The following is a 56892-nucleotide window of genomic DNA, read 5'->3' as shown; positions in this document are numbered from 1 at the left end:
CAGTAATGAAGTGCAATGTGTCGCACCGCGAAGTGGGATTGTGATTGGCCAACAAACGTTGCCTTTAGTGAATGAAGGTGACGCGGTCTTTCATCTGGCGTATTTTGCGCATGCAAACAGTCTCGTTGAGCAGCAACTTGAAGATTTTATCGATGAAGTCAGTGATTTTGATGAATTAAAGAGCGCTGATTTTTACGGTAACTCCTAAGTGGGCTGAGCGGTTTTTGAGAGATTGGCCGCAAGTACACCAATCTCTCTTGTTTTACTTCAGGACTTATTTTTTCGGTCCCAATGTGCGTTTCGGTGCAATCACTTTTTGTTTTTGTGGTTCGTCATTCAATACAAGCACAGGGCGCGTGACAAACAAGTTATTTGGGTAAACAATTTTGTGACCATCGACATGCCGCAACATCACATTCATCAGCCCCATTTCAACGATGCGTCCTTCCATAAAGTTTGCCCCATCAATCACTCGGACCCATGAGCCAACTTTATAGTCATTTTGTACAAACATAATGAGAAACGAAGTTAGGTTTGACAGGAGCGACCATGCCGCAAAAAGTGCGACGCCTGCAACAGCAAAGAGCGAGGATCCCACAACCAGCAGCCCTTTTAGTTCTATGCCCCAAAAGACCAGTAAGGCGCAGCATAAAATGATAGCCACAATAATTTTTAGCAGTAACTCAGCGCGAAACTGACGGTGTTCATCAATTTTTCCTCGAGTTACTTTGGCCAGAATGCGCACAGACGCAGATTGAAACAGTGGAAAGCTCAGCAACACCAGTAAAGTAATGATCAGACGATATTGGCTTTGTAGAAATTGAATGATTTCCATGCCAGTAAAAGCTCCTTTGCAATGAGAATGCGTAGGATAAATAAATTGGCTGTTAAAAGCGATTTTTCACGGTAAATTGCCATTGCATTGCATCAACCTTTTCGTCTTTTTGTATTGGCCATGCGATATCCATGTGCAACATTAAATTGGAGTTAGCGCGACTTGGTGCAAGTCGCAGGCCGAAACCAGCGTCACTTAGAGTACTAAGTTCAGGTTGAAATAGGGGCTTACCCGTTGTTTTTCCAACATCGACAAACACGGCACCGCCAACTTTGAATAATTGCCATAAATCGTATTCCCAGTAATAGCGCCTTTCTATATTTAGTAACCATGTAGAGTCGCCTTGGAGGTAATGAGCAGGGTAACCACGAAGCCCGGTTTCGCCGCCAAGAGTGAGTTGTTTATCCGAGGTCATCTTGCGAATATGTTGGTATTCAAGATTGGCAAACCAGGATTCAGTCGAGTTATCGTTGTAGTAATATTGAAGCCCCAACTGTAGGCGTTGATTTTCAGTTTCGCGGCTGTCTACTTTCCATGCGCCATGGCTTTGCGCGGTAAATTTAATGAGACTGCGATCATTGACGTAATGCGATTTTGAGGCAAAAAACCAATACAGCCATCTCGACTCATCGTCACCCAGCCCTTTGTCAGAGTAGCCTAATTTTGCACCGATATTCCACCCTAACTGTAAATCTTCAGTTCGAAAAATTGAGTCTACATTTCGGACTTTGACATACGCGTTTTCAAGCCAGTTATATTCAATGTAGGGATAGCGATAAAGGCGGTCTGTGGGTAAGATTCGAGTACTGGTTGAAAGCGACGTAAAATGCTCTTTGTCTTCTTGAAACCCAAAAATAATGCGGCGAGTCCAATCTTGGGCAACCGCCGTTGAGTGTCCAAAATAAATTTGATGTAGGTCAGTTTGTTGGCTGAACTCATGCACCACTTCTCCGCGCTCATACAGAGATTCAGTACGTTTGTTCGACCCCGTAGCAAAACCATAAGCATAGGGTGTATCGAGGGCGTAGAAAGGATAGGCCATCGATAGCATGTGCATTTGTCCGTCGTCGTTATCGGCATAATCAAGACGACCGGTATAGCGAGTGCCCCAGATATTGGGGTCTTCATAGACAAATAAATACCCTTTGCGAGTTTCATCGGTGGTGTAGGTAAGTGACAAGCGCTTTCCTTTGCCCAGCAAATTCGTTTCCCGAAATCCGATCCGGCTTTTACTCTCGCCTCCGCTGTGGCTAAATCCGAGATCGGGTAATAATGTCCATAAATCACGCGTAACGACGGTGATGTGAATGTCTCCTTCACAAGCCACATCGGCATATATGCGAGCATCATAAAGATAGCGTTGCTGGCGAAGTAAGCGTTCGCTTTCTATTAATTTTTCAGGTAGGTACTCATCGCCTTCTTGAAACAACAAAACCTGCTTAATGACCTCCGCCTCCGTTTGGATGTGTGCACGGTTTGCAAATCGAAACAGTGCGTTATTCTCTTCGGGTAAATCGGTGTTGAAGACATTTAGTTGCACAAGTTCGATGTGATGTATGGTTCGTTTGGGCTGGCGGTTTGGTAGAGGACTGGCTTCTAAAATCTGTCGGTTCGGAGCCAGTGATTCTTGGTTTTTATCGTGCGCGTTGGCGCAGGCTTCATTGCTAAAATCCTGTGCCGTAAGTGGGGTGCTGAGCAAGCAAGCGAAAAACCAAACAACGCCGTATGCGCGACTGAAGCCACGAGGAACGTTGAATGTTAGGCTTTCAAAAACAGCAAGTTGCATTGTGCGCCCTATATAACTTTGTAAAGATGGTTTTCTTTTAAGTGTAATGGGCGCAAGCGAGTTTGCTTAAAATATTTTGTGAAGTTGAAGCAGCAACGCCTCCGCTTCTATCCCTTCAGGGCTTATCCAAATACTGTCAGAGTAATAATCGTAATTGAGGTTAAAACTTTCATCTTGAAAGCGAAATCGAACTTGGCAGCGATCAGCACCCGTGTGCATTTCAAGCCAAGTTAACGCGTCGTGATGCAAAAAGACGGTAGCCCAAAGCTCGAATTCTTCTTGGTGTGGAAACAAGTCTGGTTTAACCCATAAAATGGTGTGTTGTTCATCAACGTGGAGCGCGGTCATAATGGCCTTTGTTAGGATTCATCTAAAGTGAGGTGATTCTCGATGAGCTGCATAAACGGCCCACCGTATTTCATTAATTTGGTGAAGCCAACACCGGAAACTTTCAAAAACTCGCTGTCTGTCGTCGGGGCTTTTTGAGCCATTTCAGCCAGTGTTTTATCGTTAAAGACCACATACGGTGGAACGTCATCGGCATCCGCCAGTTCTTTGCGTAAACTTTTTAACTTCGCAAAGAGTTTGCGGTCGTAACTAAACTTGGCCAATTTGTCTTCGTATACGTGTACAGCTTGTAAGCGAGGCTCGGCTAACTCTAACGTGTATTCACCGCGCAGCACTGCACGAGAGGCTTCCGTTAAGCGCAGCGTAGCGCCCTGCGTGATATCTTGTTCCAGCAAACCATGATGGACGAGCTGGCGTAGGACGCTGAGCCAATATTCACTGCTGTGGTTTTTGCCAAGTCCGTAGGTGCTTAGTGTGTGATGTTGATTATCGCGAATGCGACTCGTGTTTGCACCACGCAGCACATCGACGATATAACCAAAGCCAAATCGTTGTTCCGCGCGGTACACACACGATAGTGCTTGCTGCGCGACCAGCGTACCATCAAATCGTTTTGGTGGGTTTAGGCAGATGTCACAGTTGCCACAAGGGTTGCGCTGATATTCACTGAAGTAGTTTAAGAGAATTTGGCGTCGACAGGTTTGTGCTTCAGCAAACGCAGCCATAGCAGAAAAGCGTTGCTCTTCAACTCGTCGGCGATGCTCGTCTTCAATGTCTTCAAAAAAGCGACGTACGCGCCCAATATCCGCTGGGTCAAAATACATAATGGCTTCAGCAGCCAGTCCATCTCGGCCAGCTCGACCGGTTTCTTGATAATAGGCTTCAACGCTTTTAGGAATGTCGTAGTGTAAGACAAACCGCACATTGGGCTTGTTGATCCCCATGCCAAACGCGACCGTTGCAACCACAATGTGGATGTCGTCACGAGAAAACCCACTTTGCACAAACTGCCGTTCTTCGTTTGATAAACCCGCATGGTAAGCTGCAACATTAAACCCCGCTTCGCTCAACTTTTCGGCGACTTCATCAACGCGTTTGCGACTAGTGCAATAGATAATGCCACTTTGACCCTGTTGAGTGCGCAAATAACGCATAAGCTGCGCCATCGGTTTAAATTTTTCTTCGATGGTGTAACGAATGTTAGGGCGATCAAAGCTCCCCGTATAGATAAACGGGTTTTGCAGAGCAAGCTGATGCACAATATCGCGCCGTGTCGCGGTGTCTGCGGTTGCGGTTAATGCCATCATTGGGACATTTGGGAAAGCGTGCTTGAGTTGTTTCAGTTGACAATAATGAGGTCGAAAATCATGGCCCCAATGAGATACGCAGTGCGCTTCATCAATGGCAAACAGGGATAATGGCAAATGGTGCAGGCGCTCAATAAACTCGCGTTGCAGCACTTTTTCAGGTGCAACGTAAAGCAGTTTAATTTCACCTTCGTGCAAGCGGCGATAGATCTCCACTTGGTCTTCGCGGGCAACACTGTTATTGATGAATTCTGCGGCAACGCCCAATGCTTGCAACTGTGCGACTTGGTCTTGCATGAGCGATATCAGTGGGGACACAACAACCGTGAGTCCACTGAGAGCCAAAGCAGGAACTTGATAGCAAAGGGATTTTCCACCTCCGGTTGGAAGCAAAACTAAACTGTCTTTGCCGCTGAGTGCTGCTTGAATAACATCGCGTTGACCATCACGAAATTCGTGATAGCCGAAAACGTCATTCAAAATAGATTGCACATCAAGCGTAACAGGCATAGGAGTGGCTATCTGGTTCATGCGGGGCATTCTAGAAGTTTTTGTTGGGGATGTCTTTAGCTTTTTTAGGTTGATGCGGTACGAGAAAGCGAGTAGGGTGAGCTCATCGTACCAGTTGCATTGAATAAGCTCATGGATAAAAAAGCGTTAATAGATAAGGTTGAATGGATTTTTGTAAATCAAATGCCGTATAACCAATTTCTTGGTATCTCGGTTGCGGTGTTGAATGCTGAGCGTGCAGAGATCGTCTTGCCTTGGAAAGACGAATTTATTGGTAATCCAACGCAGAAAATTCTTCATGGAGGGGTTATTTCCGCCGTTTTGGATAACGTGGGTGGAATGTTAGCTGCGGCATCCATCATTGATAAACTCCCCGACTCGGAGCTTCATACCGTACCAAGTAAACTGGCCACACTGGGGACGATTGATATTCGAACGGATTTTATTCGTCCAGGACGCGGTGATTCCTTTGTTGCCAGCGCACAGCTCATTCGTTCGGGTAATAAAGTGTGTGTGTGTCGGATGGAATTACACAACAACGAAGGTATACAAATTGCTTTCGGTACAGCAACTTACTTAGTTGGATAATCAAAAGCGAAGCTAAAGCTTCGCCTTATAAGTCGTTAGACAAGTTTATCGTACAGTGCCGTGCCCCACACAAGAGCAACGATCGTCAAGCTGAATGTCACCGCAGCGGAGCCCATGTCTTTGGCGCGCCCAGACAATTCATGACGCTCTAAACTCACGCGATCGGTCAAGGCCTCGATAGCCGAGTTGAGTAGTTCAACAATCATCACCAACAGCAATACGCTCACCAGTAATGCCCAATGACCTAAAGATTGTGCCAACCAAAATGAACCAGGCAACATAACCAATGCAAGCATCGCTTCTTGGCGAAAAGCAGCCTCGTTTTGCCATGCGGCAATCATGCCTTTTCGAGAACAATCAGTGGCTTTAATCACACGCAGAATACCGTCACCGTTGGGCTTGTTTATCATGCTTTATCTCTTGAGGTTAAATGAGTAAATGGCGTCAAGGGAGAGGCTATCGACATAACGATATTTGCCTGCCCCATAGACTTTGCGGGACAGGGTAATGCATCCATTTTGGCTCTGCAATGGAAAATCTGTAAAGAAGTGCAAGTTGCGAAATAGTGAGATTCTGCTTAACTGACAGAACGCAAACAAGGAGCAAAATTATGGCTATCGTTTCTTCTTCACCCGTTCACACATTCTGCTGGGCAGAGCTTTGTTCAAGTGATTGGAAGGCCGCTAAGCAATTCTATCAAACGTTATTTAATTGGACATCTATCGATCAACCCATTGGTGCCGATTGCTTTTACACCATTACGCAAAAAGACGGGGTTGATGTCGCGGCAATGTATCAAATGATGGCATCTCAACAAGCTGAACAAATCCCAAGTCACTGGCTACTGTATATCGCTGTGAACAACGTGGATGAAATGGCAGTAAAGGCCACCGCCCTCGGGGCTGAGATCATTCATGGTCCTCATGATGTGCCAGGCGCTGGGCGTATGGTCATGTTGAATGAACCGGGTGGTGCGGTGTTCGCTTTATGGCAGGGCAGTGATCACATGGGCACGCAACGTAAATTAGAAACAAATGTGCCTTACTGGCATGAACTGGTGAGTAAAAATGCGTCAAAAAGTCGAGCATTTTACAGTGCGCTGTTTGATTGGGAAGTCCAGATAAAACCCATGGAAGGTATGGAGTACTCGTTGTTTTGTCAAAATGGCCTGCCTATCGCAGGGCTCATGGAAATGACCGAAGAGTGGGGAGATATTCCAGCACATTGGATGGTCTACTTTGCCGTTGCAAACACCGATGCCATGGCGGACAACGTCATCAACTTGGGCGGTGAGGTGTGTGTTCCGGCGACAGACATTCCCGAGGTTGGGCGATTTGCTGTGGTCACCGATCCCAGTGGGGCCGTATTCTCGATTATTCAGTCGTCAATGGGCGATGTTGAGTTGGCTTGAGCGCAAAAAGGTGATCTCGTCTCCTTGCATTAATTGGTATAAGTATTCGATGGGGCTATAATGCCCCTTTATTTTTGATGGGAAGAGACAATGGCACACACACAGCAAACGGTGGTTATTACTGGTGCAAGCCGAGGGATCGGGTTGGCATTATGTGAGCTATATCAGCGCCTCGGCTATTCAGTTGTCGCGGTTGTTCGTACTTCGTCTTCGGAACTTCGTCAGTTGGGCGTGGACATACTAGAAGGAATAGACGTCACTGAAGCCAACGATGTCGCCAAGCTTGCACAACACATGAGGGGGCGTGCAATCCATCTTCTAATCAATAATGCTGGGCTTTTCCACAACGAGACATTAGACAGTCTCGATTTTGACGCGTTGGAACAGCAGCTTCAAGTAAACGCCATCGCCCCAATCCGCGTAACGCATGCTCTGTGCTCATGCTTGAACCGTGGTAGCAAAGTGGCCATGATCACAAGTCGTATGGGGTCAATTGCAGACAATAGTTCAGGCGGTTACATTGGCTATCGTATGTCGAAAGCGGCATTGAATGCGGCGAGTATTAGTTTGGCGCACGAACTGAAACCGAAAGGCATCGCCCTTGCGTTATTGCATCCAGGATTTGTGCAAACTCAAATGGTGGGGTTTGCAGGTGATATTTCGCCAAACGAAGCGGCAGCTCGATTAATGGCTCGAATTGATGCGTTGAATTTAGATAATACGGGTAGCTTTTGGCATGCAAATGGCGAAGCGTTGCCTTGGTAATTTAGGAAATAACTCGTGAACGAAGAAAATAAGATTGTGCTGACTTTTGGGTTGTTTGAACTCAATGACACACTCGCCACTCGCGATATGAATGCAGTGGATTTAGAACTCACCGTCGTATTGGCGGATGATGCGATTGAAGCGTTATCGCAAGAACCAACAGAAGAAGAAAGTGTGAGCATTCATGTTGAGCAGTTTAATGTTGAGGCAGTGAATAGCGCGTTTGCCCAGACGATAGAAGGTAACCTTGATGTACAGCTACTGTTAAATCATGGACCTGTACTGAGCGCGGTTGTTGAAGTGCCAACCGGTAAACTGTTTGTGTCTCCACCAATGGAATTACTGACAGCCTAAGCACGTTGAAAGTTGAGCGAGCCGCTTGCCATAGCGTATGATAAAAACAAAGAAATTGAAGAGAGTGGAAGATGTCTACAAACGTTGCAAAACTAGTTGTTATGCTTGAAATGCAAAATGCGATGAACACCAAAGTACATGAAAGTTGGTTTGACCAAGGCTTTGATTGGTATCGTGCTATTTGGGTTGAATGTGCAGAAATGTTAGACCACTACGGTTGGAAATGGTGGAAAAAGCAAACGCCGGACACAGAACAAGTGATCCTTGAGCTGGTGGATATTTTCCATTTTGGATTGTCACTGCGTATTGATGGCAAAACATCGTTTGCGGATATCGCAGCGCATTTAAACACGGAGCTAGACGCGCCAGTCCAAGGCGAAGACTTTAAAGTAACGCTCGAAAAACTAGCGGGTGCAGCAGTCACCGAAAAGCGTTTTGATGCGCAGGCATTTGCGGGATGTATGGCTCAAATCGGTATGTCATTTGATGATTTATATCGTGGTTATGTTGGTAAAAATACGTTGAATTTCTTCCGCCAAGATTTCGGTTATAAAGACGGTACTTACATCAAAGTTTGGGATGGCAAAGAAGATAACGAACATCTAGTTGAAGTGGTTAAATCACTTGATACCAGTGCGTCTGACTTCGCAACGCAAGTGTATGAAGGCTTAAAGTCACGCTACCCAGCTTAATGATTTAGCGCTACACCCAATCGGGCACCTATTGGTGCCCGAATCATTGATTTACACTTTTCGACTAAAATGTGACTCGCATGCCAAGGCCAATGACATCCGCTTCCTGTTTACCATGTTGATTGGACTTTGCCTCACCATGAGCACCATAGAACATCAGCGTGCTATGTTGGCTGAGGTGGTAATCTACACCCAACGTGACGCTAGCATTGTTATCACCCTTAATCCCGTAGAAGGATTTGATGCCCGTCGTAAAGCGAGCATTTATCCACTGCGCTTTGAACGTTAATTTGTCCAAATGATAGAGTACACTGACCAGTTGGCCGGATTGCTTGTCGAGATTGTTTTCCGTCGCGACGCTCTGTTCAGTTAACACCCCGATTTGCCATTGTTCATACTGATAGGTTGCCGATAACCTGAGCAAGTCTTGTTGCGTGATGTTTTGTTCATAAGCCAGTGCAACATAGAGGTTGTCGTGTTGGTATTTAAGACTGCTCGAGGTTCCTCGGCGTTCACGCTTATCCCCGTCTTTATCAACTAGGACATAGGCAACCGCTGCGCTGACACCGTGAAGAGATGCGGATTCAACAACCACCATGTTTTCTACGTATTCACCCGGTAAAAAGGTGCGTAAATCAACCACATCGTTAAATGCATCAACACGACCTTGAGAAAGCTTAAACGGCGTATTACTGAAGCCGAGTTTAAGACTACCATATTGATTTTTAAGTCCAACAACGGCTTCACGTAAGAAAAACGAGTCGTCCTTTTTTTGTGTCTTTAAGTTCACACCATATTCCAATAAATAGAAGGCGTGTTCATTGTCTGAAAACGTTTCTTCACCTTTTATACCAATGCGTGAAGCTTTGCTTCTAAAAGCACTGCTGTCATCGGATAAAGACTCATCAGTGTACTGCACGTCCTCGCCTGCCAGCGCGACAATGCCATAAGAAGTTAAAGACGGTGATGCCGCAAGTAGCGGAGTAGTGACGATTAAGAGTGCTGTAGTGCAGGTGTGTGTGATTAATTTCATAGCGGGTAAGTATCGGTTTTACAACTTGTTTTAATTTACAACTTATTAAACTTTAAGGCGATAAGTTAATCTACTGTAACATGTTGCAGTTGTTGATTTCGAGCAATGCAAGAATAATTGGCCTCATAAACACGCACACTTATTGAACGAACCGAATGGTGAATGCGCTGAGTGAGTAACGAATACTTTAATTATATGTAGGCCATAAAATGACCCGTAAATCAGAAATTATCTTTAACGAAGCAAACAAGTACATTCCAAATGGTGTAAGTTCACCGATGAGAACTTTCTCGCTTGTAGGCGGTGATCCAATCATTTTGGAATCAGCGAAAGGCACCAAAATCATTGACGTAGACGGTCGTGAGTACACGGACTTTCTAAGTGGTTTTGGGGCAATTTTCCTCGGCCATTCACGTGAAGAAATCTCTCAAGCAGTCGCTGCTCAACTAGACAAAGGTCTAGTTGTGGGGCTCTCTACAGAGATAGAGAAAGAATTAGCACGAAAGATTGTGGAAAGCACACCAGCTATCGACAAGCTCCGTTTTGTTGTCAGTGGTAGTGAAGCGGTTATGACTGCACTTCGCATTGCTCGTGCGTACACTGACCGTAAATATTTCGTACGCTTTGTAGGCTCCTACCATGGTCATGCGGATGCATTGTTAGCGCAACCAGGTGGTAATGTTGCTGTGGCAGTGAAAGGAACGACAAACGGCGTAGCTGAAAACAATGTGATCATGTGTGAATACAATAACTCTGAGCAACTGCGTCAAATTTTCGAAGAACGTGGTCATGAAATTGCAGCGGTTATTGTTGAGCCATTTGCAACAAATATGGGCTTTGTTAAACCACATGCTCACTTCCACCAAGACATCAGACAGTTGTGTACAGATTACGGTTCACTGTTCATCTTCGACGAAGTGGTTACAGGCTTCCGTTTCCGCTTCGGTGGTGTGTCTGCGTTACTTGGTGTCGATCCCGATTTAACGACGTTTGGCAAAATCATCGGTGGTGGTGCTCCAGTTGGCGCGTACGGTGGTAAAGAGAAGTTCATGAAGTTAGTCGAAATCGGCAATAAAGTGTTCCAATCAGGCACGTTCGCTGGTAACCCAATCACTATGGCTGCAGGTAATGCTGCCCTAGATTTGATGGCAAAACCTGGTTTCTATGAAGCAATGGATGAAAAAGGCGCGTTGCTTGAAAAAGAAATCAAACAGAATTTCGAAAAATACGACATCCCATTCCACTTCACTCGTTTTGGCGCACTGTCTGGCATCGCATTTAGACGTTCAGGTGCCGACATGCAGAACTATTCCGATGTGAAACAGCAAGAATATGAAATCTATAAAAACGTGCATTTAGCCATGCGTGAAAAAGGTTTCCTAATGGCACCAAGTTTGGAAGAGCCCATTTTCTTGAATGACGCACATACAAACGACGACATCATCCGTTTTGCTGAAGCGTTAGCGGTATCGATCGCAGAACAAATTAAGTAAATGAATTACCGCGTGCGCTTACTGTAGCAAAGCGCACCGACTCAATTTTGAATACCAATTTTAAAGGATCTAAACCATGAGCAATTTAGCAACCAAAATTCTACCAAATGTAGAAAACGTGAAGAAAGAAGCAAATAACATTAAGCATTGGTACCGAAAAGCAACGGTTAGAACAACTGATCGTATCATCGTACCTAGCTTAAACAGTGATGAGTACATTTTCCCGCCATCACGTCAGCCATTAGTGTCACACCCAATGGTGATCAACAAAGGTAAAGAGACAATTTCCTATATTTTGGCGCAATCAGCGTATCGCTACATGTATGAAATTGGTTTGTTGGAAACGCGTTTTGTTATCGATTGTTCATTAAACATCGTAAATAACGTGATTGAAGGCTTCAGCGATGTCACTAAACGTGAAGCGTTAGCTATCGTTATCGACGAAGGTTACCACGCTTACGTTGCATTGGATTTCATCATGCAAATGAAAGAACAAAATGCAATTCAACCACTTGAAGTACCGCAAACAAACGGCAACTTAGATGCTGTACGTCATGCATACCAGGTATTGAGCCCAGAAATTCATCACCATTTCCAACTATTGTCAGTCACGCTTGCGGAGCATACGTTGACAAAAGATTTGCTGGCGATTGGGGAAGAAAAGAGCGCAACGGAAACCTTTAACCAAGTAATGACAGACCACGTAGCAGACGAAGGCCGCCACGCGAGTTTCTTCATGACGGCAACGACAAACTACTGGGTGAAATTACCTGACGTAGTTAAAGACGAAATCGGTCAGTTCTTACCAGCGTACATCGACGAATATTTGAAAGGCGATGAAGAACGAGATTTTGACCGCAAAGTGTTGTTAGCCAGTGGTTTCACTGAAGCAGAAACACAGCAAATTCTGGATGACACGGCAGAAGTTTATCTTGGCAAAATGAATGCATACATTGAAAAGACAACTCTTCAACTTGTTGAGTGTGTTGAAAAAATGGGTTTATTGAACCACGAGAAGACAAAGCAAGCGTTCATTGCTCACGGTCATAACGTTTAATTTCCAAAGTGCAGGCAGGCGTGGCGAGAGTTTCACTCTCGTGACCGCTTGCTCACTTTAAATCCATGAAATGACATACCTCTTGTCAGGGAAGCTAAAACCAGACGACGTGCTTAATACCGAGGTATGAATGTTCTCTGCACAGGGGAGTTAAGCAAAATGATAGTACAAGCCTTATTAAACAACGCATTAAAATTTGAACATGATAATGCTGTAGTCGCTCAAGGAAAAAGCGTGTCATACGCTCAATTGGCGGCTCAAGCGACGATGATGGCCAAAAATCTTGTACGTTTAGGCGTATCACGTGGTGATGTTATTGCGATTTATTCAGATCGTGGCATCAACACCGTTATAAGCATGTTTGCTGTCATGCTATCAGGCGCTGCCTACACCATCGTAGAAATGACAGAGAAGCGCATTGAATGCGTGATTCACACAAAAAACATTGAACCTGATTTCGTCTTAGCGGATGCGAAAGAAGCGGCGATATTCTCTGACGTTGTTCCATGTTTTATTTTTGAAGAACTAACACGAGCAACCTCCGACGACATTACTTTACCAGCATTAACGCAAGAAGACGTCGCGTATGTGTTGTATACCTCGGGTTCAACGGGCAAGCCAAAAGGCGTTAAAGTGAGTCACGGAAATATTGAGCACTACACTCAGTCTATTGCCTCACTAACACAGGTGCCTGAGGGGCTTAACTATGGTCACTTAAGCACCTTAGCGGCGGATCTTGGAAACACCTCATTGTTCTTGTCGCTCTATAAAGCGGGTAGCTTGCACCTTATCGATCAATACACACGTAAAGACCCGATCAAGTTATTCGAGTACTTTGTTACGAATCGCATTGAATTTGTGAAGATCACTCCATCTCATTGGTCTGCCGTTTCAGATGCTCATCAATTGAGTGGTAACCCATACCCACACCTAGAATACCTTGTTTTTGGTGGCGAACCATTACTCAAAACTGTCGTTGAAAAGGTATTGAGTTCAAACACAGTAAGCAACGTGTTTAACCATTATGGACCGACTGAAACCACCGTTGGAGTAGCTGCATTACGTTTAGAAAGCCTTGAACACGTGGCACTCATTCCAGGTGACGTGATCCCAATTGGTGCACCGTTTGGCGAAACGACATTTTACATTTTAGATGAGCAAGGGCATTACCGCTCAAGCTCGGTAAAAGGGGAATTGTTGATTGCAGGGCCTTCTGTATCAAAAGGCTACCGCAATTTGCCAGAAGAAAACGCGAATCGCTTTATTACCATTGAACTCAATGATGGCCGTGCTGTGCGTTGCTACAAAACGGGTGATTATGTAGACATCGATGAGGATGGTATTACCAGCTTTATTGGTCGATTAGACCGCCAAGTGAAGATCAATGGCTATCGAGTCGAGTTGGAAAGCATTGAAAATACGATGCGTGACAACTTACCTATCTTTGGCGCATCGGTTGCGTATTTTGAATTGAACCAAAAGAAATGGTTAGTTGCCGCAATTACGCCACCGAGTGAACCCTGTGCTGACATGAAGGCTCGCCTTGAAAACGTTATGCCGGGTTATATGGTGCCACAGCGTATTTACGTGTTGGAAGACTTCCCGCGTAATGAGAATGGTAAAACAGACGTTAAAGCCATTAAAGCTATCTTGACCGAGAAACTTACGGAAGAATTGGCAAATCAAGCGACTAGCTCAGATGCACCGTCAATTGACCAAGATTACGACGGTGTCGAGTTAGAGGTCTACCTCGGCGTGCAGCCGATATTCCACAAATACATTGCGAAAACCGACTACACCATCCATGACAGTTTCTTTGAATTAGGTGGTAACTCACTTGATTCGGTGCAACTAGTCGCGAATTTGCAATATAAAGGACTGTCGCTGTCAGCATTCGATTTTAACAACACACCGACTATCGATGGAATCGTCAAAAGTGTGGTGAAAAACCGCGAATCAGCGGATAAAGCCGGTAAAGTTGTAGAGCGTACGGAAGTCACTACGTTTGCAGCCGCGCAAGATTTCTTCTTTAAAGAAGAGCTTGCATCACCTGATCTGTATAACCAAGCGTTGATGTTCCGCATCGACCAGCGCGTTGATTTTGACGTGTTGAAGCAGGCGATGGGTATTTTGTGTGAACAGCACGAATTGCTCCGAACCTCATTTGTGCGTCATGAAGGCCATTACCTTGCCAAGCCGCTTAACGCGTCAATCGATAGTGTGTTAAGTCGCTCTACCTTGCCTGCGAATGAAGATCATCGCGCACTCATTAAAACGCAATCAACAGCGGTACAAGAGGCAATTAACCTTGCGTCTGGCGAAGTGTTTAAAGCGCACCTTTTTGAAACAACCGACGCTGAAAGTTACTTGTTGCTCGTGGCGCACCACATCAGTGTAGATGTGATTTCATGGCGCATCATCACCAGTGAGTTGTCACAGCTTTATGGTGATTTAATTGACGGAATCGACATTGTGTCGAACCCGGTGCGTTGCAGCTTCTGGGATTGGGTTGACCACCTTGATTCGTCAATTGCAAAAGACACGTCGTCCTCGGTTAGCACAGATCCTAAGCCTTCGGTATTCGCGTCAAAAATGCCGCACACGGAAGGTAACGCGCATACGTTCTGGTTCGCGTACTCCAAAGAGCATTCGATTGAATTGGAGGCTGCATCTGCCGCTAAGAACGTCCCGCTACACACACTTTTATTGGGTACATTGGCACATGAATACGGTAAGTTGAACAACGCAAACCGCGTATGCATTGATGTTGAAAGCCATGGTCGTGTGTCGTTTGACCCTGAAGTGGATATCTCACGCGTCGTTGGGTGGCATACTTCAACGTATCCGTTTGAAGTGGATGTGGATGCTTACGTGATTGACCAAACACTGTTGAACACCAAAAAAGAGTTTGATAGTGCAGTCAATTTAGGTGTCGAAAAAAGTTGGCAAGTAAAACACATCGAGGACGTTGAAACACTATACCACGCCCCAATTTGTTTCAATTACTTGGGTGACACGGACTTCCCACATGACGACCGCTTAGCCTTAACGCCAAGCACGATGGACATTGGGCCATGTCGTGGCCGAGATAATATTCGTTTCCACGACATCAAAGTGTCTATTCAAAAAATGCATGGGCAATACGTCGTCGATATATCCTATCCGTCGGTTTGCGATGAAACCCAAAAAGCACAAATCGTTGCGCTACTTGAGCGCTATCGCGATCGTTTAAACAGTCTTTTGGTTGACCAATCGGCGGTAATGGCTCCGGTATTAACGGAAGGAACCAGCACGGGTGCCATCCATTATTGCCCTGAGGGCTTTATTTCAGCGTCGGAGTCAACGCACCAGCGTCACTACGGTACGGTTCTGCTCACAGGCGCAAGCGGGTTTATCGGCGTGCATTGTTTAAAAGAACTGTTAGAGACCACGTCGGCTGAGATTGTCTGCTTGGTTCGTTCTTCAGCGGATAAATCAGCCGCAGAACGCCTATATGACAATTGGTGTTGGTACTTCAGTGATGAAGATTGGCAAACCTACGCAAGTCGGATTGCGGTGTTAGACAGCGATTTAACACGCACGCAATTTGGACTTCGTGACGAACAGTATGAAGGGCTGAAAAACGTCGTTGATGCGATTTACCACCTAGCTGCAGACACACGCTTAATTGGCTCAACGCAAGAGTTTTATGAGTCAAATATTGTTCCTCTAAAACAAATCATCAATTTCTCAAAAGTGGGCAAAGTCAAAGACCTGCACTACATGTCGACGTTGGCCGTATGTGGTGTGAATCGTGACATGGTGAAGTTTAGAGAAAGCTCACTGAACATCGGTCAAGATTTCCAAAACGGTTACGAGAAAACCAAGTATCAAGCCGAAGAGTTGGTGAATAGCCACATCGTTGAGGGCTACCGTGCGTATATTTACCGAACAGGTAACGTATCGGGTAACTCCATTACAGGTAAGTTCCAGCGCAATTCCAAAGCGAATCGCCTCATTCAATTCTTGAATGCCACGGCGAAAGTTGGGGTGTTGCCGACAAGCATCGATGAAGAAGTGAACTTAAGCCCTGTGGATGTGGTTGCCGCATTCGTTGTGAAGTTGTCTCTAGATCACGAACAAGCCCCGGGGGTTTTCCATGTGGATACACCTCACTACTTCTCTATGAAGGCGCTCTATAAAGCGTTAGCAAATAACGGCTTTACGTTAAACCACTCGACAAACAAAACCTTCGGTGAAGTGTTTGGGTGGCTCGACAGTACGGTGGATTCCGATTTTGCACTTGGCAAATTATGGAGTTCGAGAAGCCCACGTAACGTGATTTACGACCACAGCGTCACGCTCAGAAAGTTGGAGAAACTGGGCTGTCGTTTCGAGGAGCCAACAGAGGCTTGGATTGAAAAATTCATCTGCCATTTGATTGAACAAAAGGCGATTTCGAAATCAGACCCAGATCTACTGCACTTGGGCCAATTTACGAGAAAACGGATTTTCAAAAATCCGGATTATCCATCAGTTTTGCTGAAAGCTTCAGCGTAAAAATGTAGCAATGTTTATTTAATTCTGACAAAGAAAAGGACTAGTAAAATGAGAAAGTTAAACCCAGATTTCCAACTAACAGCGGATCATGTCGAGAAATACCAACGTCAAGGATTCGTTGTATTAAAGCAATTCTTCTCGCTAGAGATGATTGAGTTTTTGAAAGCACGTGTAAACGATGAGTTTGAAACGCCAACAGACCACTACCAAAAAGGGTTTGATAAGTTGCGTTATGATCTTTGTAACGGTGACGAAACGATTTTTGAATTACTTGAAGAAGAAATGTTCCAAAACGTGATGTTGTCACTGTGCCAAGAAGACTTGTTCTACACGCAAGGCGTGGGTTTTAGCTTAAAACGCAGTGAACCAGGTAAAGTAAACAAAGGCTTTACATGGCACATCGAATCACAAAGCTTTGGTTTTAACCGTGCAGAAGACAACGGTACGACGCTTTGGGCACCATTACATGCAATCGATAGTAAGAAGCAACGTGGTGGTATGTGCTACGTGCCGCGTGACATCATCTCGGGTGAATTCATGTATGACTTCATTGACCCAGCTGTATTCAGATGTATGGATGAACACATCAAGTCAGGTGGTATTGAATTTGAAGACTACGTAGCACTTCGTGACGACCCATTAAACTCAGGTGGTATTGCTCGTTTGCTTGAATACTTCTCAATCGAAGATGATTTTGAGCTTGGTGATGTCATTCTATTCGACAAGTACGTTTTACACCGCAGTGCACCTTTAGAAGCAGGTCCACTTGAAGCACGTGATGCGTTCTCATTACGTTTTATTTCAGCAGATTCTCGTTATGACAAAGAGCGTGCAGAAATGATTGAAATTCCACGTAATTACTATGGTTACGAAGGTCCAACAAAGTTCCACTTAGAAATTTGTAAAGAAGACAACGAACTGATTGTTGAAAGTGCCTATTTTGATGCAGATCGCGAGCGCCGTTTCATCCGCGCAGACGCGAATTTTTACGATAATGTGAAGCCAAGCAAACTTGAAGAAGTCGCGTAAGGATTAACATCGTGGATCAAATCAAATTTTATGAAAGTAAATTAGCGTATGAAATGGATGCGTGGGATTTACACGAAGCGATGAAAGCGGGTCAAGACGTTGTGGTACTTGATGTGAGACAAACTCCGTCTTTCAACAAAAAACACATTGATGGCGCGGTGAGTTATCCGCACAAAAACATCACGGCGGAAAACCTCGCTGACTTTAATCAAAACACCTTATACGTCACGTATTGTGACGGCTTGGGCTGTAACGCGGCAACCAATGGCGCACTCAAAATGGCGAAATTAGGGTTGAATGTGAAAGAGCTCATTGGTGGATTGAGCTGGTGGAGTGAACACGGTTACCCAACGGTGTTAGAACCGTCACCAGCACGAGCTGCTTCTTAACCATAGGCTGTCAATGAGGCAGCGAGTAAGACAAAGGATAAATATAATGCCGTACGTAAATATTAAAGTGACACCAACGCCAACAGGTATCACTAGAGAGCAAAAAGCAGAGCTAATTGAAGGCGTTGCAAAAGTACTAAAAGATGTACTCGGAAAACCAGAAAGCCTAACCACCGTTGTGATTGACGAGGTGGCATTAGATAACTGGGGTTCTGGAGGTAAACAAGTTCAGAAGCCTGTTTAAGCCATATTTAGTAAATATATTTATTAGCGTCGAGTATAGGTGCTCTTTATTAAGTTATATTAATATGAGTGCCTATTATTTATTGCTAATTATTATTTGCATAAATATTATCTGGCACTATAAAACATGTTATTGTGCTGTTGATATTGTGAAAAGGATAGTGACAAAATATTATGGCTAATTTATTTAAAGTAGTTAAAGAGATAGCGAAGGATATGTCTCTTTCAGCAATTAATGCTGGATTCGTGACGGTATTGGTGGGTTTCACCAGTTCAGTTGTTATTGTTTTTCAAGCCGCTCAGGCACTTGGCGCTAACCCACAGCAAATCAGTTCGTGGATTTTGGCATTAGGCCTAGGGATGGGAATTTCAGGTATTGCCCTCTCCATCCGTTATAAAACCCCCATTACCACTGCTTGGTCGACATCCGGTGCGGCGATGCTGGTGACGGGCGCATCTGGTGCTAGCCTGAACGAAGCAATAGGTGCCTTTGTGCTGACTGGTGTGTTGATCAGTATCGCTGGATTTAGCGGGCTGTTTGAGCGCGTGATGAAGAAAATCCCACTCTCGCTTGCTGCTGCGATGTTGTCGGGCGTATTGCTGGACTTCGGTATTAATGCATTCTCGGCGATGCAATCAAACTTAGTGCTGGTACTGGCGATGTTGTTAGTGTTTATCGTATGTCAGAAGTTTTCGGCACGCTACTCGGTGATCTTAGCTTTATTAGTGGGCTGTTTAATTGCCTACAACCAAGGAATCATTCAGGCTCAAAGCCTTGATTTTGTGATAACGAAACCTGAATTCATTATGCCTGAGTTTAGTATGCAGGCTTTTATCGGTATTACGATCCCGCTGTTCATCGTAACGATGGCATCGCAAAATCTACCAGGTCTTTCCGTATTGCGTGCCTCTGATTACAAAGATACGCCCGTTTCTCCGCTTATCGCATGGACCGGTGTGAGTACAACTGTGCTGTCCGTGTTCGGTGCTTACGCCATCAACCTCGCAACGATTACTTCAGCAATTTGTGTCGGCAAAGAAGCGCATCCAGATCCAAGCAAGCGTTATGTCGCGGCTATTGCAGCGGGTTTTTTCTATATTTTAACGGGGATTTTTGGCGCGGCAGTAGTCCAAGCGTTTACGATTTTTCCTGAAGCTCTCATCCTTGCAATTGCCGGCATCGCTCTACTTGGCACAATAGGTAATGCGTTGAATTCAGCCGTACAGGATGAGTCAAATCGTCAGGCGGCGATGATCACCTTCTTAGTGACGGCCTCAGGTATTTCGTTTATGGGAATAGGCTCTGCATTTTGGGGTATAATTGCAGGCGTGTTTGCGATGCTCGTGAATCACCCTCGTTTTGTGACGTTCTTTAGCTCAAAATGGGCAAAAAAGAGTAAAGCGGCTCAATTCGAAGTCTCGAAATAGGTAATAACTCAAATGGATTTATTCTTTGGATATGAAATTTGGGTGGTAGTCACACTTGTCTTTGTCGCGCTGTGCGCTGGCTATATCGATGCCATCGCTGGCGGCGGCGGAGTATTGCAAGTGCCAGCATTACTGTTATGTGGTGTGAGTCCTATTTCATCACTAGCGACGAACAAAGTGGTTTCGATGGTAGGCACCAGCTTTGTAGTACTTAAATATTCGCTCAACAAGTTAATCAAATGGCGTTATGTCGCATTGGCTATCATACCTTGTTTCTTGGGATCGATTTTAGGTAGCAAGTTAGCCATTTTAGCTCCTGATTGGTTTTTAGAAGGCTTGATTCTGACCAGCATCGTGATTGCGCTCGTGTTTACGCGACTAGTAAAAACGGATCACCACGTTGAAAACCAGCCGCAGAGTAAGCCTAAGTTTGTGTCACTCTTAACGGGTATTGGCGTGTACGACGGATTAGCAGGACCAGGTACGGGCTCTTTTATGGTGTTGGCGACCAACAAAAGCCTGCGTTACGACTTGTTGGTGTCTACCGCCATTGCCAAACCGATTAACTTGACCACCAATGTTGCTGCGACACTCGTGTTTGTGTTTGCGGGCAAAGTAGTGTGGCCGATAGCCATCCCTATGTTAATCGCCAACTCTATCGGTGGTTGGATTGGCGGACACGCGGCAGTTGCTAAAGGCGCAGGATTTGTGAAGAAAATACTGAGTTTTGTGCTTATTGCCATGCTCTCTGCTAACGTTGGGAAATTGGTGTTTAACTTCTAGCCTAATTCACGTTCACTATTTTCACATCGCACGGCTGGGTACGTTGAAGTAACCAGCCGTTTTTGTTTGCGTGCAGGTCTCGGGGCTCAGTGAGCTCTATTCATGAGCACGATCACACTCGCCAGACTCGAATCGATACATCATTATTCTCCTACAAATATTGGGTTACTTGCCTTTTATTCTCGCGTGTTCCGAAACCGCATGTTGTACGTGAGAACGGCTAAAGCCACTATTAAAGCTTAACGGTTAAAGGGTATGCCAATAGTCGTTCTTGTTGAGATCACCGTTGAACTGATTAAGGTGTTGCGTTTATTTCTGTCTTCAGTGGACTCGATGTTTATCCCTGAGTCTTTTGAAATATGGGGTCAGAGGTTGAGGCGGAAAGTGTATGGTGGTTTTGAATTAAACGGGTGTGGTGATGAAGCGTGCAATTTGCAGTGAGCGGCTGCGGAAATCGAATGTCTGTACAATTAAACTGAGCGAGCATTTAAGGGGTTGGTACCACACGTTTTTACAACGAACCAACAACCTTCTATTGAGCGCTAATTACGGTTGCTCACGCTTCGCTTTACGCAGCGCCCAAACGTAATCCAATCCTAGGTAAGGAATAGCCTCGCCATTACCATCAAAAAAGAGTTGTGGATTTGGTGGACCAACGTAGCCTAGCTTTTTGCCGTGAATATTGACTTCCTCTAGTAAAAAGCCAATCGGTTTTGGAGCGCCTTCTTCACCCTTTACTGCCAACGCATGGCAAGTAATACAAGAACTGGTTTCCAAGTCCATAAACGCTTCAAGTTGTGAGTTGGCCAGTACAGTTGGAACCCCTCGATTTGTCGACCAATCGACTTGTGTGCCACGTAATCGGTAGTTTGCCCAGCGCGTATCTTCAAGTCCAAAGCCACTAGGGATCTCGTTGCATGCCAAGTTATCGGATGGACAAGCTGCATGGTCAACAGATTGTGTTAACCAACCGACAAAGGCGGTAGGGTATGTTTGCGCCCAGCGGCGTTCGTTGTCTACGTGCTCAAAGGTTGCCCAAAACCACGTTGGACTGTCTTTTGAAACGATGTGAAGTCCGGATAAACCATAAAGGTCAACATGACCATCACGTTCAATTTCTTGCCAGTGGTAATTTGGTTTATCGGCTTCCGTAATACGCACCCAGTTGCCCTTTACCGTCATTGACCCGAGCGGGAAATTAACGTTTTCGACACCAGCGCGAGCGAGACGTTCTTGTTCGTCAAGGCTGTATAGTTTGTGGTCTCGGATGTAATCATAAGCGGCTTTATTGAGGCGAATAGTTTCGTCAGCAAAGACACTGTAATCGCCAGTAGGCAAAGAGGTAAAGCCGCCTTGTTTACAGCCTTGTCGCCACGTTTGCGGTTCAGCAGCACCGTCTAAAAATGTTTCTTCGCGTGATTGCCAGCTTTCCCAGACGGTTAATCCCGCTTCGCCAAGTTGCGCATAGGTGTCGGCTTTACAGCGCGACGTGTCTGCCGGCCAGTTCAATGCGACAAAAAGCTGCCATGCGTAGTAATCAGGGTTATTCATCGCTGTGGTTGTATCTTGAGGGATCAACCAAGGTTTTTCTGCGTTCCAAGGGCGGTGCTTGGGCCTATCGATGTTTTCTGCGGCCGAAAGCTGAGAAAATAACATCAAATTTATTAATAGGAGTCTTCCCACTAAACTTCTCATTATATTTCCTTATGTGTTGTGTTGTGTTGTGTTGTGTTGTGTTGTGTTGTGTCTTCTAGACTTGTACGTTTCTAAAAGTTGGTTTCACGATCCCTTTCATGATCGCGAGAGCGACAGCGTGCTGTCTGTTATTTGCTTGCAATTTTGAGATGATATTCATCAAATGAAAGGTCACAGTGCGTTGTGAAAGACCAATGATTTTGGAGATTTCCCATGCCGTTTTTCCTTCGCATGCCCAAAATAAACAGTCGTTTTCACGTGGTGAGAGTTTACTTACTGCGCCGCATTCTTCTTTTATTCGCACATAACTTGCGAACAAATAAGAGGAAAAGGTATGTGCAAACACGAGAATTGAATCCAACTCATTGGCGTCCAGAGGTGTTTCACATACCAAGTTAAAAAAGGCTAAGTCACCACTTTTTGCTTTTATTGGGATATTAACCCCACAAGAGAAACCATATTTACTGAAGAACGTTGCAACCATTTTTACATCAGAATCACCCTTAGAACTTGTTGCATTCCAATGTTGTGGAGTGTAATTATCTAATTGGCAATTAATAAATGCACTTTCACCTTCGCTACTCGATTTAATATCATTTTTTACTTCATCAGAAAGGTTTGAAAAATTTCTAAGTTTTGATGAGTATAATGAGTTATTCTCAACGATGGTGAATATAAATTGCTTCATGTTTGCTAATTTAGCAAACTCTTCACATAATAAATGAATGCTTTCGAAACAGCTGATAGATGTTGTTCTTTTTGCTAAACTAGAGAACTTTTTAATATCCATGGTGACGAATTTCCTTATATGCTTATTTCAGCACTTAGGTCTCAATATTTCGAAGTAAATCGATGAAATATTCAGGTGGTCGAGTACCGATAACCACTTGTTTGCCGTTAATACGAAGTGCCGGAACACCCCGTGTCGTGATTTGTCTTGCACGTTGGTACTTTTCAACTAAAGCAGGTTCTTGAAACTGCGCAGTAAGCGCTTGTTTAGCTTCACTTAGATCTAGATCTAGACGCTCTGCTAGCGCCAACAATTGTTCTACTTTTGTTGGGTTAAGGCCTTTTTCAAAGTACCCTTCAATCAATAGCTCATTCATTGCAGCTTGTTTGTTCGACAGGCTTGCAAAATGCACCAAGCGGTGACCAAGCGAGGTATTGTAGTAATGCGTGCGTTTTGAAAAGTCGATTTTGACGCCAGCTTGAGCCGCGGTTCTTAATAGACTTTCTCTGTATTCCGCATGCTGTTGCTCATTCCAGCCATTTAGCTTCATGAGATGCGTACTGATTTTTTCACCTTCCACTTTGAAGTTTGGTTTTACTTCATAAGGAAGAAATTCAATCTCAACGCTCACTTCATCGTTAAGCGCTTTAATTGCGGTTTTTAAATTTGCGTAGTTGATCGGACACCATGAGCAATCGATGTCGTGAACATACTCAATTTTTAAATTTTTCATAAAATTGGGCCTATATTCAGTGAATAATGAGGACAGGTGCGAATGCACCCGTCTTCGAGTTAACGCTAGTTTTGCTGTTCAGCTTCTTGAGAAGCTTTGAAGCTAGGTAGATTGCTAACTGTGTCGATAAGCTTCGCAGTTTTGTCACCAATAACGATATCCACTGGGAAGTACTGACCCCATGAGTGATAAACGGTTAAAAGAATATCTGCAGCAGAGTAGTGGTTACCGCCAAGGAAAGGTTGGTTTGCTAATTTAGCTTCAACCACTTTCCATAGTTGGTTGATTGACTGTGCAGCACTTTCTAGAGCAGCTTGTTTCACTTCCGTGTCAGTCATTGATTGACCGATGAAGAATAGCTTGCTGTACGCAGGATGCATTGTTGCATTAGCAAAAAGTAGGTTTTGAATTGCTTCTTCACGTGCATCACCAGACGCCGGGAATAGGTTGTTTGCGTGCTTATCTAAAAGATGTAGCAAAATTGCAGCGCCTTCAGTGTACTTTTTGCCGTTGTCTAAAAGTACTGGTACCGCGCCAACTGGGTTGATAGCTTTGAAATCTTCTACAGAGTCTTTGTTGATTAGCTTGAATTCAACGCCTAGCTCGCGAAGTACTACTTGAGTCGCTAGAGAACAAGCGCCCGTCATATAATAAAGTGTATACATGATAGATCCTTTTAAATTGATATCGCTTAGAGGGCCTTCTAGCTCCTAAGCACAAACGTTCAGCTCCTAATGCTCAACGTTGTGACAAGGTTAATCAGTTCGGCATTGACGATAAACAGTCGCTTTTCAAACATACCGTTTACGTACAGGAAACAATCCTGTTTATGGATGATTGTAAAAATGTAATTTAAATGTTGTTTTTTTTAAGGGGCGTTAGTGTACGATACGCCTTCATTTGTTCATTTAGGTAGGTGGTTCAATGGATAGATTAGGGGCGATGGAGATTTTTATCCGTCTATCAGAGTTAGGCAGTTTTACCGCTGTGGCGGAAGAAGCAAACTTGTCTAAATCTAAAATAAGCAAAGAAATAAGTAAGTTAGAAGAATATGTTGGGGCGCGTTTGTTACACCGATCGACACGCCATTTGCAGCTCACGTCACTTGGCATGATTTACTTGAAGCGTTGTAAAAGCATTTTGCGCGAAGTGGAAGAAGCCCATTCTGACATTCAATTAATTCAAAAACGTCCAGCCGGAAAACTAAAAATTAGCCTCCCGATGGCATTGGGTTTGACAGAACTGTCACCCATTTTCACCGAGTTTATGCGTTTGTATCCGCATATTGAGCTCGAAGTTTTTTTAAGTGATGAATCAATTGATCTCATCGAACAGGGATTTGATGTCGGATTTCGTGCCGCGAGTGCGACATTCGATTCAAACTATGTGGGTAAAAAATTAACGCAATTCAACTATCACGTGGTTGCTTCACCTGAGTATTTGTCTGCGCACGCGCCGATACTATTGCCTGAAGATTTAGAACGGCATAACTGTTTTGTCTATCGCTACTTTAGAAAAAAGAATGTCTGGCCCGTTGGACAGGGGGTTGCAGTCAATGGATCGTTAAAAGCCAATAGCACAATATTCATGTTAGATTTGGTCAGGGCGGGTCATGGAATTGGCTTCTTCCCCGATTTTGTCTGTCAAAAAGCGATTGACGATGGGGAAATTGTTTCCATCTTATCAGAGCATAATACAGCGAAATTAACGCTCTATGCGATGTACCCAGCTCGGCACCACGTGCCCACTTCGTTGCGGCACTTTTTAGACTTTTTTGAGCAGTGGTTTAAGAAGAAAAACGACCTAAAATCATCAAATTGATAAATGTCTTTGAGTCAGTGAGCAGTCAAGCAGCAATTCAATATTGCGCTGTTTGACCTCACTCGAGTTCAGTTCGCCGGTAGTGTAAAACGTCACCTCTCGGGTTTTAGCCTTCTCGTCGAGTTTACATTCCATTTTTAGCAATGTGTTTACTCGGTTGGCAATTGCCAATCCTGAATCAATGACATTTACATGACTTGGGATGGCATGTTTGATCTCGTCATTCAATAACGGAAAGTGCGTACAGGCAAGCACTAATACATCGGTTTCACATGCCGCATCTTGCGCAAAAATTCGTTGCATTTCCTGGGTTACATTTTGTGCATCAAAGGGATCTGATATGAGCTTTTGTTCTGAGGCAAGGACCAGTGCTTCTGAGTCTTCAATCAGTACTCTACAGCCAGTCGCAAAGTCGGCGATGAGCTGTTTTACATAGGCAGAGTTAACCGTGGTATGTGTACCAAGTACCATCACTACGCCTGTTTTTGTCAGCGCCGCAGCAGGCTTAATCGCCGGTACAACTCCAACAATCGGCACATTGAGTTTAGCTCGGAGTAAATCAAGCGCAATCGTACTTGCGGTATTACAGGCAATGACGATGATGTCCGGTTGGGTTAGTTCACTTGCGGCCGAAACGACATTTAAAATGCGTTGTTTGAGTAAATCATGTGGTTTTTTTCCATAAGGAAAAAAACCACCGTCAGAGACGTAACTCAGCTGTACGTTTGGCATTTTCTTTCTGATTTCGGCTGCGACCGTGAGTCCACCTGAACCTGAATCAAATACCAAAACCGAATTACTCATTGCACCTACCTTCAAATATACCTTAATTGATTAGAGAGATGCCGCCCAGTTACAGGGGTTCTAATTCAGTTAGGCATGCCTCTTCAAGAGGCGTATCTTGCGCTTTCAACTTGTTCTGATCAAGAGGAAGGTGCTTGGTAAGCGCTTTTTTCGCAAATAAGAAGTCTTTTGGGTTGTTGATACAATCAACAGCTTGCAGTTTTTCACCATCAAAATACCACAGTGAAAATTTATCGTTGGTGCCTCGTTTTATTGTGTGAGTATATTGCAAACTCAGACCCGCAATCTGCAGTTTTGTTTGATATTGATCTGACCAAAACCAAGGCGTTTCTTCATTTGGTATCGTTTTTTGGCAAAGTGTTGCTGCCGCTTTCTTTGCTTGAAAAACCGCATTTTGAATCGATTCGATGCGAAGATGGCGACCACTTTGCGGGTGATACTGAACGGTACAATCGCCCGCAGCGACAATATCCGGATCGCTTGTTAAGCCTCTGGCATCGACTACAATGCCATTATTTACATCAAGTTTTGCGTCTTCAGCAAGCATGCTATTTGGCGTTACGCCAATCCCAACGAGGACAAGGTCGGCATCAAAGTGCGTACCGTTGTCGCACTCCACACCCGAGACGGTATCACCGCCTTTAAATGCCGTGACTTTTGTATTCAGTACAATGTTTACACCCGCTTGTTGATGCAAAGAGGTGAAATAGGCAGAAATTTCAGGTGCAGAAACGCGCGCAAGAATACGGCTTTCAGTTTCAATCAAGGTGACATCTATACCGAGTTTGCGAAGACTGCTGGCAATCTCAAGACCAATAAAACCACCGCCGACGATCACCGCTTTTTTTGGCTGCTGCACTGCAATCGTGGAACGTAAAGACTGAGCATCAATAAAACTGTTTAGGTAGAAGATGTTTGCTTTGTTGTATCCTGCAATTGTGAGATGCCTAGGTGTTGCTCCGGTACATATTGCGAGCTTGTCGTAATGTAGCTGCTGTCCATCTGATAACGTGACCTGTTTGGTCGCTCTGTCTATTTTGGTGACTGTAGCGTGTCGATGTACGTGAATGGCCTTTTTTTCATACGCCCCAGTACTTTTTATCGCGATATCATCTGCTGTTTTTTCGCTAAATAAGAATTCTTTTGATAGAACGGGTTTTTGATATGGCGCTTCGGCCTCTGCGCCAAGCAACGTGATCGAGCCAAGCCAGCCTTCTTTTCTTAAGCTAAATGCAAGTTGCGATGCGGCCTGACCGGCACCGATGATGAGGCAAGTTTCAGAGTTCATATGTGTCCTAATTTCAAGCGCGACTTTAAATGTTTCTCAAATGTTATATTTTTATTTATTAAAAATTAACCTGAAACATTTTACATCTATACAGTGATTAGGCTCGTCCGTAGTATGGACGTCGATATTGAGATTTAAGAAACACGAATTAGTTAAGGAGAATGCATGCCAAATATCATCGTCACCGACACCGAGGGTCAACGTAGCGAAGTGCCAATTGCTGTTGGCGAAATTTTAATGGAAGTGTTAAACGAGAATGACTTTGAGGAAATCGAAGGGGTATGCGGAGGCATTCGTTCTTGCGCAACCTGTCATGTTTATGTGAAAGAAGGTTGGTTAGATAAATTGTCTGACAAACACGAAGAAGAGTTGGAATTGTTATCCGGACTTTCAACGCAGCAAACAAATTCTCGTTTGTCTTGCCAAATTCAAATGACCGACGCATTGGACGGTTTGGAACTGACTATCGCGCCATTTGAAGATTAAGCGTCAGCAGCGGTAACATAAAACGCTATCGCGTCGACGTAATGATTTTAGTCTCCTAGTTTGGGTATTCGATGTGGTAGACGAGTATTGAACGCCGATATTCGTCTTGAATTACCCTACGGTGTACTAATGTGGAAAGGCATGGGCTTTCATTACTGTTGCTACGACCCGAAATGTATCGACCCAAGCTTGTCGAAGTTCAGGATTCCACTTTTCACCAAGCCCTTGTTTTAAAGTATAAAGTAGCGCATTGCCTACTGGCGTGAAATGAGATGCTTTGACACCATAGTCCACATGACGAGCGGCAAGTTGCTGCAATACAGGGACTAACGCATCTAAATCATCTAGCCCTTTCACTGCGACTTTGAGTGTCATCATTAGTTTTTTACCTTGGCTTTTTAAATCGGATTTGAAGAGCGGTTTCAAACTTGGATCGTACGTAAACAACGTTTGATAAAAAAGCCCAGCAGCTTGCTCAGCAATGGGTTCAACCAACTTGAAGCTTTCTTGCACAAGCAGTTTTTGGCGTGGAGTGATGGCCATTGTCCTTTCCTGTATTGCGATATTCCATTAACTATAAGTAGAGATTTCAATTATTTCCAAATTTACTTTAAAGATGTAGCGTTACAACTGACACACTTTTTTACACTTCAGGATGCAACTAAATCGACGCTTTCGCCGTCTTATCTTACGAGTAGAGCATTTAGCGTTTTGAAATTCGTTTTACTTTTCACATTCTCCCATTATTTTGATGTTACTGCTTGGCCAGTTTTTCTGGCCTTTTTTTTGTCTGTTTCAAACACAACCATGACATGCTTTGACCGCCGTTTTTACATGGTTTGTGGACAGAAGTTGCGATAGATCATGTTGTGGTGACTTAGATCCTGAGTCAAAAAGGCGATTTGAACTAGAGTTAAAATAACAAAGGAGAAGCCAATGACTGAAGCTCGCCAACATTTACTGTCGCTACAATTGCAATTACAAACCCGTTTGGAAAAAGTTCGAACGGATTTAAAGTGCTTAAATACTGCGGACAGCCAAGAACAGGCTCAACAACGTGAAAATGACGAAGTTTTGCAAGAACTGGAGAAACACCTCAGTGATGAGTTGGGCTTGGTGGCCTTTGCACTGGCGCGAGAAGCCGCAGGTCAATATGGGCATTGCAGTGCGTGTGGCGAAGATATTGCGAAAGAACGACTAAGCGCCGTGCCGTATACGGTGCATTGCCAACGTTGCGCGGTCTAATTGCTCTCTTTCGGATTAGAAATGTTGTGTCATCGTTATTCGGTGTGCGAGTGCATCATTTGTTCAGCCGGATCATTCGGTGAATAAGTGTGATTACCAAGGGATACTGACGGTATAAGTACCAAGCAATTTTGACGTAATCACACTAATACACATTAGGCCGGTATTACGTACTGATTTCATTAAATGATGAGTTTGATAAGGCCCTTGGCAATTAGTCGTTTGCCAAGGGCTTGGTAATCTAACGCTTATTTACAGCGCTTTAAAGCGAATTGCTACACCACCACTGGTTGCTAGGTGCAGTGACAGCGTGTCTTTTTGCGTGACAATTTGTTTTTTCACTTCTAGTTCATAGGGTTTCCATTTCCATTCCGCGTCTTTACCGTCTTGGTAAATTTGCGCTTCAAAGCGCTTACCCGTTTCAAGGAAATCCAGTTTCACGTCTATGTCGCGTGCCTGTTCATCGGTAATAGCGCCAAGGAACCAATCATTACCTGAGTACTTTTTATGCTTTTTGGCCTTTCTTGCATACACCACGTAGTCCCCGACCTCTCCCGCTAGGGCGATACTTTTTTCCCAATCGGTTGGGACATCCTTGATAAATTGGAATGCATCCGGTTTTGCTTCGTAGTTTTCAGGTAAGTCAGCGGCCATTTGAATGGGACTGTAGAGCACCACGTACAGCGCGAGCTGTTTTGCTAGTGTCGTTTGTGGACGATTAGTTTGATCACCTAAGCCGTTAAAGCTCATGTCAAAAATGCCCGGCGTAAAGTCCATTGGGCCAGCCAACATGCGTGTGTAGGCGAGCAATGTGGTGTGTTCTGGTGGATTAGGTGGCGTGCCCCACGCATTGAACTCTTGGCCTCGCGCGCCTTCACGAGCTAACCAATTCGGGTAGGTACGGCGAAGGCCGGTGTCTTTAATCGGCTCGTGTGTATTGATGCTGATTTTGTATTTTGCTGCCAATTTCACGTTGTCGAGATATTCATTCACCATAAACTGACCGTCATGCCATTCGTAGCGCGCTATCCCATCGGCATCAATTCGCTTGATGTTTCCACCGTCTGCGACGTAGCCTGTTTTCACTTGAGTGACGTTGTTCTTAGCATAGAGCTCAAAGGCATCCGTCATTTGATTGCGGTAGTTGGTAACATTCCCTGAGGTTTCATGATGGCCGATAAGCTTTGCGCCGACTTGTTTACCGTACTGTGTAATCGCTTCAATATCAAAATCATCATAAGGTTTTGAAAAGCTGAATACATCGCCATTGAAGAACCAATCGCCATCCCAGCCAATGTTCCAACCTTCAACGAGGACGCCGTCAAAGCCATTTTTAGCAGCGAAATCGAGGTAATGTTTGGTGTTTTCGGTTGTGGCACCATGTTTTTCACCACTGCCCCACGTATTTTTGTTTATGTGCATACCCCACCAAATACCCACATACTTGCCTGGTTCCACCCAAGACACATCGCCAAGTTTGTTTGGCTCGTTGAGGTTTAGAATAAGGCGAGAGTTGAGCAACCCTGTAGCGTCTTTCGCGATTTGGATCGTGCGCCACGGCGTCTTAAATTTTCCATTGGTTTTCACCGCAGTGCCATCAGACCAAGGCGTTAAATTGCTCACAAAGGTCCCCGGGCGGCGTTGATCCAGTACCATGGCCGCATAGTCAACGAGCGCCGCTTCGTGAATACTTAAATGTACGTTATCGGCATTCTTGAAGGTAAAGGGGGTATGGACAAGCTGGGCTTGTTGTAAAGGTGTGGTGTTGTAGATGTATTCATAGCGATTCCAGCCACGAGCGGGGATCCACCATGCCGTGGCTTTGTCACTTTGTGCCACCGAAAATTCAGTTAATTCACGGACAATCGTTAGAGGGTTGGCTTGATTCACTTCGTAGCGAAACCCGATGCCATCATCGAACGCACGAATGCGTACCGTATAAACTTGTTGCTGTGCTTTGTTGTTAAATGTCACGGCAAGTTCGTGATGGTTATCTGTGATTTCTCGCTCTTCACCCCAAGGTTGTTGCCAAGTCGACGAAACGCTGTCTTGCGTTGATTCGACGATTTCAAAGCCATCGCGAAAGGAAGGTGCTGTTTGAAAATCAAAGCCGAGCTTCGACTCATTTATAATGGGTTTACCTCGGAAAAAGACAGAATAGTGAGGGTGATTATCATCCGAAATTCGCACTTCAATCTGACCATTGGGTGAGCGGACTTGCTCTGTTTTTGCCATTGCGTTTGCAGACAAGACTGCTAAACACAAGGAAAGGTAACGTAATCGCATAGGTGGTCCTATATTCTATTGTAAGTCATTCTCCTACCTTACCTAGGGGGGCAGGTCTACACCACGTTTTGCATACGTATTCAAACATTGAATGAAAACCTGCTTTAAAACGGTCTTTTAGCGAAAGCCGCGAGTTCGTTGAACGCATTAGGTTTTGGCTGTGCAAATTCTAAACTTGGCGTATAGTGAAAGGAACAAAATCAGGTCTTCATGGTATGGAAAACGTAATGAAAATAATGGGGCTGTTATTATTGACGCTCAGTATATCGACGCACGCGGTAACAGTGTCTGTAACGGATAAGCAAGGCCAGGCATTGCAAGGGGCTGTCGTCTGGATGATGCCTAAAGTGTTGCCTGCGCACTCCAGTGAGGTTCATTATGAAATGGGCCAAAAAAACCGGACGTTCCAACCTCACATTTTGGCAGTCCCTGCTGGGGCTAATGTTGATTTTCCGAATTTCGATAACATTTTGCATCATGTGTATTCTTTCTCAGATACAAAACCGTTTGAGCTGAAGCTTTATCGCGACAAACCGCATGCGCCCATCCAATTTGAAAGTGCAGGGATTGTCGAGCTGGGCTGTAATATTCACGACTGGATGCTTGGCTATATCGTGGTGGTGGATGGCCCCTATTTCGGTGTGTCGAATGCTGAAGGGGTAGTAGAGCTAACAATTCCTGATGGACACTATCAACCCAAAGTCTGGCACGAGCAGTTTGAAGAATTGAATCTACCGGAAACACTTGCATGGCAAGAGCTCAAAAATACGGATGCGTTGTCCTTTTCAATCAAACAAAATCTTGTGAAAAAAATAGAATCGATGGCGGACGAATTCGATGAATATGAATAATCGTAACCTTTGGCAAGGCACCATTGTCGGATTTGGGCTGGTGGTTTCAATGGCTGCACACGCAGATATTACGTGGCAGGGAAAAGTACAAGCTAGCACCTTTGAACGTGATAACAGCAAAAGTTGGTTAAACCATGGCTGGGGAAATCAGCGTTTTGATAAAGAAGCGGAATTGATTGAAATATCACGAGCGTGGGTTGATGTGCGAGCGGATATTGGCATGGATTGGTCAGCCCATGTCAGCGCTCAATATGTACCTGATCCTTCCGATAAGATAGGCCTAACTGAAGCGTTCTTAAAATATAACCCTCTGACAAACAATCCTTATCAATGGAATGTGAAAGTGGGCGGCTTTTATCCTGCGATGTCGATGGAAAATCCACAAGTGGGCTGGAGTTCTCCATATACATACAGTTTTTCTGGCATCAACGCATGGCTAGGCGAAGAGGTGCGTACCTTCGGTGCTGAATTTGAAATTAGCCGAATAGGTAAACGTTTTCGCTCACCACACGATGTGAGTGTACATGCGGCGTTGTTCAAAGGAAACGATCCCGCAGGAACGATGTTGGCTTGGCGCGGCTTTGCGTCACATGACCGTCAATCGATGTTCAATGAATCGGTGTATTTCCCCCCAGTTCGTTCCCTAAACGAACCTCAATTGCGTTTTCAAGCGCCTCAAGTGAAACCGTTTTCAGAAGTGGATGGAAAATGGGGATATTATTTAGGCGTACACTGGGATTATCAAAAGCAGCAGCAATTGAAAGTGTATTGGTATGACAATCAAGGCGACCCTGCGGCCATTAACAAAAATACCGGTCAATATGCGTGGGATACCAAGTTTTTAAGTGTCGCATGGTTGTATAAATTCAATAAGCAAACGCGTTTAATTGCTCAGTGGCTAGATGGCTCAACGGCAATGGGTAAAAACAGAGGCGTGAACAATGACTTTTCCAGTTACTATGTTTTGTTGAGCCATAAAATAGCCGCACATCGTTTTTCGGGGCGAGTGGAATACAGCGAAGTAAAGGACAACGACACGTGGGTATTTGACCCCAATAGCAGCGAAACCAAAGCGCTGACATTGAACTATCGCTATCAATTCGACAAGCACTGGCAAGGTGGTGTTGAGTGGCTGTACCAAAAAAGTACCGTGGAGAACCGCACGGCAGTCGCGTTACCTGAAGCGCTATCGCAATCACAATGGCGCTTTGTGGCTGAATACTCATTTTAGAGGCTAAGAAATGAAGCTTAAATCAATAATGAAAAACATGTTTTTTGGAATTGGTTTGCTGTCGGCATTTCAAGCGCCAGCCGAACAGATTTATCGGTTCACGGCAAGCGCCGCAGCCTATGAAGCCAACGCCTATCTACTGGAATCGAAAGAGGGGTGGGTGCTGGTGGATGCGCTCATGTTACGCGACGATCTTGCGTCAATTGTTGCAACCATTAAAAACAGTAAAAAGCCATTGAAAGGGGTGTTAATCACGCACCCTCATGTTGATCATTTTGCAGGAATTGCATGGTTACAAGCGGAGTTTCCGAAGCTCTCGGTCTATATGACAAAAGCCTCGGAAAAGGCAATGTATGAGGTGCACAAGGATGCGCTGACAAGTGGCTGGATAAACGTATTTGGCGATCAATATCCCAAAACACTCACGCCTAACGTTGTGGTTATAAATGATGGTCAGTCGCTTAATGTTGATGGATTACTCTTTAACGTACATGCATTAGGTGCGGGAGAAGCTGCTGAGCATGTAGCTTACGAACGTGCGGACACACGTCAACTCTTTACGGGGGATGCGTTGGTATCTTCTTACGTTGTGTACGTGGGTGAGGGACGTTCAAAAGCATTGCTTGCACTTTACGATAAAATGGTCACGTTAGTTTCAGATGATTACAGGGTTTACCCAGGTCACGGTGGCGTACAGCCTCTTGCTCAAGTCGTTGCAGACAATCGTAAGCAGGTGATGATGATGCGTAACATTGCCATGCAGTATTTGCAGCAAAATCCCGAACAGCTCAAAAATAAGCACTTTACCGCGGACGATATTCGTCACGTTGGGGCTCTTATCTCAACGCAATTCGGTGGTTATTCTGGCTATGGAATGCCAACTCAAGCACTTATCACAGGGTACAATGTACGAGGGCTGTTAGCGGAAGTCGCGAATGAACTGAACGAAAATAAATAAAGGGCGATTAGCCCTTTATTTATTTGTTTGAACAAGCATTATTTCTGTGTGGACAGTGTCGGCCACGACCACGGACTTAGCTCAAACACGCTATCACTCGATGTATTTCCTTCGCTACAAACATTGTCCTGTCCAATAACGCGAACAGGGAGTTGCTCGGTGTAGCTTTTCATGATGAGTTGATATTGGAAATTTGCAACAGCCGAATCTAAATCAATATGCCAAGTCATTGATTGTCCATCAACAATGCAACTTTCAAAATGAGCATTGTTTTCAATCGGCGCAATACGAAAATACAACGCGTTGTCACCATTTGGACCTGAACGCGTAATCACCTCACTTACTGTGCCATAAACATCATTGGCCGCAAATGCGTTATTGCTTAGTAGCGCTAGCATGCTTAGCAAAAGTGCATTAATTTTCATTTTGTATCCTTACCTTTGAATAATTTATTTTTATTGAGGAGCAGGTTAACATTTTGTTTTAAAAATGGATAGAAATGTTTAGGCAGGGAGTGTGAATGCGCAGCAGGTTTTGCTACGCATTCGTGATAGCAGTTAAAGCCAGATTTTTTGCAATTCTTGCCACTGTGTATCGAACACCGCTGATGGGCTTTGCTTAAAGTCGCTACGTACGAATTGGTTCATTTTACCTTCAACAAAGGCAAGAAAGAGATTCGCAAGTGCACCTTCATCTGTTGAGAATGCTTTACCTTCGCGCAGTTTTCGTTCGCGAAGTACTTGTTTGAATTGTGTTTCGAGCTTATTAAAGAAGCCTTGCACGCGTTCACGCAAACGTTCTTGTTCACCTTGAAGTGCATCACCCGTTAAAATTCGAGTGATACCGGGATTACGTTCTGCAAACGTAAGTAGCAACATCATGATGTTGTAGATTCGACTTTGCGTTTCTTTTTCGTTTTCCAGAATAAGATTGATTCGAGATAGCAGTGTATCTTCAATAAATTCAATCAATCCCTCAAACATACGTGCTTTACTTGGAAAGTGACGATACAGAGCAGCCTCTGATACGCCCACTTCGGTGGCCAATTTAGCGGTTGTGATGCGTTGTCCTGGACAGGTTTCGAGCATTTGAGCAAGACATTGCAGGATCTGCTCTTTGCGGTTGCTGCGCTTTGTCGCTGGCATGAAGCTTCCCTTATTTATCATTATTATAATTTTGCATGAACCCACCTCCACGCAAATGGTGAGTTCATGTTAATGTTTTATTCAGTTTCTTTCCAGCATTTTAAAGGGTGGTTATGACAGCTTGGTGGCAAGCCGTTTTAAGACAGTAAGCGCTAGCTCTTTTTTATCACACGGTGGCAATTCAACACTTTCATCTTGCCAAAATAACGTCAACGCATTGCTGTCCGCATTAAATCCTAAGCCTTCACGCGATACGTCATTCGCACAAATCATATCGAGTTTTTTGTTTTTCAGTTTGCCCTTTGCGTAGTTCGCCACATCCTGCGTTTCTGCAGCAAAACCCACGGTATAAGGTCGATTTTCGGTTAAATGGGCGACTTCTGCGATGATGTCTGGGTTTTTCACCATCGTGATAGTGAGCTCATCACCTTGCTTTTTCATCTTTTGCTCAGCAACAACCGCGGGGCGATAATCGGCAACGGCAGCACATCCGATAAAAACGTCTGATTGAACGGCCTGTTCGAGTGCCGCCTCACGCATGTCGAGTGCGCTATCAACGTTAATGCGAGTCGCGCCTTTTGGCGTACTGAGTGAAACTGGGCCAGCAATCAGCGTGACCTTTGCGCCTAATTTGAGTGCGGCTTCAGCAAGTGCAAAACCCATTTTTCCAGAGCTGTGATTACTAATAAAACGCACTGGGTCAAGTGCTTCTCGTGTAGGACCCGCCGTAATAGTAACGGTTTTGCCTGCCAGCAACGGGGTTTCAGGTGAAAGCGCATCTAGGCAATGGACGACTAGTTCATGGGGTTCAAGCATGCGACCCGCTCCTACGTCGCCACAGGCTTGTTCTCCGACTCCCGGACCCCAAATGGTAATTCCACGGCTCGCCAGTAAGCGCAGATTATCTTGCGTGGCTGCGTGCTTGTACATTTGTTGGTTCATTGCAGGGGCGATAGCAACCTTGGCAGGTGTTGCCAGTAGCAGGGTTGTCAATAAATCATCGGCAATACCCGCTGCCATTTTCGCAATGGTGTTTGCTGTAGCTGGTGCAATCAGAATTAAATCAGCCCATTTCGCAAATTCAATATGGCCCATTGCAGCTTCCGCATTTGGGTCGAGCAGCGAGTCCGAAATCATTTCGCCAGAAACCGCTTGCATGGTCAAAGGTGTTATAAATGCCTTGGCCGATTCAGTCATGACGACTTTCACTTGATGGCCGTTGTCTTTTAATCGGCGTACTAGCTCGGCGCACTTATATGCCGCAATACCACCGGTGATCCCCAAAACGATTTTTTTAGCACTATGATTCATTCACGGTTACTCAAACTCGAAAAACTCGCACAACCTTACCACACTCTGCTTAGTCTGTTGAGCTTTCACCATCAAGTTGGTGAACTCACTGGCACATATAGGATTTCCATCTACACTTAGCGACCCAATCAATTCAAGGAAGGATAGAATCGGGATGCATTTGCTTGCTTTACCAAAATCACAGCGACCACGAGAAAAATTACTCAATCACGGGCCTGAAATGCTGTCGGATGCTGAGTTATTAGCTATTTTTTTACGCACAGGCATCGCCGGGATGAACGCGATTGAATTGGCGGAAACACTGCTTCGAAAAACGGAAAGTTTACATAATTTATTTAATGCTACGTTGCCAGAATTTGCGGCCATTAAAGGGATGGGAGAGGCGAAATACGTGCAACTTCAAGCGGTGCTTGAATTGTGCAAGCGGTATCTTAAAGAACCTTGTTTGCGCACGACTTTATTTGATTCACCTGACTCCGTAAGGCAATACCTTACGATGAAGTTACGCGGACTCGGTCATGAAGTGTTCGTGGTACTTTATTTAGACAATCAAAACCGTTTGATTAAAGACGAAGTCCTTTTTCAAGGGACGATCAATGCAGCGTCAGTATATCCTCGGGAAGTGGTGAAAGCAGCATTGAAAATTAACGCCGCGTCATTAATTTTGGCGCACAATCATCCATCAGGCGTAGCAGAGCCAAGTCAGGCTGACAAGCTTATCACCAAAAAGTTACAACAAGCACTCGGCCTTATCGATGTACAGGTTTTAGACCACTTGATTGTGGCGGGACCTGATTGTTTGTCTTTCGCTGAGCGAGGCCTGATATAGCGCAATTTAACGCTAACATCGTGGTTCTAGGCGAGATTTCGTACAGTAGCTGTGACTTCGGTAAAAATAGTTTAATTTAAATGCAGTTTTTGCTTTCGTTTCGGGCATTGGATCATTATAATTGGCCGCTATCAAATTTACACATGAGCTGATTACAAAGGATCAGATCCTTGATCTCTGCCTGTATATGCTGTATAAAGAGCGCCCTTCGATTAATCCCGGGGCACGCAGTTAACGGCCTCAAGGGAAAAATTAAGCTCGAGCGAAGTTATTGGAGATACATAGACATGTCTAAAGTCTGTCAAGTTACAGGTAAGCGCCCAGTGGTTGGTAACAACCGTTCACACGCGCGCAACGCGACTAAGCGTCGTTTCCTACCTAACCTACAAACGCACCGTTTTTGGGTTGAAAGCGAAAAGCGCTTCGTTACTCTACGTACTACTACTAAAGGTATGCGTATTATCGATAAAAAAGGCATCGACGCGGTATTAGTTGAAATCCGTGCTCGCGGCGAAAAGGTATAAGGAGCTAAGTCATGCGTGATAAGATTCGTTTAGTTTCTACTGCTGGTACTGGTTACTTCTACACTACCGACAAGAACAAGCGCAACATGCCTGAAAAAATGGAGATCAAAAAATACGATCCTAAAGTTCGTAAACACGTGATCTTCAAAGAAGCAAAAATCAAGTAATTTGCTTCCATGTTCGCAAAAAGCCCGGTTTAGCCGGGTTTTTTTATGCCTAAAATTTGACGTTTTAGAGTGTTGAATTAAGACGTCGATAAAGTCATGTTGCATTGTATTGGTTACGTAATCGCTTGTGCGCGGCTCACCACAGCCAGTCTATTAAACTAAACGTGCTAGATGGATGAGTGTTCACTCTTAGGCCTGAAATGACCAAAATCTGCGCGATGTCACAATTGTTTTTTACCTTTGTTCGTTCATTTCCAATGTTTTTGCACTGTAATTTCCCCAACTGATATTTTGCTCTCACCTTTGCATCCGAGAAACTTGGTCTTTCCTGTTCGAGGCAAAGAAACAAAACACGCCGTTGATAAACTGAATGTTGACAATATGGAAGCAATAAAAACATAATTAACAATTTGATAATGTTGTTGTTTTCATAGAAGGATTCGTAAGGTGAATTGGAATTTTCAGCGTTGTAACGGGGTGAGGTTCAATGCAAACACCTGAAGAATACGAAATCACTCTACGTGTCAATGCCTTGGTCAAGGGGCTAAAGAAACGTAGAGGCTATACAAAAAAGGACATTAGCCAAAAGCTTGGTATTGGCCTTACCACCTTTAATGATTACCTCAATGGCGTTAGCTCTTTTAAACTCGGCACGCTTATTCAGTTTGCAGCGCTGTGCAAACTGACTTTGCCGGATATTCTCGAAGACACATTGGAAGCAAAAAAGCTGTATTCAGAAGAATTGGCCGACAAGGCAAATGCGGGTAAAAACACATTAGATTTTTTGGCTTTTATTTTATTAGTGCCAGCTATTACCAACGCCCACGGCACTCAATATCTCTTTTGTTTTCTGCAGATTTTACTCCTCTTTTTCGCAAGAAAAGACCTCAATAGCATGACCATGTCGTTGGTTTTTTTGGTTGTATACGTGTTTGGTGATCTCCTAATTTATCCAATAGAAGCCTATATTTTTCCATACTTTAACGGTTTGGTTCAAAATGCAGTGGCTTTTGGGGCGAATATTGTTATCGATGTATTGCTGATTGTACTTTTGAAAAATAGAACTTTGCTTTCACTTTGGTTCTCTCAGGGTAGAAATAAACTAGTGCTAGAAAAAAATTTTATTGAAGGTCCAATATACGCTGTCGCAATAGGCTTTTTGTTAGTAGACGGCTTGGCATTTTTTGAAAATATAATTCGCAATCTAGAACACTTTGGCATTGACGAAAGTTTCGCAAAACATTTTTGGAAAATAACGTATATCTATGACTATTTTGAATACTTAAAATCAAGCCTTATGGCGATAGGCGTAATATTACTTTTCATTGGTACTCGAATTCGGCAGCGCCAACTAGATTTTGCGGTTGTCTGAACAGAGTTTTTTGCTAACAGAAAACACGAAGGTGGTAGGTTTGAAAACGTTCCAAATTGAAAATATGCAAGGAAATGAAGTAAAGGAAATGGATAGAGTAAAACGCAATGCAAACACCTGAAGAATACGAAATCACTCTGCGTGTCAATGCCTTGGTCAAAGGACTAAAGAAACGTAGAGGCTATACGAAAAAGGACATTAGCCAAAAACTGGGTATTGGCCTTACCACCTTTAACGATTACCTCAATGGCGTTAGCTCTTTTAAACTCGGCACGCTTATTCAATTTGCCGCACTGTGCAAACTGACTTTGCCGGATATTCTTGATGACACATTGGAAGCGAAAAAGCTTTACTCGGAAGACCTAGCGGATAGAGCTAATGCTGGTAAAAATACACTGGATTTTTTGGCTCTTGCTTTCTTTTTACCAGCAATTTTGTCTGTCAAGTATATGCTGATAACCACTTGTCTTTCATTTGTTGTACTTATTTTTCTTTCTGGGAAAAATATAAATAATCGATATTTATCTGGATTATTGTTAGCCCATTTTTGTGTTGAATTACTAATGCTCTATCCTATAAAGTTGGTTGTATTCCCTCATGTAAATGGATTTGAAGGAAACATAATTGCATTTGGTATTCAATTCATTCTTTTTGTTTTACTTATTTATTTTGTTCGATTCAGAATTGTCATTTCTCTATATATGACTAAAGCTAAATGCCCAAAAGTGTTACAGCTAAACTGTATCGATGCACCTTTAATAGCTCTATTATTTGGTTATGCGTTACTTAATCTAGGCGCGTTCATTGAGAACCTAATAAGAAATTTGGAACATTTGGGTGTAGACGAGAACTTTGCAAAGCAATTTTGGAAACTGACATACATTTACGATAATTTTGAAGCTTTCAACCTAGTCTTGACATTCATGACAGTAGTTGTCCTATACATAGGAATCAAGATCCAAGAACGACAAGATAAACAGAGTGCAGTATTTCAATCGCAAGAATCGATTTAAAAATAGAGAATGAGGAATAGTAGTGTACAAAGGACAGAGTATTAAACATGCAAACACCAGAAGAGTATGAAATCACTCTACGCGTCAATGCCTTGGTCAAAGGACTAAAAAAACGTAGAGGTTATACGAAAAAGGACATCAGCCAAAAACTGGGTATTGGCCTTACCACCTTTAACGATTACCTCAATGGCGTTAGCTCTTTTAAACTCGGCACGCTTATTCAATTTGCCGCACTGTGCAAACTGACTTTGCCGGATATTCTTGATGACACGCTGGAAGCGAAAAAACTGTATTCAGAAGAATTGGCCGACAAGGCAAATGCGGGTAAAAATACGTTGGATTTTTTGGCGTTTGTAATTTTTATACCCGCAGTACTTGGAGCATTTACCATTCAATGGGTCTTTCTGGCTTTGCTTGTTCTGCTATTTTTTTCGCAAGAAAGGATCTTAATAGCCAGTCTCTTGCGCTAGTTTATATTGCGGTTATGGCTCCTTGCTATCTCTTGTTTATTCCAGTTAAAGAGTATGTTTATCCGAATTACAGTGGCTTTGTTCAAAATATTGCGGCTTTTAGTTTGGCAATACTATCGGATTTACTTCTACTTTATCTATTAAAGAATAAGATGCATCTTGGGGTTAGGTTAAAAAAGATAAACTATTCCTCCATATTAGAGAAAAACTATATTGAAGGACCTCTTTATGGTGTCACAGTTGGGCTTTTGTGTGTAGATTTATCCGCATTCATAGAAAATATTATCCGTCATTTGGACAAACTTGGTATCAGCAAAGAGTTTGCTAAGCAGTTTTGGAATGTACGGTTTATTTATGACCATTTCGAATACGTTAAAATCTTCCTAATGGCGCTGATTCTTATCTTGCTTTTTATAGGCATACGAATTAGGCAGCGACAACTCCGTTTAGCCTTGAGCGAGTCCAGACTTGGTCTGGATACCTAGTTCATAAAGATTGAATTTGAAATGTGAAAAAGGTGCGTTTCTAAAAGGGGTTCGAAATCCATCACATTTCGTTGAATATTTTTTTGTTACTGCTAGAATTCACTTTTGTTAAATTTATGTGTGATTCTAGGTTGCTCGATTTGAGCGTTTGATGGTGGGGCACGATGCAAACACCCGAGGAATATGAGGTCACTGAACGCGTTGCAACGCTAATGAAAAGCTTAAAAAAGCAGCGCGGTTATACCAAAAAGGACATTAGCCGACTGTTAGGGGTTGGCCTTACAACGTTAGATGATTACTTAAATGGTGTAAGTTCATTTCGGTTGGGAACGTTGCTAAAATTTGCACAACTTTGTAAAGTAAGCCTAAGCGATATTTTAGAAGATTCTGAGAACTTAACTAAGCTCTACGAAAAGAAGGTAAACAAAAATGAAACAAGGACTTCAGCCCAAATTGAAACTAAAGAAGATTAATATACTGAACATGCTTGATGTAGAAAAGATCTATGGTGGTACATACACGGGTAAAGGTGATGCTAAGCCTGATGAAAAGCGAGTAGCCTTACCCCCACCACCTTTAGAAGTTGCGGTTGCTGAAGAGGAGCAAAAAGTAACTCCATGAAGGTTGTCAATTTAATCTTGGTGACTATACTCTCAAGCTTTCTCTTGCTGAATAATATTTCAGCGGGACAAAATGTCCAGACCGTTTTTTGTGTATTATTAATTGCGTTAGTGGTATTCGCGAAAAATGATTTGAATAGTCGCTATATGGTTGTCTCATATTTAATGGTCTTTACATTAGGTAAGATAGTCTTTTATCCCATTGAAATGTATGTATATCCGAACTTTAATAGTCTAGTACAAAATTCGGCGGCATTTGGAATGAGCTTTCTTTTAGACATTCTATTGATTTATCTTGTAAGAAATAGAATGTTGTTTTCATTAATGCTTACAGGGGGTGAAGAGCCTTCGGTACTTGAAAAAAATTATACAGAAGGGCCGTTGTTTGGGCTACTGCTTGGATATGCTTCGATAGATTTAGTTGCTTTTGTGGAGAATGTAGTTCGGAATCTTGAATATTTTGGTTTTAGTAAAGAATTCGCTAAGCAATTTTGGCACGTTACATTTTTCTATGACTACTATGAGTACCTTAAAGGTACATTAATGGCTTTGAGCATTACAGTCCTCTACATGGGCGTCGTAATCCGTAAGCGTCAAATGCCTAGTGCTGCATAGAAAATCTGCACGATAAGAATTCAGACAATAAAAAACCGAGGTTATCCTCGGTTTTTTATTGTCTCGATTTGAGAGCTCAAAAAGAGCTTATGCAAATGCGTCTTGTAGTGGCGGTACAACTTGCTTTTTACGGCTCAATACACCATCCAACCAAACACGGCCCGCTTCAGGCTTCGCATTGTAAGCTTTCTCAATGATAGATTCATCGTTAGACACGATGAGCATCTCTGAACCTTCTTTCATGATGTCAGTAAGAAGCAGCAGCACTGAGTGACGGTTGCCTTCTTCTTTTAACTTCGCGATGTCCGCTTCTAGGTCAGCTTTGATGTCGTCAAATACCGACAAGTCAATTACTTCAAGTTGGCCGATACCGACTAGATTGCCGTTCATGTTGAAGTCTTTGAAATCGCGCATAACGAGGTCACGAGCGGGTGTGCCTTGCACGGCTGATTTAACCTTGAACATGTCCATGCCGAGCGCTTTAAAATCTTCAACGCCTGCGATTTCAGCCAGTGCTTCAACACACTTGATGTCTGCGGTAGTACACGTAGGTGATTTGAAGATAACCGTGTCGCTTAGGATTGCGCACATCATGATACCCGCAATGTTTGCAGGAATTTCAACGTTGTAGAAGTCATACATCATCTTGATGATGGTGTTACTGCAACCGACTGGGCGGATCCAGCACTCAAGAGGTGTTGACGTAGTTAAGTCGCCTAATTTGTGGTGGTCAACGACGCCGACAACGGTTGCTTGGTCGATGTCATCAGGAGCCTGTGTTTTTTCAGTGTGGTCAACAATGTAAACTTCTTCACCTGCGTAGCTCATTTTAAGTTCTGGTGCGTCAAAACCAAAACGGTCCAGAATGAATTGGGTTTCAGGTGACACTTCACCTAAACGCGTAGGGATTGCTGCTTCACCGATTTGGTTTTTTAGGTAAGCAAGCGCGATTGCACCACAGATTGAATCAGAATCAGGGATCTTGTGACCCACTACATACATTGCCATTGACGGAACTCCTTAAAAATTTGCTGGATATTTTAGCAAAGATTAGCCTGAATGAAATCCTTGCGACGCGCCAATTGTACTTATCTTAGATGATGATTTTCGATACACTGGCAAGATAAGGGAAAGGAGAAATAAATGTTAAGTCGAGCAGGTTGGAATAACGTGGTGATTTTCTCCATGTTATTAATGATATTTTTCTTAAATGGCTTACATCATAAACTCTTTAAAGAGGCCGATTCTTTCCCAGTATTGCCCGTGCTGCCTGAGTCGAGTTTTATTCTCGCTGCAGCTTTGCCAGGCGTCAAGGTGGAGCGCATAGGCACGTCTTGGCGAAGTGAAGGAATATGGCAGACGACGGCAACAGACATTGAAACTTGGCTTGTGGCGTGGACTTCAACTACGTTACAAACAATTGATAAGCCTCAAAACTTACCAGAACCTAGCAGTGCCATTCAGTTTTGGTTGGCCGGTCAAGAATTGCCTTGGGTGGTGACGCTTTACCAGCAAGGGAACACTCCCTTCTTTTACGATAAACAACGCCAAGTGTGGTTTTCACCTACGCCTGAACAAGTGAATCAATTTTTTAAACCCATTTACGCCAATACACGTATGGCTGAATCTTCAGCAATAACGTCAGAACAAAGCGAATAAGTCCATGCCTGAATTACCAGAGGTCGAAGTCAGTCGACTGGGAATACGCCCGCACATTGAACATCAACTTGTGGTTGAGGTGAAAATTCATAACCCCAATTTGCGTTGGCCTGTCCCAGAGGACGTTAAATCGCTCATTGGTCAGCACATTACGAGCGTTGAGCGCCGCGCTAAGTATTTACTTTTGCACTCGCCAGTGGGCTGCGCCATTGTGCATTTAGGGATGTCGGGCAATTTAAGAGTGGTTTCACAAACTGAACCTCTCAAAAAGCACGACCACATTGAGTTTCATTTCGACAATGGGGTGGCTTTACGGTTAAACGACCCGCGTCGATTCGGGGCGTGTTTATGGCAGCAGCCGAATGAATGTCATTCGGTGTTTAAAAAGCTAGGCCCAGAGCCGTTAACCGAGGCGTTTACAGCAAAGCATTTGTTTGATGCGTCACGAGGGAAAAAAGTGGCGATAAAGCAATTTATTATGGATAACCATGTGGTCGTTGGGGTGGGCAATATCTATGCGAATGAATCCTTGTTCAAGGCCGGTATTCATCCGCAATGTGAGGCTGGTAAAGTTTCGTTGGCTCGTTACCAACGATTAACGCCCATCATTAAGTCAACGTTGGCCGCCGCAATTGAACAAGGTGGCACAACCCTCAAAGACTTTGCTCAAAGTGATGGAAAACCGGGTTATTTTGCACAGGAATTATTGGTGTATGGCCGCAAAGGACAGCCGTGTGTTTCGTGCTTTACGGAGCTGACTGAAATCCGTTTAGGTCAGCGCAGCACCGTGTACTGTAAGCGATGCCAACGTTAAACGTTGGCCATCTCTACCGCTTCTTCGAAACAGAGCACCGCAAGGATTTTGCTCACTTGCTCAATGCGTTTTGAGAAGCTCGATTTCAACGCGCGTTCATGAATCGTGTGATCGCCGTCACCAAATGGGCCAAATCCATCTAGTGTTGGAACACCAGCTGCCGCAACAATATTTGCATCAGAAACCCCACCGCGACGTTCGGTCGGGATCGATTCGCCGAGAATCGCGGAAACTTCTTCAAGCAGTTCTTGTTGTGCCTCCGAAGGCATCATCACTGGACGTTGTAACCCTCCACAAAGCGTGACCTTGACGCCCGTTACTTCAATCGCATGGCAAATGTTTTCAATGCTATTGAGCAAACGCGCTTGTTCAACATCGCTGGTAAAACGCGCTTCGACGAGTAAGGTGGATTTAGGTGAAATAGTGTTTGCACCTATACCTCCTTGGATTTTACCCACATTCACGGTGCTGCCTTTTTTCAGTTCAGTAAGGTTGCACAGTTCAATGATCATGTTCGCTGCTGCGTAGTTCGCATCAATACCGTCAGCGTAATGGTTGCCTGCGTGTGCGGCCTTACCTTCGATTGTAATTTCAAATGTTGCAATGCCTTTACGGGCAACCACCACTTCATGATTTTTGCCTGCGGCTTCAAACACCAGACAGGCATCATAATTTTTCGCTAAATGTTCAGTCAGTGTACGGCTATCGTCACTGCCTATTTCTTCATCGCTCACCAGCAGAAAGTCCACATTGGCGAGCTGTCCAAATTGCCGTTTGAGAAAACGCAGTGCTTCAAGGGCCACAAAGTTGCCACCTTTCATGTCACAGGCACCGGGTCCATAAACCCACTGTTCGTCCATGTGGAAGTCGGTAAACGTATCCGGTGGGAAAACCGTGTCTAAGTGGCCAAGTAATAACACCTTTTTTCCTGAACGACGTGCAGAGCGAAACAGCAAGTGATCGCCTACGTTGTCGCGTTGGTAACGAGTGAGAGACATTCCGAGTGGTTGAATTAGCTCAACCATGAGCTCTCCGTGTTTATCTACTCCGGCTTTGTGTTTGCTGTAAGAATTGCAGTTTATCAACGTAGCTAAGTCGGTGAAATTGAGCGTGTCCATGATGCTTCCCTATTCAAAACTGCGCTCATCGTGGCGAGGATTGGTTGCAGTTCAGTGAAGGTTTTATGAACAGTTTTTGGCGCGCAGATTTGGTCAAAAAGTTGTCATAGACCAACGCGTACAATAAAAAAGGATTAAATTTTGAGCAAAAATGCTCGCGCAAAATGGAGACAGGCATGGCGAACACAGAGATGAATCCTCACGTAGGACTATGGATGTATCAAAACAGTGGTGGGGCGGCGATTGAAGAGAAATTAGTAAAAGCATTGAATGCGCGCGGCATTCAAACGACCACTGGGTTGAATCTGCGCGATGCGCGCGCGCAAGATGGGATCATCACGTGCAATGGCGTCAACATGGAGTCCCTCTCAACCTTCTTGAGCTATAACGCGGGTGAGCAAAGCCAGTTCCAAGTTTATCTCTATCAAGTGTTAAGTCAGTCTATTCCGACGATTAATGATTTCAATGCCTTTGCGTTAGCAGAGGATAAATTCCGCACGTCGCATTTACTCAATCAACATGGGATCCACACGGCCGATTATCGCCTGTGTCATAAACATGATATGGACGGGTTAAAGCAGGCTTTGCATGAGTTTGGTGGCAAACTCGTTTACAAACCAACAGAAGGTTGGGGTGGTGTGGGGATTGTCAAAATTGACAGCGAGCAAGCGCTCAATATGTTAACTCCTTTCCTCACGCGCACGGATTTACGTTATTTCTACGTGGAGCGTTTCATCAATTACGACCACACTGATTTTCGAGTGGATGTAGTGGATGGCCAAGTTGTGGGTTGTTATGGCCGTAAAGCACCAAAAGACGATTGGAAAACGAACATCACGAGTGGCGGTTCGGTGTTTGTACGCGAACTCAATGATGAAGTGGCCGAGCTTGCTATCAACGCGACGGCGATTTTGGGGTTAGACATCGCGGGTGTCGACATCATTTATGACCGTGATTTCGAACGTTATGTGGTGCTTGAAGTAAATACTATTCCTGCATTTGCGACGCCTGATCAGGAAGCGCTGGGGATTAATTTCAATGCTCGCAAGCTAGAGGCGATGGTGGGCTTAATTGAAAAGCGTGCTTACGGACAACTCGCAAAAAAGCAATCTAAGGTGGCTTAGTCATGAAAACATCCTTACCTAAAATCGGCCTATTGTATTTAGACTACGTACTGCGTTTTTTTGATAAATCGAATTTCAAAGGCTGGCCAGAAAAAATTGAAACGGTCACTTATCACTGGGGCAATGATAAAGCGCGTTTTATTGCAGAAGTAAAACGCAAAAAAATAGATGTCTTAATTGGCAACATTCCAGCTACGGCTTATGAAACGTTTCGAGAAATCGCGCGAGCCTTGCCTAATGTCCGTTTTTTACCGTCTTTGGACAGTCAATTTTCCAACAAGTCAAAAGAAAACGTCACGCATTTTTGCCACAAGTATGATTTGCCGGTCCCTCATACCGAAATTTTCTACATCCCAGAAAACGCAGAACGTTATTTGGCAAAAGCCACGTATCCGAAAATTATTAAACGCTCTTATGGCCCATCGAATTATGGTGGCTATTTTGTCCACAAAGTGGATAGCGCTAAAGAGGCGATGGCGCTACTGCAAGAACGTAAATATTACCCGGTTTACGTGCAAGACTTTGTGCCAATGGAAGCGGACATTCGCGTTATGTTAATTGGCCACAAGCCTGTTTGTGCATTTTGGCGCAGACCGCCAGACGGTGAATGGTTAACGAATACCAGCCAAGGCGGTTCGATGGACTATCAAGATGTGCCTAAATCCGTTCTCGCATTGGCCGCTCGCGCATCGAAAGCGGCAAAAGCGGAATACTGGGCGTGTGACATTGCGCTTGGTAAAGATGGCAAATTACGCATTTTAGAATGTGCAACAGCCTTTGCTGCCTTTCCTTATATCCGAGATTGGATAGGGCAGTATTTGATGTGGCTATTATCTGACGGTAAATTCCGCAAGCCGTTCATTCCACTGTTTAACTGGGAAGAACTAGGCAAAATTGATTCCAGTTTGCTGCGAACAATGCGTCATATCTACTTTGGTCAATATACGCCAAGCCAAGATGTTGGGGACCAATTTGTGGATATGGATGAACAGCAGTTTCCATTGCTTTCCAACCACCCATTGAATGGCGAAGAATGGCCAAGTGAGCACTGGAACTTTCAGGATAATTTTCGTCTTAGTGCAAAAGTGATCCCGGCCAAAGCGGTGCAAGGCATGTTAGATACAGATGAAAGTGGCGAAATGCTCTCCAACGTATCCGGCGCTGAATTCAGCGAAGCTGATTTAAAAACCTTGCTTCTTGAGGTCAAAGGCGTAGGCAACAAAATGGTCGAAGACATGTTTGGGCTATTTGGCGTGGCGGGCATTGTTGAGGCGTTAAACCACGATCCTTATCGTCTTTGTGAAGTGCCCAATTTGAAGCAAAAGAAACTAGAAAAAATCGTTGCTCATTGGCGTGAACAATTCGCCCCAGCGTGACCATTTGGGGGGAGGGGAAACCCTACCCCTCGATTCCTCTATTCGCGCGCAAAGTCAGAAATCAGGACGTCAAGCTTATGAAAATTCAATACACTTCGTATCAAGAAACCATTGCCTTTTTACAGCGCGCGATGAGCGCTCACCCACATTTGATCCGTCTACAAAGTATCGGTGAGACGTGGGAAGGTAGGCCCATCATGCTCGCGACTATTTCGCTCGACGTGACATACGCAGACGACAAGCCTGCGTTACTGTATACCGGTTCTATTCACGCAAGAGAATGGATTGGCAACGAACTCGCCATCAAATTTATTCAATATGTCATGGATAACTACCGTTTTAACCCTAAGTTACAAAGCGCGTTAACGCGTAATACGCTGTATATGGTGCCCTGTTTAAACCCCGATGGTTTTGAATACTCGCGTAATCATTTCTCGTTCTGGCGCAAAAATCGCCGTAATAATGGCGATGGCACGTTTGGGGTCGATTTAAATCGCAATTTTGATGCTAAGTTTATGAAAAACCAAAATACGTCATCTAATACGTATGGTGGTCCTCACGCTTTTTCAGAGCCTGAAACGTGCGCTATCCGTGATTTTGTGGAAGTTCATGACAACATTCGTATTGCGCTTGATTACCACTCTCAAGGCAACGTGTTTTTCCCTGCACATAAATTCAATCACGAAGTTGAAATTGAAGGTACGGATCTCAACGTGCTGTGTGCCAACATGAATCATGAAATTAAGAAAGTCACGGGACGCCAATACGGTATCCATCGAGGCAAACCGCCAGCACAACTGATTCATGGAAGTGGCCGAGAATATTATTATCGAAAAGGGATCATTGCGACCGTTGTTGAGGTGGGCACACGAAACATCCCAGATTACATGAAAAACATGTCAGAGAGCATTGCTGAAAATATCCCTGCGATTTTGTATGCGCTTAGTGAATCGATAAATTATTCTCCCATTGCGCCTGCTCGTGTTGAAAGGTTTACTATCAAAGACGTGGATCACGATAGTGTGGAGCTTGAGTGGCAATATCAGAGCCGCGACGATATCTATTTTGAAGTGTATCGCAATGAACACAATAAAAGTGCGTGTGGTGAAAGCAGTTTAGTTGCCATTACTAAATCACTGTCGTTCACGGATACGCAGTTGAAGAGTGGACATTTCTACTTTTACAACATTCGAGCGGTAGACAAAGTAACGAAAATCAAATCACCTTTTAGTCCAGAGCTGCGCCTCAAAACTCGTCTTGAGCGCCATGAAAGCGCACGAACCTTATTTCCAACTCGCGACACCGTTGGGTACTTGTCTAAATTGAATCAGCCAAAAAACCGTGAGCACTTTGGGTATAACTCGATGTTTATCGGGATAGACAAGCAACGCGGGATAAGCGTTGGGGTCGTGCAATTTGATTTATCCACCCTAGTGCCAAAATCCACGATTCAAACAGCACACTTTTACTTGTATCCCATGAATCGAGTTGCCGCAAAAATTGAGAATTACGGTGAGTGGTCCGTGTCTATTTTAGACGTCACCAGCGTGGCAGACATATACGATTATGAGAGCGTGATGGGAGCGAAAGTGTTGCATACCCTTGGCTATACGTATGGCTCAGACAAAATGACGCAAGGCATTTGGTTAAAATGGTCGTTTAATGGTGTTGAGCGTGCGATTCTCGATAAGCTGATAGAGGGACGTAAATTGTTGCTTCGTATTCAAGGGCCAATGAGTCTGCCACTTGGAAACGATTCACAAATTATGCAGTTTGATATTGGCTATGGTCCATTTGGTTGTGGCTTACATTATCGTCCGAATCTTGAACTGGTTTACCAACTGCCTGAAAGTGAATTGAAACTTGCCCCCAGTAGCTGCAACACCATTTTTAAAGAATACGTGGTTGCTGACCGCTTAGCCTCTGGGTTTGATGGTGCGGGTGACATTGTTTATGGACAAATGGCGTTTGAATTGAATACCGAACTTGAGCCTGAAAAAACCGTTTTCACCAGTGCGCGACTAACGCTACGTTCCAGTAACGCGATTGCTGGTGCAAAAGACGTGCGTTTTACGATTGAATTGGTTGAACTGAATGACGTGGATTATGCCCATGTTAAACAACGACAAAAAATCGAATACATTGGCTATGAAGTCAGTAACGAGCAATTGAAGGAACGTGCAGTACATCATTTCATTTTTGACAGTTTTAGTTTGCAGGAGCTAGAACGGTTACATGAAGCGAAACGTCCTTTTTATTTTATTATCCGAGCCACGGCAGAATCAAAGGCAACAGATGCGCTAGTAAATTGGAATAATTGCCAAGATTCACAACCTGCAGAGCTGCACATTCGTTATATTGAACGACGCAAAGAACCCGTCGAAGCACCCACCAATTTGCAAGCACAAGTGGAAAATGGCGTTGTAAAACTCACGTGGAATAACCCAAGTGATGAGGATTTTGTGGGTAGTTTTGTGGTGCGCAACCGTTTCCATCCCCCCCGTTCACCATTCGATGGTGTGAAATTATATGGTGGTAAAGACAACTACACCTTAGACAATTTTGGCAATCCGAGTGTACCAAAATACTACGCCGTATTTAGTTATGATGATGCGCCGAATTACTCAGAACCCGCACAGTTACATTATTCCGGCAACCAATAACGGCTAACGGACAAAGCGAATATCCTTGATTGTATGGGAGATATTCGCTTTGTTTGGTTTGCGCTTAACAACGTGAGCAGTCATTAGTGTATCAATGCATTTTTGCAGGTAGATACCACTTCTTGCAGTATAAAATTCACTAACGTCGGTGAAATTGCGCAAATCTGAGCAATGTCCTTTTGCTTGTAATCCCCCCATTTATACAAGCTTAATATCGTTTGATGCCGCCTTGATAATGTTGTTACTGCTTGCATGATCCGTCGATTGAGGTTTTGTTCTATCAGCGAATCTTCAGCACTGGGCTGACTATCTATGCATTGGCATGGCGAGGTGTTGTCGAGATCTACCCAGCTTTCTCGTGTGCGTTTACGCAGCATATCAATGGCGATGTTACGTGCAGTTTGATAGCAATAGGCCGATGGATTTTCAACTTCCTTAAGCTGCTCGGAGGACAAGTTTGCTAGGCGGATAAACGTTTCTTGCAACGCATCTTCTGCGAGATAGTGGCAGTGCAAAATGGACGTTAGATACGCAATCATTTTCTCTCTTTGCGTTTGTATGAGCCAAGCCCAATTGTCCTTTTTTGCTACGTAGTTTGAGCTCACGACCTCACTCATTTTATCCCTCTGCAATCAATAATGAAAATAATTATCATTTAGATCCTAAGATCGATACAGGCATAATGTCAAGGCTTCTTAAAATTAAAAATTTACCTATTTATAACGTTTGTATCTTATTTAGGCGCTTAGTTTGGTTTTTGCTCAGAGATAAAAATAATTCGTATTTTTATTAAATTTTTCTAAAAATCACTCGTCATGATGGCGTTGGATGCAAAGAGATTTATGGTTTTAACTATAAATTTCATTTGCTTAAATTTTTGTTCTCGAAGCTTTTTCACATTGATCGAATTGTTTCATCACAATTGGGTTTCGAGGAATACGCAAATACAAAATTAGACTGGGTGGGTTTTATGTTAAAAAGTTGTATCAATTGGCCGATGGAGGAACGTGCACAGTATCGTCAAGCTGGGTATTGGACCGATGAAGAGCTTAGTCTGATTTTGGAACGTCAAGTTCGAGACAATGCCAATGGCGTTGCCATCATCGATGGCACGCGCGAAAAAACCTACGCATGTTTGGATAAAGCATCCACCCAACTTGCAGGCTATCTCCATGCCCAAGGTGTGCGAGCGGGCGATACTGCAATTGTTCAATTACCAAACTGCTATGAATTTTACGTGGTGTTTTTCGCATTGCAGAAACTGGCGGTGCTTGCGGTTAATGCATTGATGAATCATAACCAAGTAGAGTTATTGCAATACGCAGAAGCGCTGAATCCAACACTTGTAATTGCCGATGCAAAACACCCACTTTTTGGCACAAACGACTTTACCCAAACATTGCAGGCGAAGGCAAATAACTTGCAGCATGTCTTGCTCAACGGACCTAGCAATTGGGCGCGTAATTTAGTTGAGAAACTGCATGCCTCGGCGTGCATAAATCATCATGCGGCGTTGCCATTTCGAAAGCACAACGCGGATCATGTGGCGTTCTTCCAACTTTCCGGAGGCAGTACTGGTACACCTAAACTCATTCCGCGTACGCACAATGATTACTTCTACAGCGTTCGTCAAAGTGTAGACGTTTGCCAATGGAGTCCAAGCACGCGCTACTTGTGTGCGCTGCCGGCTGCTCACAATTTCCCGCTCAGCTCGCCTGGCGCATTGGGGGTATTTTACGCAGGGGGAACGGTGGTGTGCGCACCAGATCCTTCCCCAAGTAGCTGTTTTCCCTTGATAGAACGACACCGCGTAACGTGGACCGCGTTGGTGCCACCCGCTGCAACTTTGTGGCTTGATTCCAAAGAGCGTTGCCATGCGGATTTAAGTTCGCTTGACGTTATTCAAGTGGGTGGAGCAAAACTCAGTGCCGCTGTTGCTGCAAGGCTGGAAGAGGAACTGGGCGTGCTACTGCAGCAAGTGTTTGGGATGGCGGAAGGACTGGTGAATTACACGCGTTTAGATGATGACGCGTGGACGCGCCATCACACGCAAGGCCGACCAATGAGTGACGCTGACCGAGTTCAGATTGTGGATGAACACAACCAACCTGTAGCGGTAGGCGAAACGGGCCTTTTGACGACAAAAGGACCGTACACGTTCCGTGGTTACCTCAATGCTCCCGTTCATAACTTACTTGCTTTTACGCCAGATGGATTTTATCGCAGTGGTGATTTGGTGAAACAAACTGCATCAGGCTATCTGATAGTGGAAGGACGCGATAAAGATCAGATAAACAAAGGCGGAGAGAAAATAGCGGCAGAAGAGCTTGAAAATCACTTCCTTGCGCACCCCGCTGTGCATGATTGCGCGGTGGTCGCGATGCCCGACACACTGCTCGGCGAACGTATCTGCGCGTTCATTGTTAAACGAGAACAGGATGCTGAACCCGTTAGTCGCGCCAGTTTAGCTCGCTATATTCGAGGTGTCGGGCTTGCCAACTACAAAATCCCTGATCGTATTGAATTTGTCGATGTTTTACCGAAAACCAAGGTAGGAAAAGTCGATAAAAAAGCGTTGCGCGAACACATCAAGCGTCTACTGAACAGTTTACCAACAGCATAATTTTTAAAAGGGAATCTTTATGGCTATTCCACGTATTGCATCTTACCCATTGCCAAGCACTCGACCGGACAATCGTACGCAGTGGCAACTTAATCCAGACAAAGCGGTGTTGCTTGTTCATGACATGCAATCTTATTTCGTCAATTTTTATGACGTGGACACCGCACCAATGAAGCCTTTGATAGAGCGTATTGATGCACTGATCCGCGCTGCGAAGACAGCGGGTATTCCCGTCGTGTATACCGCGCAGCCCGCGAATCAAGAGCCGAGTGACCGCGCGTTATTGACGGACTTTTGGGGAACCGGACTGACCGCGAAAGACACGGCTATCTTACCTGCGCTTGCACCTAAATCGGACGACAAGGTTTACACCAAATGGCGTTACAGTGCGTTTAAACGCAGCACATTACTCGAGGATATGCAGGTACAAGGTCGCGATCAGTTACTCATCTGCGGCATTTATGCACACATTGGTATTTTGTCGACGGCTCTGGATGCGTTTATGTATGACGTAAAAGCATTTGTGGTGGCGGATGCGGTGGCGGATTTTAGCCAATCTGAACATAACCAAGCCATGCAGTATATTGCAACACGATGTGGACAAGTGCAGCTACTGGATGAAGTTATCGAAGCGCTGCAGCCAAGCAACTCGTCGCAGAGGGTTTCAGTCAAATCCATCCAACAAGCAATCGCATCGGTATTGTCTATTGATGTTGCAGAGGTTTTACCAGACGAAAACTTGATTTACTTAGGCCTCGATTCAATACGGGTGATGGTACTCATTGATGCATGGCGGGCACAAGGAATAGACATTAGTTTAGCGGAGCTTTCGGAATGTACTACTGTGCTTGAGTGGCATGACGTGCTGAAACAAAAAGAGCGCAATGAGGCTGCCGCGGCATGAAAACATGGCCTATTACTCAAGCACAACAAGGCATTTGGCTTGGGCAGATAAAGTCGCCTGAAAGCACTCGCTATAACACAGCTGAATTTATTGAGTTGAATGCTGCCCTGAACTCGCAAAAGTGGCTCGTGGCGGCATCCAATGTGTTGCACCGTTGTACCGCGTTGAATGTACAGTTTGTGGAAATGTCTGGCGTGTTGTCGCAAAACCCGTTGTGCGAGGCGCAGCGCGTAAACGTGCTTGGCGAATACCTCGATTTTGCGAATGAGGTTGAGCCACTTGATTCCGCAAAGCGATTTTTAACCAACTGGTATGCGCAACCTTACAGCTTGAGCGAAGGGCACCTTTATCGCCACGTGCTCATTAAACTTGCAACCAACCATTATTATTGGGCGTTGGGAGCACATCACATTGCGTTGGATGGCTTTAGCTTTTCGCTTCTGACGAATCGAGTGGTTGCAGCTTATGAAGGTGAGTCTGTGACGTCGGACGAAGCACAGTATCTGGCAATACTCGAAGAAGATATCAAATATCAACAGAGTAGTGCCTGTGTGCAAGATAAAGCCTATTGGCTTGAAACGTTGCGAAACTTCCCGAGTGCCGCAACGCTACGAGCTGGGGATGAGCCAAGCGGCGATGAAAAAATTAAAGTTGCCACCACACTGAGCTCAAATTTAATTAATCGTTTAAATGAACAAGCTCAGGAAGTCGGTGCAAACTGGACGGAACTGCTGTTGGCTGCGGTGGCATTTCTAATTCATGAAAAGACGGGAGTTGCACGCACAATCATAGGTTTGCCTGTCGCCAACCGCTTTGGTTCAAAGGCTGCTAATACACCCTGCATGCATATGAATATTGTGCCTGTAAGTGTTCAGTTTGAAGACTGCGACGGCTTCGCAATGTTGTTGCAGCAGGTATGCATCGAACTCAAAAAGGCACGCAAACATTTTCGATTTCGTTATGAGACACTGGGCAGCTTAACGAATGTAGCGCCGCTTCCTTCCCGTTTATTTGGACCAGTTGTCAATATTTTACCATTTGAACGTCAAGCTGAATGTGAAGGTGAACCAATCTTAAGTCATACCTTAAGCGCAGGCCCGGTAGATGATTTGGCCTTTATCTTTATTAAGCATGCTGATGGCAAAGTGGGCTTTGAACTGGAAGGTCAACAATCAGGTTATACCCATGGCGAGCTTTTAGCATTGCAAACCAAGGTGGTCGATTTGCTGGTATCGCTCAGTAAAACGCTTGATGTGCCTTTGGTACTGGATGAAGCAAATTTGGCGATGACTTCGTCGCCAACCGAATCGGTTTACTCTGAAACCTTGGATGTGGTCTCACA

The 56892-nt window shown here is 44.3% G+C and carries 59 protein-coding genes (2 of these 59 cut by a window edge); 39 read left to right on the top strand and 20 right to left on the bottom strand.

What is annotated here, in order from left to right:
* On the top strand, positions 1 to 208 hold the 3' portion of the coding sequence (locus NI389_RS08520) for a succinylglutamate desuccinylase/aspartoacylase family protein (protein ID WP_308359242.1). Its footprint begins 854 nt before the window's first position; the window shows 208 of its 1062 coding nt (coding positions 855–1062); its start codon lies beyond the left edge, outside the window; its stop codon occupies positions 206 to 208.
* Positions 209 to 274: 66 nt separating this feature from the next.
* On the opposite strand, the gene NI389_RS08515 is transcribed toward NI389_RS08520, so the two are convergent.
* The 4 genes from NI389_RS08515 to recQ all read right to left on the bottom strand — a co-directional run bounded on the left by NI389_RS08515 (position 275) and on the right by recQ (position 4816).
* On the bottom strand, positions 275 to 835 hold the full coding sequence (locus NI389_RS08515) for a mechanosensitive ion channel domain-containing protein (RefSeq protein ID WP_308359241.1): 561 nt from the start codon (positions 833 to 835) through the stop codon (positions 275 to 277).
* A 52-nt stretch (positions 836 to 887) separates the two neighbouring features.
* Positions 888 to 2621 (bottom strand): ShlB/FhaC/HecB family hemolysin secretion/activation protein, encoded by a 1734-nt coding sequence (locus tag NI389_RS08510; RefSeq protein ID WP_308359240.1) that lies wholly within the window; start codon positions 2619 to 2621, stop codon positions 888 to 890.
* 66 nt (positions 2622 to 2687) lie between these two features.
* Entirely contained in the window at positions 2688 to 2969 is a 282-nt protein-coding gene (locus NI389_RS08505) for a DUF3630 family protein (protein WP_308359239.1), read from the bottom strand.
* An 11-nt stretch (positions 2970 to 2980) separates the two neighbouring features.
* Positions 2981 to 4816, bottom strand: coding sequence for a DNA helicase RecQ (recQ, locus tag NI389_RS08500; RefSeq protein ID WP_372588592.1), 1836 nt, complete (start codon positions 4814 to 4816; stop codon positions 2981 to 2983).
* Between the two features lie 102 nt (positions 4817 to 4918).
* Here recQ and NI389_RS08495 point away from each other — a divergent pair, with 102 nt between their 5' ends.
* Entirely contained in the window at positions 4919 to 5374 is a 456-nt protein-coding gene (locus NI389_RS08495; protein ID WP_308362473.1) for a thioesterase family protein, read from the top strand.
* A 35-nt stretch (positions 5375 to 5409) separates the two neighbouring features.
* Here NI389_RS08495 and NI389_RS08490 read toward each other — a convergent pair whose 3' ends face one another.
* Positions 5410 to 5784: a diacylglycerol kinase gene (locus NI389_RS08490; RefSeq protein WP_308362471.1), complete on the bottom strand. Its 375-nt coding sequence runs from the start codon at positions 5782 to 5784 to the stop codon at positions 5410 to 5412.
* A gap of 200 nt (positions 5785 to 5984) precedes the next feature.
* On the opposite strand from NI389_RS08490, the gene NI389_RS08485 reads away from it, so the two are divergent.
* From NI389_RS08485 to NI389_RS08470, 4 genes are all read left to right on the top strand, one after another.
* Entirely contained in the window at positions 5985 to 6785 is an 801-nt protein-coding gene (locus NI389_RS08485) for a VOC family protein (RefSeq protein ID WP_308362469.1), read from the top strand.
* A gap of 90 nt (positions 6786 to 6875) precedes the next feature.
* Positions 6876 to 7550: an SDR family oxidoreductase gene (locus tag NI389_RS08480; protein WP_308362467.1), complete on the top strand. Its 675-nt coding sequence runs from the start codon at positions 6876 to 6878 to the stop codon at positions 7548 to 7550.
* Positions 7551 to 7565: 15 nt separating this feature from the next.
* Positions 7566 to 7904, top strand: a complete 339-nt coding sequence (locus NI389_RS08475) for a hypothetical protein (RefSeq protein WP_308362465.1) — start codon at positions 7566 to 7568, stop codon at positions 7902 to 7904.
* A 71-nt stretch (positions 7905 to 7975) separates the two neighbouring features.
* Positions 7976 to 8596, top strand: coding sequence for a dUTP diphosphatase (locus NI389_RS08470; protein WP_308362462.1), 621 nt, complete (start codon positions 7976 to 7978; stop codon positions 8594 to 8596).
* Between the two features lie 64 nt (positions 8597 to 8660).
* On the opposite strand, the gene NI389_RS08465 is transcribed toward NI389_RS08470, so the two are convergent.
* A complete protein-coding gene (locus NI389_RS08465; RefSeq protein WP_308362460.1) occupies positions 8661 to 9629 on the bottom strand; it encodes a porin in 969 nt (322 codons plus the stop codon).
* A gap of 209 nt (positions 9630 to 9838) precedes the next feature.
* On the opposite strand from NI389_RS08465, the gene NI389_RS08460 reads away from it, so the two are divergent.
* The 9 genes from NI389_RS08460 (at position 9839) to NI389_RS08420 (ending at position 21031) form a co-directional block, all read left to right on the top strand.
* Positions 9839 to 11122, top strand: coding sequence for an aspartate aminotransferase family protein (locus NI389_RS08460; protein WP_308362458.1), 1284 nt, complete (start codon positions 9839 to 9841; stop codon positions 11120 to 11122).
* Between the two features lie 76 nt (positions 11123 to 11198).
* The gene (locus NI389_RS08455; RefSeq protein WP_308362456.1) at positions 11199 to 12179 is read left to right on the top strand and encodes a diiron oxygenase; all 981 of its coding nucleotides are present in this window, start codon (positions 11199 to 11201) and stop codon (positions 12177 to 12179) included.
* 159 nt (positions 12180 to 12338) lie between these two features.
* Positions 12339 to 16718: an AMP-binding protein gene (locus NI389_RS08450; protein ID WP_308362454.1), complete on the top strand. Its 4380-nt coding sequence runs from the start codon at positions 12339 to 12341 to the stop codon at positions 16716 to 16718.
* A 48-nt stretch (positions 16719 to 16766) separates the two neighbouring features.
* Positions 16767 to 17747 carry a phytanoyl-CoA dioxygenase family protein gene (locus NI389_RS08445; protein ID WP_308362452.1) on the top strand — a complete coding sequence of 327 codons (981 nt, stop codon included), beginning with the start codon at positions 16767 to 16769 and terminating at the stop codon, positions 17745 to 17747.
* A gap of 11 nt (positions 17748 to 17758) precedes the next feature.
* Positions 17759 to 18136: a rhodanese-like domain-containing protein gene (locus tag NI389_RS08440; RefSeq protein WP_308362450.1), complete on the top strand. Its 378-nt coding sequence runs from the start codon at positions 17759 to 17761 to the stop codon at positions 18134 to 18136.
* A gap of 46 nt (positions 18137 to 18182) precedes the next feature.
* Complete coding sequence (locus tag NI389_RS08435) at positions 18183 to 18380, top strand: tautomerase family protein (RefSeq protein WP_208844362.1); 198 nt, start codon at positions 18183 to 18185, stop codon at positions 18378 to 18380.
* 173 nt (positions 18381 to 18553) lie between these two features.
* On the top strand, positions 18554 to 19807 hold the full coding sequence (locus NI389_RS08430; protein ID WP_308362448.1) for a benzoate/H(+) symporter BenE family transporter: 1254 nt from the start codon (positions 18554 to 18556) through the stop codon (positions 19805 to 19807).
* A 12-nt stretch (positions 19808 to 19819) separates the two neighbouring features.
* A complete protein-coding gene (locus NI389_RS08425; protein ID WP_308362446.1) occupies positions 19820 to 20590 on the top strand; it encodes a TSUP family transporter in 771 nt (256 codons plus the stop codon).
* Positions 20591 to 20845: 255 nt separating this feature from the next.
* Positions 20846 to 21031, top strand: coding sequence for a hypothetical protein (locus NI389_RS08420; RefSeq protein ID WP_308362444.1), 186 nt, complete (start codon positions 20846 to 20848; stop codon positions 21029 to 21031).
* A gap of 105 nt (positions 21032 to 21136) precedes the next feature.
* Here the strand turns inward: NI389_RS08420 and NI389_RS08415 are convergent, their stop codons facing one another.
* The 4 genes from NI389_RS08415 to NI389_RS08400 form a co-directional block, all read right to left on the bottom strand.
* Complete coding sequence (locus tag NI389_RS08415) at positions 21137 to 22285, bottom strand: hypothetical protein (protein ID WP_308362442.1); 1149 nt, start codon at positions 22283 to 22285, stop codon at positions 21137 to 21139.
* 55 nt (positions 22286 to 22340) lie between these two features.
* Entirely contained in the window at positions 22341 to 23075 is a 735-nt protein-coding gene (locus tag NI389_RS08410; protein ID WP_308362440.1) for a LuxR C-terminal-related transcriptional regulator, read from the bottom strand.
* Positions 23076 to 23109: 34 nt separating this feature from the next.
* Positions 23110 to 23748 (bottom strand): DsbA family oxidoreductase, encoded by a 639-nt coding sequence (locus NI389_RS08405; protein ID WP_308362438.1) that lies wholly within the window; start codon positions 23746 to 23748, stop codon positions 23110 to 23112.
* Positions 23749 to 23813: 65 nt separating this feature from the next.
* Positions 23814 to 24413 carry a glutathione S-transferase family protein gene (locus NI389_RS08400; protein WP_308362436.1) on the bottom strand — a complete coding sequence of 200 codons (600 nt, stop codon included), beginning with the start codon at positions 24411 to 24413 and terminating at the stop codon, positions 23814 to 23816.
* Positions 24414 to 24672: 259 nt separating this feature from the next.
* On the opposite strand from NI389_RS08400, the gene NI389_RS08395 reads away from it, so the two are divergent.
* Positions 24673 to 25569, top strand: a complete 897-nt coding sequence (locus tag NI389_RS08395) for a LysR family transcriptional regulator (RefSeq protein WP_308362434.1) — start codon at positions 24673 to 24675, stop codon at positions 25567 to 25569.
* Here NI389_RS08395 and murI read toward each other — a convergent pair.
* On the bottom strand, positions 25561 to 26373 hold the full coding sequence (gene murI / locus NI389_RS08390; protein ID WP_308362433.1) for a glutamate racemase: 813 nt from the start codon (positions 26371 to 26373) through the stop codon (positions 25561 to 25563). The two genes, NI389_RS08395 and murI, sit on opposite strands and share 9 nt — an antisense overlap.
* 49 nt (positions 26374 to 26422) lie before the next feature.
* Positions 26423 to 27661, bottom strand: coding sequence for an NAD(P)/FAD-dependent oxidoreductase (locus NI389_RS08385; RefSeq protein WP_308362431.1), 1239 nt, complete (start codon positions 27659 to 27661; stop codon positions 26423 to 26425).
* Between the two features lie 165 nt (positions 27662 to 27826).
* Between NI389_RS08385 and NI389_RS08380 the strand changes: the two genes are divergently transcribed.
* The gene (locus NI389_RS08380) at positions 27827 to 28147 is read left to right on the top strand and encodes a 2Fe-2S iron-sulfur cluster-binding protein (protein ID WP_208844353.1); all 321 of its coding nucleotides are present in this window, start codon (positions 27827 to 27829) and stop codon (positions 28145 to 28147) included.
* A gap of 126 nt (positions 28148 to 28273) precedes the next feature.
* Here NI389_RS08380 and NI389_RS08375 read toward each other — a convergent pair whose 3' ends face one another.
* Positions 28274 to 28690 carry a globin family protein gene (locus NI389_RS08375; protein WP_308362430.1) on the bottom strand — a complete coding sequence of 139 codons (417 nt, stop codon included), beginning with the start codon at positions 28688 to 28690 and terminating at the stop codon, positions 28274 to 28276.
* A 393-nt stretch (positions 28691 to 29083) separates the two neighbouring features.
* Here NI389_RS08375 and NI389_RS08370 point away from each other — a divergent pair, with 393 nt between their 5' ends.
* Positions 29084 to 29392: a TraR/DksA family transcriptional regulator gene (locus NI389_RS08370; RefSeq protein WP_308362429.1), complete on the top strand. Its 309-nt coding sequence runs from the start codon at positions 29084 to 29086 to the stop codon at positions 29390 to 29392.
* A 252-nt stretch (positions 29393 to 29644) separates the two neighbouring features.
* On the opposite strand, the gene NI389_RS08365 is transcribed toward NI389_RS08370, so the two are convergent.
* Positions 29645 to 31678, bottom strand: a complete 2034-nt coding sequence (locus NI389_RS08365) for a glycoside hydrolase family 97 protein (protein WP_308362428.1) — start codon at positions 31676 to 31678, stop codon at positions 29645 to 29647.
* Between the two features lie 185 nt (positions 31679 to 31863).
* Between NI389_RS08365 and NI389_RS08360 the strand changes: the two genes are divergently transcribed.
* From NI389_RS08360 to NI389_RS08350, 3 genes are read left to right on the top strand one after another with little or no spacing between them, the layout of a single operon-like run.
* Positions 31864 to 32529, top strand: coding sequence for a methylamine utilization protein (locus tag NI389_RS08360; protein WP_308362427.1), 666 nt, complete (start codon positions 31864 to 31866; stop codon positions 32527 to 32529).
* Positions 32516 to 33760: a hypothetical protein gene (locus tag NI389_RS08355; protein WP_308362426.1), complete on the top strand. Its 1245-nt coding sequence runs from the start codon at positions 32516 to 32518 to the stop codon at positions 33758 to 33760. Before NI389_RS08360 ends, NI389_RS08355 begins: the two co-directional genes overlap by 14 nt.
* A gap of 28 nt (positions 33761 to 33788) precedes the next feature.
* Complete coding sequence (locus tag NI389_RS08350; protein ID WP_308362425.1) at positions 33789 to 34718, top strand: MBL fold metallo-hydrolase; 930 nt, start codon at positions 33789 to 33791, stop codon at positions 34716 to 34718.
* A 38-nt stretch (positions 34719 to 34756) separates the two neighbouring features.
* Here NI389_RS08350 and NI389_RS08345 read toward each other — a convergent pair whose 3' ends face one another.
* The 3 genes from NI389_RS08345 to coaBC all read right to left on the bottom strand — a co-directional run bounded on the left by NI389_RS08345 (position 34757) and on the right by coaBC (position 37174).
* Positions 34757 to 35143: a hypothetical protein gene (locus NI389_RS08345; protein WP_308362424.1), complete on the bottom strand. Its 387-nt coding sequence runs from the start codon at positions 35141 to 35143 to the stop codon at positions 34757 to 34759.
* Between the two features lie 132 nt (positions 35144 to 35275).
* Positions 35276 to 35863, bottom strand: a complete 588-nt coding sequence (gene slmA, locus NI389_RS08340; RefSeq protein WP_208844347.1) for a nucleoid occlusion factor SlmA — start codon at positions 35861 to 35863, stop codon at positions 35276 to 35278.
* A 111-nt stretch (positions 35864 to 35974) separates the two neighbouring features.
* Positions 35975 to 37174, bottom strand: coding sequence for a bifunctional phosphopantothenoylcysteine decarboxylase/phosphopantothenate--cysteine ligase CoaBC (gene coaBC / locus NI389_RS08335; protein WP_308362422.1), 1200 nt, complete (start codon positions 37172 to 37174; stop codon positions 35975 to 35977).
* A 154-nt stretch (positions 37175 to 37328) separates the two neighbouring features.
* On the opposite strand from coaBC, the gene radC reads away from it, so the two are divergent.
* The 10 genes from radC (at position 37329) to NI389_RS08285 (ending at position 43269) form a co-directional block, all read left to right on the top strand.
* Positions 37329 to 38003 carry a RadC family protein gene (gene radC, locus NI389_RS08330; protein ID WP_308362421.1) on the top strand — a complete coding sequence of 225 codons (675 nt, stop codon included), beginning with the start codon at positions 37329 to 37331 and terminating at the stop codon, positions 38001 to 38003.
* A 287-nt stretch (positions 38004 to 38290) separates the two neighbouring features.
* Positions 38291 to 38527, top strand: a complete 237-nt coding sequence (gene rpmB / locus NI389_RS08325; protein WP_005493123.1) for a 50S ribosomal protein L28 — start codon at positions 38291 to 38293, stop codon at positions 38525 to 38527.
* Positions 38528 to 38538: 11 nt separating this feature from the next.
* A complete protein-coding gene (gene rpmG, locus NI389_RS08320) occupies positions 38539 to 38694 on the top strand; it encodes a 50S ribosomal protein L33 (protein WP_005493124.1) in 156 nt (51 codons plus the stop codon).
* A gap of 487 nt (positions 38695 to 39181) precedes the next feature.
* Entirely contained in the window at positions 39182 to 40066 is an 885-nt protein-coding gene (locus tag NI389_RS08315) for a helix-turn-helix domain-containing protein (protein WP_308362418.1), read from the top strand.
* A gap of 107 nt (positions 40067 to 40173) precedes the next feature.
* On the top strand, positions 40174 to 41079 hold the full coding sequence (locus tag NI389_RS08310) for a helix-turn-helix domain-containing protein (RefSeq protein WP_308362417.1): 906 nt from the start codon (positions 40174 to 40176) through the stop codon (positions 41077 to 41079).
* 47 nt (positions 41080 to 41126) lie between these two features.
* Positions 41127 to 41549, top strand: a complete 423-nt coding sequence (locus NI389_RS08305; protein ID WP_308362416.1) for a helix-turn-helix domain-containing protein — start codon at positions 41127 to 41129, stop codon at positions 41547 to 41549.
* Positions 41474 to 42034 (top strand): hypothetical protein, encoded by a 561-nt coding sequence (locus NI389_RS08300; RefSeq protein WP_308362414.1) that lies wholly within the window; start codon positions 41474 to 41476, stop codon positions 42032 to 42034. The genes NI389_RS08305 and NI389_RS08300 overlap by 76 nt, the downstream gene beginning before the upstream one ends.
* A 164-nt stretch (positions 42035 to 42198) precedes the next feature.
* Positions 42199 to 42507, top strand: coding sequence for a helix-turn-helix domain-containing protein (locus NI389_RS08295; RefSeq protein WP_308362412.1), 309 nt, complete (start codon positions 42199 to 42201; stop codon positions 42505 to 42507).
* Between the two features lie 10 nt (positions 42508 to 42517).
* Positions 42518 to 42655 (top strand): hypothetical protein, encoded by a 138-nt coding sequence (locus NI389_RS08290; RefSeq protein ID WP_308362410.1) that lies wholly within the window; start codon positions 42518 to 42520, stop codon positions 42653 to 42655.
* Positions 42652 to 43269 carry a hypothetical protein gene (locus NI389_RS08285; protein WP_308362408.1) on the top strand — a complete coding sequence of 206 codons (618 nt, stop codon included), beginning with the start codon at positions 42652 to 42654 and terminating at the stop codon, positions 43267 to 43269. Before NI389_RS08290 ends, NI389_RS08285 begins: the two co-directional genes overlap by 4 nt.
* 87 nt (positions 43270 to 43356) lie before the next feature.
* Here NI389_RS08285 and NI389_RS08280 read toward each other — a convergent pair whose 3' ends face one another.
* Positions 43357 to 44277 (bottom strand): manganese-dependent inorganic pyrophosphatase, encoded by a 921-nt coding sequence (locus NI389_RS08280; RefSeq protein ID WP_308362407.1) that lies wholly within the window; start codon positions 44275 to 44277, stop codon positions 43357 to 43359.
* Positions 44278 to 44412: 135 nt separating this feature from the next.
* On the opposite strand from NI389_RS08280, the gene NI389_RS08275 reads away from it, so the two are divergent.
* Together NI389_RS08275 and mutM are read left to right on the top strand one after the other, a co-directional pair.
* On the top strand, positions 44413 to 44928 hold the full coding sequence (locus NI389_RS08275) for a hypothetical protein (protein WP_308362405.1): 516 nt from the start codon (positions 44413 to 44415) through the stop codon (positions 44926 to 44928).
* A gap of 4 nt (positions 44929 to 44932) precedes the next feature.
* Positions 44933 to 45742, top strand: a complete 810-nt coding sequence (gene mutM / locus NI389_RS08270) for a bifunctional DNA-formamidopyrimidine glycosylase/DNA-(apurinic or apyrimidinic site) lyase (RefSeq protein WP_308362404.1) — start codon at positions 44933 to 44935, stop codon at positions 45740 to 45742.
* Here the strand turns inward: mutM and NI389_RS08265 are convergent.
* Positions 45739 to 46860, bottom strand: coding sequence for a M20 family metallopeptidase (locus NI389_RS08265; RefSeq protein WP_308362403.1), 1122 nt, complete (start codon positions 46858 to 46860; stop codon positions 45739 to 45741). The two genes, mutM and NI389_RS08265, sit on opposite strands and share 4 nt — an antisense overlap.
* Positions 46861 to 47036: 176 nt before the next feature.
* Here NI389_RS08265 and NI389_RS08260 point away from each other — a divergent pair, with 176 nt between their 5' ends.
* The 3 genes from NI389_RS08260 (at position 47037) to NI389_RS08250 (ending at position 52023) form a co-directional block, all read left to right on the top strand.
* On the top strand, positions 47037 to 47984 hold the full coding sequence (locus NI389_RS08260) for an ATP-grasp domain-containing protein (protein WP_308362401.1): 948 nt from the start codon (positions 47037 to 47039) through the stop codon (positions 47982 to 47984).
* Positions 47985 to 47986: 2 nt separating this feature from the next.
* Positions 47987 to 49360: a hypothetical protein gene (locus NI389_RS08255; protein WP_308362400.1), complete on the top strand. Its 1374-nt coding sequence runs from the start codon at positions 47987 to 47989 to the stop codon at positions 49358 to 49360.
* A 77-nt stretch (positions 49361 to 49437) separates the two neighbouring features.
* Positions 49438 to 52023: a M14 family metallopeptidase gene (locus tag NI389_RS08250; RefSeq protein WP_308362399.1), complete on the top strand. Its 2586-nt coding sequence runs from the start codon at positions 49438 to 49440 to the stop codon at positions 52021 to 52023.
* Between the two features lie 83 nt (positions 52024 to 52106).
* Here the strand turns inward: NI389_RS08250 and NI389_RS08245 are convergent, their stop codons facing one another.
* On the bottom strand, positions 52107 to 52640 hold the full coding sequence (locus tag NI389_RS08245) for an RNA polymerase sigma factor (RefSeq protein ID WP_308362398.1): 534 nt from the start codon (positions 52638 to 52640) through the stop codon (positions 52107 to 52109).
* A 353-nt stretch (positions 52641 to 52993) separates the two neighbouring features.
* Between NI389_RS08245 and NI389_RS08240 the strand changes: the two genes are divergently transcribed.
* The 3 genes in view from NI389_RS08240 to NI389_RS08230 are tightly spaced (at most 19 nt apart) and all read left to right on the top strand, a layout consistent with a single transcriptional unit that may run on beyond the window.
* Entirely contained in the window at positions 52994 to 54646 is a 1653-nt protein-coding gene (locus NI389_RS08240) for a (2,3-dihydroxybenzoyl)adenylate synthase (RefSeq protein WP_308362397.1), read from the top strand.
* Between the two features lie 19 nt (positions 54647 to 54665).
* Positions 54666 to 55550: an isochorismatase family protein gene (locus tag NI389_RS08235; RefSeq protein ID WP_308362396.1), complete on the top strand. Its 885-nt coding sequence runs from the start codon at positions 54666 to 54668 to the stop codon at positions 55548 to 55550.
* Positions 55547 to 56892: the start of an amino acid adenylation domain-containing protein gene (locus NI389_RS08230; protein ID WP_308362395.1), read on the top strand. 2977 nt of this gene lie beyond the right edge of the window; the window shows 1346 of its 4323 coding nt (coding positions 1–1346); its start codon is at positions 55547 to 55549; its stop codon lies beyond the right edge, outside the window. Before NI389_RS08235 ends, NI389_RS08230 begins: the two co-directional genes overlap by 4 nt.

This window comes from Pseudoalteromonas xiamenensis (assembly GCF_030994125.1).
Taxonomy (GTDB): domain Bacteria; phylum Pseudomonadota; class Gammaproteobacteria; order Enterobacterales; family Alteromonadaceae; genus Pseudoalteromonas; species Pseudoalteromonas xiamenensis_B.
This window is presented reverse-complemented; position numbering and strand designations above follow the sequence as displayed.

Bases quoted from the DNA above. Each gene is read 5' to 3' on its own strand.
- murI (WP_308362433.1), bottom strand. From the start codon at position 26,373: ATGAGTAATTCGGTTTTGGTATTTGATTCAGGTTCAGGTGGACTCACG.
- NI389_RS08290 (WP_308362410.1), top strand. From the start codon at position 42,518: ATGCTTGATGTAGAAAAGATCTATGGTGGTACATACACGGGTAAAGGT.
- NI389_RS08350 (WP_308362425.1), top strand. From the start codon at position 33,789: ATGAAAAACATGTTTTTTGGAATTGGTTTGCTGTCGGCATTTCAAGCG.
- NI389_RS08420 (WP_308362444.1), top strand. From the start codon at position 20,846: ATGCCAATAGTCGTTCTTGTTGAGATCACCGTTGAACTGATTAAGGTG.
- rpmG (WP_005493124.1), top strand. From the start codon at position 38,539: ATGCGTGATAAGATTCGTTTAGTTTCTACTGCTGGTACTGGTTACTTC.
- NI389_RS08365 (WP_308362428.1), bottom strand. From the start codon at position 31,678: ATGCGATTACGTTACCTTTCCTTGTGTTTAGCAGTCTTGTCTGCAAAC.
- NI389_RS08380 (WP_208844353.1), top strand. From the start codon at position 27,827: ATGCCAAATATCATCGTCACCGACACCGAGGGTCAACGTAGCGAAGTG.
- NI389_RS08405 (WP_308362438.1), bottom strand. From the start codon at position 23,748: ATGAAAAATTTAAAAATTGAGTATGTTCACGACATCGATTGCTCATGG.
- NI389_RS08295 (WP_308362412.1), top strand. From the start codon at position 42,199: ATGCAAACACCCGAGGAATATGAGGTCACTGAACGCGTTGCAACGCTA.
- NI389_RS08355 (WP_308362426.1), top strand. From the start codon at position 32,516: ATGAATATGAATAATCGTAACCTTTGGCAAGGCACCATTGTCGGATTT.
- NI389_RS08460 (WP_308362458.1), top strand. From the start codon at position 9,839: ATGACCCGTAAATCAGAAATTATCTTTAACGAAGCAAACAAGTACATT.
- NI389_RS08490 (WP_308362471.1), bottom strand. From the start codon at position 5,784: ATGATAAACAAGCCCAACGGTGACGGTATTCTGCGTGTGATTAAAGCC.
- NI389_RS08305 (WP_308362416.1), top strand. From the start codon at position 41,127: ATGCAAACACCAGAAGAGTATGAAATCACTCTACGCGTCAATGCCTTG.
- NI389_RS08285 (WP_308362408.1), top strand. From the start codon at position 42,652: ATGAAGGTTGTCAATTTAATCTTGGTGACTATACTCTCAAGCTTTCTC.
- NI389_RS08345 (WP_308362424.1), bottom strand. From the start codon at position 35,143: ATGAAAATTAATGCACTTTTGCTAAGCATGCTAGCGCTACTAAGCAAT.
- NI389_RS08255 (WP_308362400.1), top strand. From the start codon at position 47,987: ATGAAAACATCCTTACCTAAAATCGGCCTATTGTATTTAGACTACGTA.
- NI389_RS08485 (WP_308362469.1), top strand. From the start codon at position 5,985: ATGGCTATCGTTTCTTCTTCACCCGTTCACACATTCTGCTGGGCAGAG.
- NI389_RS08235 (WP_308362396.1), top strand. From the start codon at position 54,666: ATGGCTATTCCACGTATTGCATCTTACCCATTGCCAAGCACTCGACCG.
- NI389_RS08445 (WP_308362452.1), top strand. From the start codon at position 16,767: ATGAGAAAGTTAAACCCAGATTTCCAACTAACAGCGGATCATGTCGAG.
- NI389_RS08250 (WP_308362399.1), top strand. From the start codon at position 49,438: ATGAAAATTCAATACACTTCGTATCAAGAAACCATTGCCTTTTTACAG.
- NI389_RS08455 (WP_308362456.1), top strand. From the start codon at position 11,199: ATGAGCAATTTAGCAACCAAAATTCTACCAAATGTAGAAAACGTGAAG.
- NI389_RS08395 (WP_308362434.1), top strand. From the start codon at position 24,673: ATGGATAGATTAGGGGCGATGGAGATTTTTATCCGTCTATCAGAGTTA.
- NI389_RS08310 (WP_308362417.1), top strand. From the start codon at position 40,174: ATGCAAACACCTGAAGAATACGAAATCACTCTGCGTGTCAATGCCTTG.
- NI389_RS08370 (WP_308362429.1), top strand. From the start codon at position 29,084: ATGACTGAAGCTCGCCAACATTTACTGTCGCTACAATTGCAATTACAA.
- NI389_RS08265 (WP_308362403.1), bottom strand. From the start codon at position 46,860: ATGGACACGCTCAATTTCACCGACTTAGCTACGTTGATAAACTGCAAT.
- NI389_RS08410 (WP_308362440.1), bottom strand. From the start codon at position 23,075: ATGGATATTAAAAAGTTCTCTAGTTTAGCAAAAAGAACAACATCTATC.
- mutM (WP_308362404.1), top strand. From the start codon at position 44,933: ATGCCTGAATTACCAGAGGTCGAAGTCAGTCGACTGGGAATACGCCCG.
- recQ (WP_372588592.1), bottom strand. From the start codon at position 4,816: ATGCCCCGCATGAACCAGATAGCCACTCCTATGCCTGTTACGCTTGAT.
- NI389_RS08435 (WP_208844362.1), top strand. From the start codon at position 18,183: ATGCCGTACGTAAATATTAAAGTGACACCAACGCCAACAGGTATCACT.
- NI389_RS08430 (WP_308362448.1), top strand. From the start codon at position 18,554: ATGGCTAATTTATTTAAAGTAGTTAAAGAGATAGCGAAGGATATGTCT.
- NI389_RS08480 (WP_308362467.1), top strand. From the start codon at position 6,876: ATGGCACACACACAGCAAACGGTGGTTATTACTGGTGCAAGCCGAGGG.
- rpmB (WP_005493123.1), top strand. From the start codon at position 38,291: ATGTCTAAAGTCTGTCAAGTTACAGGTAAGCGCCCAGTGGTTGGTAAC.
- NI389_RS08275 (WP_308362405.1), top strand. From the start codon at position 44,413: ATGTTAAGTCGAGCAGGTTGGAATAACGTGGTGATTTTCTCCATGTTA.
- radC (WP_308362421.1), top strand. From the start codon at position 37,329: ATGCATTTGCTTGCTTTACCAAAATCACAGCGACCACGAGAAAAATTA.
- NI389_RS08465 (WP_308362460.1), bottom strand. From the start codon at position 9,629: ATGAAATTAATCACACACACCTGCACTACAGCACTCTTAATCGTCACT.
- NI389_RS08515 (WP_308359241.1), bottom strand. From the start codon at position 835: ATGGAAATCATTCAATTTCTACAAAGCCAATATCGTCTGATCATTACT.
- NI389_RS08385 (WP_308362431.1), bottom strand. From the start codon at position 27,661: ATGAACTCTGAAACTTGCCTCATCATCGGTGCCGGTCAGGCCGCATCG.
- NI389_RS08495 (WP_308362473.1), top strand. From the start codon at position 4,919: ATGGATAAAAAAGCGTTAATAGATAAGGTTGAATGGATTTTTGTAAAT.
- NI389_RS08245 (WP_308362398.1), bottom strand. From the start codon at position 52,640: ATGAGTGAGGTCGTGAGCTCAAACTACGTAGCAAAAAAGGACAATTGG.
- NI389_RS08425 (WP_308362446.1), top strand. From the start codon at position 19,820: ATGGATTTATTCTTTGGATATGAAATTTGGGTGGTAGTCACACTTGTC.
- coaBC (WP_308362422.1), bottom strand. From the start codon at position 37,174: ATGAATCATAGTGCTAAAAAAATCGTTTTGGGGATCACCGGTGGTATT.
- NI389_RS08260 (WP_308362401.1), top strand. From the start codon at position 47,037: ATGGCGAACACAGAGATGAATCCTCACGTAGGACTATGGATGTATCAA.
- NI389_RS08400 (WP_308362436.1), bottom strand. From the start codon at position 24,413: ATGTATACACTTTATTATATGACGGGCGCTTGTTCTCTAGCGACTCAA.
- NI389_RS08315 (WP_308362418.1), top strand. From the start codon at position 39,182: ATGCAAACACCTGAAGAATACGAAATCACTCTACGTGTCAATGCCTTG.
- NI389_RS08505 (WP_308359239.1), bottom strand. From the start codon at position 2,969: ATGACCGCGCTCCACGTTGATGAACAACACACCATTTTATGGGTTAAA.
- NI389_RS08280 (WP_308362407.1), bottom strand. From the start codon at position 44,277: ATGGCAATGTATGTAGTGGGTCACAAGATCCCTGATTCTGATTCAATC.
- NI389_RS08240 (WP_308362397.1), top strand. From the start codon at position 52,994: ATGTTAAAAAGTTGTATCAATTGGCCGATGGAGGAACGTGCACAGTAT.
- NI389_RS08470 (WP_308362462.1), top strand. From the start codon at position 7,976: ATGTCTACAAACGTTGCAAAACTAGTTGTTATGCTTGAAATGCAAAAT.
- NI389_RS08510 (WP_308359240.1), bottom strand. From the start codon at position 2,621: ATGCAACTTGCTGTTTTTGAAAGCCTAACATTCAACGTTCCTCGTGGC.
- NI389_RS08415 (WP_308362442.1), bottom strand. From the start codon at position 22,285: ATGAGAAGTTTAGTGGGAAGACTCCTATTAATAAATTTGATGTTATTT.
- NI389_RS08375 (WP_308362430.1), bottom strand. From the start codon at position 28,690: ATGGCCATCACTCCACGCCAAAAACTGCTTGTGCAAGAAAGCTTCAAG.
- NI389_RS08300 (WP_308362414.1), top strand. From the start codon at position 41,474: ATGGGTCTTTCTGGCTTTGCTTGTTCTGCTATTTTTTTCGCAAGAAAG.
- NI389_RS08450 (WP_308362454.1), top strand. From the start codon at position 12,339: ATGATAGTACAAGCCTTATTAAACAACGCATTAAAATTTGAACATGAT.
- slmA (WP_208844347.1), bottom strand. From the start codon at position 35,863: ATGCCAGCGACAAAGCGCAGCAACCGCAAAGAGCAGATCCTGCAATGT.